The sequence below is a fragment of the Pseudomonas sp. B21128 genome (assembly GCF_044218865.1).
In the GTDB taxonomy this organism is placed as follows: domain Bacteria; phylum Pseudomonadota; class Gammaproteobacteria; order Pseudomonadales; family Pseudomonadaceae; genus Aquipseudomonas; species Aquipseudomonas iridis.
This window is the reverse complement of record NZ_CP162590.1, coordinates 1151900-1209216: the sequence shown is the minus strand read 5'-3', so window position 1 is coordinate 1209216 and position 57317 is coordinate 1151900. Positions and strand designations below refer to the sequence as shown.

The following is a 57317-nucleotide window of genomic DNA, read 5'->3' as shown; positions in this document are numbered from 1 at the left end:
AGCAGGGAAATCTGGCGGTAAGCCACTGCTTGCTTGGACAGATCGTCATAAACGATCAGCGCGTCTTCACCGCGGTCGCGGAAGAATTCACCCATGGTGCAACCGGAGTACGGTGCCAGGAACTGCAGCGCAGGAGATTCCGAAGCACTGGCAGCCACGATGATCGTGTTGGCCAGGGCGCCGTTCTCTTCCAGCTTGCGAACCACGTTGGCGATGGTCGATTGTTTCTGACCGATCGCTACGTAGACGCAGAAAATGCCGCTGTCTTTCTGATTGATGATCGCGTCGATCGCCAGAGCGGTTTTACCGATCTGACGGTCACCGATGATCAGCTCACGCTGGCCACGGCCGACAGGAATCATGGCATCGACAGCCTTGTAGCCAGTCTGTACAGGCTGGTCTACCGACTTACGCCAGATCACGCCTGGAGCAACTTTCTCGACCGCGTCGGTCTGAGTGTTGCCCAGTGGACCCTTGCCATCAACAGGGTTACCCAGTGCGTCGACTACGCGACCCAGCAGTTCCTTACCAACAGGAACCTCGAGGATGCGGCCGGTGCACTTGGCGCTCATGCCTTCGGCAAGAGACTGGTAAGCGCCCAATACAACGGCACCTACGGAGTCTTGCTCCAGGTTGAGGGCCATACCGTAGACGCCGCCCGGAAACTCGATCATCTCGCCGTACATTACGTCGGCCAGACCGTGAATCCGCACGATGCCGTCAGATACGCTGACGACAGTGCCTTCGTTACGGGCTTGGGAGGTCACATCGAGCTTGTCGATGCGGCCCTTGATAATTTCACTTATTTCGGAAGGATTGAGTTGCTGCATTGCTCTGCTGCCCCTTCAAACTCAAGATTTCAATGCTTCGGCAAGTTTCGCGATTTTGCCGCGAATCGAGCCATCGATAACCAGGTCGCCGGCGCGGATGACAACACCCCCAATAAGGGCTTTATCTTCCTCGACTTGCAGGCGCACTTCCCGGTTGAGTCGTGCACTGAGAACCTTGGCGAGTTTGTCTTGCTGTTCTTGGTTCAATGCAAAAGCACTGGTCACTTCAACGTCTACCGACTTCTCTTGCTCGGCCTTGTACAGGTCGAAAAGAGCGGCTATCTCCGGCAGAAGCGGGAGACGGTCGTTTTCGGCAACGACATTGATGAAGTTCTGTGCCTTCACATCAAACTTGTCGCCGCACACGTCAATAAACGTGGCGGCCTTTTCTGCGCTCGTCAGTCGCGGGGCCTTGAGCACGCGCTGCATGGTGTCGTCTTGCGACACCGCTGCAGCCAGGCCGAGCATGGCTGACCAATTGGCCAGTTGCTGGTGGGCCTGAGCGTGCTCGAAGGCCGCCTTAGCGTAAGGTCGGGCCAACGTGGTCAGTTCTGCCATGATCGCCCTCGCTTAGATTTCAGCAGCCAGTTGGTTAACCAGCTCTGCGTGCGCGTTTTGATCGATTGTGGCACCCAGGATCTTCTCGGCGCCGCCGACAGCCAGCAAACCCACTTGGGCGCGCAGCTTGTCTTTGACACTGTTCAGTTCCTGTTCGATCTCGGCTTGAGCCTGAACCTTCACACGGTCAGCGTCGACACGGGCCTTTTCAACGGCCTCTTCGACAATCTGGTTACCGCGTTTCTTGGCTTGCTCGATGATTTCAGCTGCCTGAGCTTTCGCTTCGCGCAGTTGCTGACCCGCTTTTTCTTGGGCCAACTCCAGGTCGCGAGCTGCACGGCTGGCAGCGTCCAGACCATCAGCGATCTTCTTTTGACGTTCGTGCAGAGCAGCGATGACCGGAGGCCAAACATACTTCATGCAGAACAGTACAAAAATCAGGAACGCAACGGACTGGCCAATCAGGGTCGCATTAATGTTCACGCCAACACCTCGCAGTTACGTTGTCCATCACATCAAATTACTCGGAAGAATCCGGGTAATTAGCCAGCGATCTGACCAACGAACGGGTTCGCAAAGGTGAAGAACAGAGCGATACCAACACCGATCATGGTTACGGCGTCGAGCAGACCGGCAACGATGAACATTTTAACTTGCAGCATTGGAACCATTTCTGGCTGACGCGCTGCGCCTTCCAGGAACTTGCCGCCCAGCAGGCCGAAACCAATTGCGGTACCCAGTGCGCCCAGGCCGATCAACAGTGCAACAGCGATAGCGGTTAGACCAACTACAGTTTCCATCTTTCCTCCCGACTTTTACGTCGTATGGTTTAGGTTTTTTAGATTAAAGCGGTAAAACAAATCGTTTCAGGTGCCCTGTGAAGAGCCCCTTCCCGTTTGACCGGGAAGGACATCAGACTAGTCGAGACTGGCCTTAATGGTTTTCTTCGTGCGCCATCGACAGGTAGACGATGGTCAGCATCATGAAGATGAACGCCTGCAGCGTGATGATCAGGATGTGGAACACAGCCCACGCCCACTGCAGAACAACGCCCAGGCCGCTCAGCCAGAGCAGACCGCTGCCGAACATCACAGCGATCAGAATGAACACCAGCTCGCCGGCATACATGTTGCCGAACAGACGCAGAGCCAGAGAGATCGGTTTAGCGATCAGGGTCACGAATTCCAGCAGGAAGTTCACCGGGATCAGCAGGGCTTGAACGAAGATGTTCTTGCTGCCGAACGGGTGCAGGGTCAGTTCGCCGATGAAGCCGCCGATGCCCTTGACCTTGATGCTATAGAAAATGATCAGTGCGAAAACCGACAACGCCATGCCCAGAGTCGCGTTCGGGTCGGTGGTCGACACGGCGCGGAACGGGATGTGAGGGTCACCGGAGATCAGGATGGCCAGCTGAGGAATCCAGTCGACCGGTATCAGGTCGACGGCGTTCATCAGGAACACCCAGACGAAGATGGTCAGTGCCAACGGTGCAATCACCGGGCTACGGCCATGGAAGCTGTCTTTCACGCTGCCATCGACGAATTCGACCAATACTTCAACGAAGTTCTGCAAAGCACCTGGCTGACCCGAAGTCGCCTTCTTTGCCGCCATGCGGAAAAGAAGAACGAAGATCAGACCCAGCGCAACCGACCAGCCGAGAGTATCGACGTGGAAAGCCCAGAAGCCCATTTCTTTGGCTTCTGCTGCGGTGTGGGCAAAGCCCCAGCCGCCGTTGGGTAGCTGACCGAAGGTCAGGTTCTGCAAGTGGTGCTGGATATAGCCCGAAGCGGTTGTTTCTGCCATGGTTGCCTCAAACGCCCTAAGGTCTCGAAAGTCTTGTTCTCATCAGCAGGGGAGCGAACCAGCTGACCGACTGAGTCAGCACGAACACGCCGAATACTGCTATCGGCGCCAGCGGCTTCACACCTGCAAACACCAGTGCAAAGAGCACTGCCGTCAAAATCAGTTTGCCTGCCTCGCCGGCATAAAATGACCGGACGATGGACTGGGCTGCTCGGGCGCCGGAAAACCGAAATGCCTTGTGAGCGAAATATACATTGGGCAGCAAGGCTATCAGGCCTCCGCAAAGTCCCGAGTATCCGGCAACGACTCCGTGCCATTGCCAGAGCGCCAAAGCGGCAATGAGCAAAATGACAAATTGAGCCATTAACACCGGAAAAACCGCCAGGCGATGGAACGGCAGGCGGTTTGGCTTGCGGGTTTCCATCACGTTTGCTCTCCAATGGTCGGCTGCCAGAATTCAATAACTTGGCATAATTTGTGCCGACAAAATGCGCGCAGAGTATAGGGGCGGTTCTGCCCCTATTCAACTGTCAGGTAGTGATTTCCGACTGCCCGCTACATGAGGAAATGTTTCAGCGGATGTGAGCAAGCACACCTTGAAGCTCATCGAGCGAGTTGTAACCGATCACCAACTGACCCTTTCCCTTCTTCCCGTGGCGAATCTGCACCGCAGAGCCTAGGCGCTCGGCCAGACGCTGTTCGAGGCGGGCGATATCGGGGTCGGGTTTGGTGGCTTCCACAGGCTCCGGTTTGCCACTCAACCACTGGCGAACCAGTGCTTCAGTTTGGCGCACGGTGAGGCCTCGTGCGACAACATGTCGCGCCCCTTCTACCTGTTGATTGTCGGGCAGACCGAGCAAAGCACGGGCATGACCCATTTCCAGGTCGCCGTGAGACAGCATGGTCTTGATGACTTCCGGCAGCGCAATAAGCCGTAACAGGTTAGCCACAGTCACGCGTGACTTACCCACAGCCTCGGCAACTTGTTGCTGAGTCAGCTGGAATTCCTGCTGCAAGCGCTGCAGGGCGACCGCTTCCTCAATCGGGTTGAGGTCTTCGCGCTGGATGTTCTCGATCAGGGCGATAGCGATCGCGGTCTCATCCGGCACATCGCGGACCATCGCCGGGATGGTTTCCTGGCCAGCCTGCTGGCTGGCGCGCCAGCGACGCTCACCCGCGATAATTTCAAAGCGCCCGTCACCAATCGGTCGAACCACGATCGGTTGCATCACGCCTTGCGCCTTGATCGACTGCGCCAGTTCTTCCAGCGCCTGCGGGTCCATGTCCCGACGAGGCTGGTATTTGCCCCGCTGGAGCAAGTCCAGCGGCAGGTGTTGCAGCTCACGCGTGTCAGCTTGCGCGGCTTGTTCTTCCAGCGAGCTGACAGTCGGACCACTCAGCAGTGCATCCAGTCCACGTCCGAGACCTCTTTTCTTGACGGCCATGGGGATTCCTTAAGTTGCCTGAGCGGCGGCAATGCGTGAATTTTTGCGCTGACGACGAACCATCTCGCCTGCCAGGGCCAGGTAGGCCAGTGCGCCGCGCGATTGCTTGTCGTACGCCAGAGCCGGCATGCCGTAGCTCGGCGCTTCGGCGAGGCGGATATTACGCGGAATGACCGTGTCGTACAGTTGCTCGCCAAAGTGTTCCTTGAGCTGCGCCGAGACATCGTTCATCAGGCTCAGGCGCGGGTCGTACATGGTGCGCAACAAACCTTCGACTTTCAGGTTCGGATTCAGCAGTTCGGCGATACGCTTGATGTTATCCACAAGGTCGCTCAACCCTTCGAGCGCAAAGTACTCGCACTGCATGGGGATAATCACCCCGTCAGCGGCAACCAGTGCGTTGAGAGTGAGCATCGACAGCGACGGTGGGCAGTCGATCAAAATGTAATCGTAATTTTCCCGGATCGGCGCCAGCGCGCTGCGCAGGCGGCTCTCCTTCATCTGCATTTCCAGCAGAACCACTTCGGCGGCGGTCAGATCGCGGTTGGCCGGCAGCAGTTGATAACCGCCGTGCTCGGAATAGTGCATGGCCTGAGCCAGATCGCATTCACCGATCAGCAAGTCATAGACCGAGTTTTCCAGACCGTGTTTATCCACACCGCTACCCATGGTGGCGTTGCCCTGTGGATCGAGGTCGATCAACAGCACCCGGCGCTTTGTCGCGACCAGGGATGCTGCGAGGTTGATGCAGGTGGTGGTCTTGCCCACACCACCCTTTTGGTTCGCTATCGCGAATACCTTAGCCATTCTTGCTTGTGTTCCCAATCATGCCGTGCGGCGCAGTATCAGCAGATGGCGTTGGCCTTGGCAACCGGGTACGGCCAAAGCGTGTTCGCTATCGAGTTTGAAGTCTGCCGGCAATGCTACCAGCTCATCGGCCGGATGAACGCCCTTCATTGCCAGCCAGCGTGTATCGGCATCGCCGAGGTGGCGAGTCCAGTTGCTGAAGTTTTCCATGCTGCTGAACGCCCGGGAAATGATCCCGTTGAAAGGCTGAGCAGGTTGAAAGGCTTCGACACGACTGTGGATAACTTGCAGGTTATCCAGTTTGAGTTCGAGTTTGACCTGAGTCAGGAAGCGGGTTTTCTTGCCATTGCTGTCCAGACAGGTCACTTGCGAGTCCGGATACAGGATCGCCAGCGGGATGCCCGGCATACCGCCGCCACTGCCGACGTCGAGCCAGCGGCCGTCTTCGATGAACGACATCACGCTCAGACTATCGAGCAAGTGACGCGAAACCATTTCGTCCGGATCGCGCACAGCCGTGAGGTTGTAGGCCTGGTTCCATTTGATCAACAGGGCCAGATAACCCAACAGCAATTCGTGCTGGGTTTCAGTGAGATTGATCCCGAGCTCGCGGGCTCCTGTGGATAACTCTTCGGCGTGTTGCGAAGTGACCTTAGAACTCAAGCGCTTTGCTCCAACTGACGGCCCGCGCCGCGTTTTTTCAAATGAATCATCAACAGCGAAATCGCTGCCGGGGTCACGCCCGGGATCCGGGAGGCCTGACCCAGCGTCTCTGGACGAGTCGCGCCGAGCTTGCTCTGGATCTCCTTGGAGAGACCGGAAATGTTGGTGTAATCGATATCCACAGGCAGTTTCGTGTCTTCGCTGGCACGCAGACGAGCGATTTCGTCCTGTTGACGATCAATGTAACCGGCGTATTTGGTCTTGATCTCGACCTGTTCGGCCACCTGTGGATCGTCGGCGCCGTGCCCGGTCACTTCGACCAGACCAGCGTAGTCGATTTCCGGACGACTCAAGAGGTTGAGCAAGTTGTATTCGTGGGTCAGCGGTGTACCGAATTTATCCGCAATGGCATCGCCCTGCTGCGTGCCCGGGCGTACCCAGGTGCTTTTCAGGCGCTGCTCTTCGAGTTCGATGCTTTCGCGTTTCTTGCAGAAGGCCGCCCAACGCGCGTCATCGACCAGACCCAGCTCGCGACCTTTTTCAGTCAGGCGCAGGTCAGCGTTGTCCTCGCGCAGGATCAGACGGTACTCGGCACGGGAAGTGAACATGCGGTACGGCTCTTGAGTGCCCAGGGTGATCAGGTCATCGACCAGAACCCCGATGTACGCCTCATCGCGGCGCGGGCACCAGGCTTCTTTGCCCTTCGCACGCAGTGCTGCGTTGGCCCCGGCCAGCAAACCCTGGGCGCCAGCTTCTTCGTAACCGGTGGTGCCGTTGATCTGCCCGGCGAAGAACAGACCGCCGATGACTTTGGTTTCCAGGCTGTACTTCAAGTCACGCGGATCGAAGTAGTCGTACTCGATCGCATAACCGGGACGCACGATGTGCGCGTTTTCCATGCCGCGAATCGATTGCACGATTTGCAATTGCACGTCGAACGGCAAGCTTGTGGATATCCCGTTCGGGTACAGCTCATGGGTGGTCAAACCTTCCGGTTCGATGAACACCTGATGGCTTTCCTTGTCGGCAAAGCGGTGAATCTTGTCTTCAATCGACGGGCAGTAACGCGGGCCGATGCCTTCAATCTCGCCGGCGGCGGAATACATCGGCGAACGGTCGAGGTTGGCGGCAATGATTTCGTGAGTACGGGCGTTGGTGTGGGTAATCCAGCAACTGACTTGCCGCGGATGCTGTTCCTTGTTGCCCATGAACGACATCACCGGGATAGGCGTATCGCCCGGTTGTTCGGCCATCACCGAGAAATCCACAGATCGGCCATCGATACGCGGCGGCGTGCCGGTTTTCAATCGACCCACACGCAGCGGCATTTCACGCAGACGATGTGCCAGAGCAATCGACGGCGGATCACCGGCACGACCGCCAGAGAAATTCTGCAAACCGATGTGGATAAGTCCACCGAGGAAGGTGCCGGTGGTCAACACCACGGAATCGGCGAAGAAACGCAGACCCATTTGGGTGACAACACCGCGTACCTGTTCCTGTTCAACGATCAGGTCATCGGCAGCTTGTTGAAATATCCACAGGTTGGGTTGGTTTTCCAGAATTTCGCGGACAGCGGCTTTATACAAAACCCGGTCGGCTTGCGCACGAGTTGCACGTACGGCTGGGCCTTTGCGGCTGTTCAACACGCGAAACTGGATGCCGCCCTTATCGGTAGCCATGGCCATCGCGCCGCCAAGGGCATCGATTTCCTTGACCAGATGGCTTTTGCCAATGCCACCGATGGCGGGGTTACAGCTCATGGCGCCGAGGGTTTCCACGTTATGCGTCAGCAACAGGGTTTTTGCCCCCATACGCGCTGACGCCAGTGCTGCCTCGGTACCGGCATGACCGCCGCCGATGACGATCACTTCAAAACGGGAAGGGAAATCCACCACGCACCTCGTGCCTGCTTAAGTAGGTAATTCAGGAATAGTTTGAGATCAGGTTTCTGAACCCGGTCGACAAGTATAGGGACTTCGCCCTTCCTAAAGAACCCTCTGCACAAAAATTAACCAGCTGTGGAGAACTCGAGCTTAAAAGAATAAAAAAGAAAGAATTTTATAAAACCTTTGTTTTAATGCTTATTCTTACTGAGCACGTTTTCTGTGGATAGATCTCTACAGGCCTTATTTTTCAATGTGTACAGAGATTCAAAACCCTGTGGCCATGTGGCCATGAGCGGGTTGGATAACCGGTTTAAGCCTGTGGATGAAAGGGGTGGTTATCCACAGAGCGAGTTATATCCAGTTTTCAGGCCCTGTTATCAACCGATCTCAGTGGCAGTTATTCACAGGGCTTAAACCACAGAAAATTGATGAATGAACCCTTTACGCGCAGGCGAAAGTCGCCCAAGGCACATAAAGCTGCCCGGCACTTCTGGAATCTATTCAATGATGAGGGAAACAGACGGGCCGCGAACGGGCCCGCCTGTGAACAGCAGAAGGGATTATTTACCGATGCAGAAGCTGGAAAAGATTCGTCCGAGCAGATCATCGGAGCTGAATGCACCGGTAATTTCACCCAGAGAGTGCTGGGCCTGGCGCAAATCTTCAGCCAGCAACTCACCCGCCCCCGCCAGCGTCAGTTGGGCTCGACCGTGTTCCAGCGCCGCGCTGGCGTGGCGCAAGGCCTCCAGGTGCCGGCGACGGGCGCTGAAGCTGCTTTCCGAGGTTTGCTCGTAGCCCATGCAGGCCTTGAGATGTTCGCGCAGCAATTCCAGGCCTTCGCCTGCAGATTTCGCACTCAGACTGATGGTCACATGGCCGTCGTCGCTTGTTTCCAGAGCAATTGCTTCGCCCGTCAGATCTGCTTTATTGCGGATCAAAGTGACTTTCGCCGGGTCCGGGCGGATCTCGAGAAATTCCGGCCACAAGGCGAACGGGTCCAACGCTTCAGGCGCCGACGCGTCTACGACCAACAGCACCCGATCCGCTTCAGAAATGGCTTTCAATGCGCGCTCGACACCGATCTTTTCCACTTGATCGTCGGTATCTCGCAGGCCAGCGGTATCCACAACGTGCAGCGGCATACCGTCGATGTGGATATGTTCACGCAGGATATCCCGCGTGGTACCGGCAATCTCGGTCACGATCGCTGCCTCACGGCCGGCCAAGGCATTCAGCAGACTGGACTTACCGGCATTTGGACGGCCGGCAATCACCACGGTCATACCATCGCGAAGCAAGGCACCCTGGCCGGCTTCGCGCAGTACTGTGGATAATTCCTCACGCACTTTGTCGAGCATGCTCAATACGTGGCCATCGGCGAGGAAGTCGATTTCTTCTTCCGGGAAGTCGATGGCGGCCTCGACGTAGATACGCAGGCCTATCAACTGTTCGGTGAGGTTATGCACACGCTGGGAGAATGCGCCTTGCAACGAACGCAGGGCATTGCGCGCCGCCTGTGCAGAACTGGCCTCGATCAGGTCGGCAATCGCCTCGGCCTGGGCCAGGTCGAGTTTGTCGTTGAGAAACGCGCGTTCGCTGAATTCACCTGGGCGAGCCAAACGGCAACCCAGTTCCAGGCAACGCTTGAGCAACATGTCCAGAACGATCGGGCCGCCGTGGCCCTGCAATTCCAGGACGTCTTCGCCAGTAAATGAGTTCGGCCCCGGGAAATAAAGCGCCAGACCTTCGTCGAGCACCTGTAGGTCGTCACTGTAAAACGGGCCGTAATGGGCGTACCGCGGTTTAAGTTCGCGACCGGCGATAGCGTTGGCCGCAACACTGGCCAGCGGACCGGAAATTCGAACAATGCCCACACCGCCGCGACCTTGAGCGGTGGCGACAGCTGCGATGGTTTCACGAGGTGCGCTCATAAACCGTAATCCAGACAAAAGTGGCAGATAGCAAAACGCCCCACTAGGGGGCGTTTTGAGTGGTGTTATCCACAGAGCAAGTTACGCCTCGGCTTTTTTCGCCGCCGCTTCGATCTTACGCGTGATGTACCACTGTTGTGCAATCGACAGGCAGTTGTTCACTACCCAGTACAGCACCAGACCAGCCGGGAACCACAAGAAGAAGAAGGTGAAGATGATTGGCATCATTTTCATGACCTTCGCCTGCATCGGATCCGGAGGAGTCGGGTTCAGCTGCTGCTGGATGAACATGGTTGCGCCCATGATGATCGGCAGAATGAAGAACGGATCCTTGATTGACAGGTCAGTGATCCACAGCATGAACGGCGCTTGGCGCATCTCCACGCTTTCCAGCAGAACCCAGTACAGCGAAAGGAAAACCGGCATCTGCACGAGGATTGGCAAGCAGCCACCCAGCGGATTGATCTTCTCTTTCTTGTACAGCTCCATCATGGCTTGCGACATTTTCTGCCGGTCATCGCCATGCTGCTCTTTCAATGCGGCCAGTTTCGGTGCAACGGCACGCATGCGCGCCATCGATTTGTAGCTGGCAGCCGACAGGGGGAAGAAAATACCCTTGATCAGCATGGTCAGGAAGATGATCGACCAGCCCCAGTTACCCACGATCGCGTGGATGTGTTGCAGCAGCCAGAAAATCGGCTGAGCAATGAACCACAGGATGCCGTAGTCAACAGTCAGTTCCAGACCTGGGGACAACTCTTTCAGCACGGCCTGGCTTTTCGGACCGGCGTACAGAACAGCACTGGTTTCAACTTTGGCACCTGGTGCAGCGGTCATAGTCGGACCGGTGTAACCGATGATGTAGTTGCCTTTGCTGTCTTTACGGGTCTGGACGATGTTGTTTTCGCCCTTGGCCGGAATCCATGCGGTCACGAAGTAGTGTTGCAGCCAGGCTACCCAACCACCGGTGACGGTTTCCTTGAGTTGCGCCTTGTCCATGTCCTTCATGGACACTTTCTTGTACGGCTCCGAACTTGTCCACAGGGCAGCGCCCAGGTAAGTCGCGGTGCCGGTAGCCGTTGTGGACGAAGGATCGCCGCTGTCGTCGCGCTTCAACTGAGCGAACATTGCGCCATTCCAGGGCTGAGCGCTCTGGTTATCCACAATGTAGGAAACGGTCACGTCATACAGGCCGCGTTTTACAGTGAAACGCTTGATGTAATTGACGCCGTCCTTGCTGAACTTCAAATCAACGACCAGTTGGTCCTGACCGTCAGCCAGTTGATAAGTCTTCTTCTCGGCGGAGTAGAGAGGGCGACCAGCCGGATTTGCGTCCGGGCCATTGGTGCCGATCAGACCGCTTTGCGCCAGATAAATGCGTTCGCCGCCGTTGTCGAACAGCTGGAACGGAACATCTGGACGATCCTGACGACGTGGATACAGAGGCAAGGTCAGTTGAGCAACGTCGCCACCTTGTGGATCGATCGCAAGATCGAGCACGTCGGTTTTAATCTGGATCAGATCCTTGCTGGCAGCCACCGGAATTTCAGCAGGTGCGCTGGTATCGCTAGCGGAGCGCGGAATATCGTCACTGGCGGCAGCATTATTGCCAGTGGCGGTGTCCGGCAAACCGGATGTAGTCGTACTGGCAGCAACATTCTGAGTCGGCAGGGCAGCCTGGCCATAGTCCTGGTTCCATTTAAGAACCATAACGTAGGACACGATTGCCAGGGCGACGATCAGGATCGTGCGTTTGATATCCATGATTACTCGGCCATCGAAGAAGAACGGGAGGTAGGGATAGGTGGAACCGGGTCATAACCACCGGGATTCCACGGATGACAGCGACCTAAACGACGAAAGGTCAGCCAGCCACCGCGCAGAAGGCCATGATTTTCAATGGCTTCATACGCGTAGCAGGAACAACTGGGGTAGAAACGACAGTGGCTGGCCATCAAAGGACTAATGGCATAGCGATAAAACTGGATCGGAACGAGGGCCAGTTTACGCATCTGGACTGTCTACCCCTACAGTTTCGGTTTTGACTGCTGGAACTGGATTGTTACGGGCCAGACGCTTCCAGAGTTTGCCGAAATGCTGAATCAATTCGGGGTTTTCTACATCACCCAAACCTTTGCGCGCGACGATAACAATGTCCCAGCCGACCAGTGAATCCTGGTGCAGACGGAACGATTCGCGCATCAGACGTTTGAGGCGATTGCGCTCAACGGAGAGCTTTACGCTCTTTTTCCCGATAACCAGCCCGAGACGGGGGTGATCAAGATCGTTGTTGCGCGCAAGGAGCAGGAGATTTTTCCCCGGAACCTTGCCGGTAGGGGAGTCAAAGACTGCCTTGAAATGCCGGGGGGTAAGCAGACGCTTTTCCCGACTGAAGTCCTGACTCACCTCCAGTACCGGATTATCAAACTGCCAGACGCGCACGACCTTTGGCGCGGCGACGCGACAGGACTGCGCGACCGTTCTTGGTAGCCATGCGAGCACGGAAACCGTGGGTACGAGCGCGTTTGATGGTGCTTGGTTGGAAAGTACGTTTCATGTCGTGTTACCTGGTTCGTCCACAACGGGCCGGAATGGCCCCCGTTTTAAGAGACCGGGGATTCTAGAGAAAGCAAGGCTTCAGGTCAATTTCCAACCAACGTTTCCTTATAAATAGATCTCAGGACCTTCTTGGCTGAAAGCCTGTTCGCCATACATAAAAATAAAGAAGGGAATTATTTAAAGCTTTTCTGTAAAGCTTATAAAAGCTAGGGCCACGATCTTCTGTGGATAACTACCTTCAGGCCATGTTTAACCTGATGTACAGAGAATGACAACTACAGTGGAAAACCGTGGTCAGCCTGTGCTGCACTGTCGGATAACCTGTGCGTGGAATGGGCTGTTATCCACAGGCACGTTATCCACCGAGTTCAGCCCCCACTTGTCCAATGCCCTTAGGCGCGGTTATCCACAGAGCTTATTCACACACCGTTGGTCGACTTTTTTCCGTTTGCCGCAGTGATAAATCATGGATGGGGGGCAACCTGCATGTGGATAAGTGGACGGCTCGCCGCTACAATGGCCGCTTGTTTTTGCCTCACCGGCTTTCAACTTAGGGGATATCCGTGTCAGTGGAACTTTGGCAGCAGTGCGTGGAGCTTTTGCGCGAAGAGCTGCCTGCCCAACAATTCAACACCTGGATCCGTCCACTACAGGTCGAAGCCGAAGGCGACGAGTTGCGCGTCTATGCACCGAACCGTTTTGTGCTGGACTGGGTCAACGAAAAGTACCTCGGGCGCGTCCTCGAACTGCTGGATGAGCACGGCAACGGTATGGCGCCGGCGCTATCCTTATTAATAGGTAGCAAACGCAGCTCGGCTCCGCGTGCGGCCCCGAATGCCCCGTTAGCCGCCGCGCAAGCGTCCCTGGCCCATGCCAACCACGCACCGACAAGCGTGCCAGCGCCGGCTCCGGCGCCAACTTCGCCAAAGCGTTCGACACAGCGAACTGCTGAAGTCAGCGAAGAACCTTCTCGCGACAGCTTCGACCCGATGGCCGGTGCAGCGTCGCAGCAGGCACCGGTTCGCGCCGAACAGCGCACTGTGCAGGTCGAAGGTGCGCTCAAGCACACCAGTTACCTGAACCGCACGTTCACCTTCGAAAACTTCGTCGAAGGTAAGTCCAACCAGCTCGCCCGCGCGGCAGCCTGGCAAGTGGCGGACAACCCAAAGCATGGCTACAACCCACTCTTCCTTTATGGTGGCGTTGGCCTGGGTAAAACCCACTTGATGCACGCGGTGGGTAACCATCTATTAAAGAAGAACCCGAATGCCAAGGTCGTGTACCTGCATTCCGAGCGTTTCGTGGCCGACATGGTCAAGGCGCTGCAACTGAACGCTATCAACGAGTTCAAGCGCTTCTACCGTTCGGTGGATGCGTTGCTGATCGACGATATTCAGTTCTTCGCCCGTAAGGAACGTTCCCAGGAAGAGTTTTTCCACACCTTCAATGCCCTGCTTGAAGGTGGCCAGCAGGTCATTCTCACCAGTGACCGCTATCCGAAAGAAATCGAGGGCCTGGAAGAACGCCTGAAATCCCGTTTTGGCTGGGGCCTGACCGTTGCCGTCGAGCCGCCAGAACTGGAAACCCGCGTAGCAATCCTGATGAAGAAGGCCGACCAGGCCAAAGTCGACTTGCCACACGATGCAGCGTTTTTCATTGCCCAGCGCATTCGCTCCAACGTCCGTGAGCTGGAAGGCGCGCTGAAACGCGTGATTGCCCATTCGCACTTCATGGGCCGCGACATCACCATCGAGTTGATTCGCGAATCCCTGAAAGACCTGCTGGCGTTGCAAGACAAACTTGTCTCTGTGGATAACATTCAGCGTACCGTCGCCGAGTACTACAAGATCAAGATTTCCGATCTGCTGTCCAAGCGCCGTTCGCGCTCGGTGGCACGTCCGCGTCAGGTCGCCATGGCACTGTCCAAAGAACTGACCAACCACAGCCTGCCGGAAATCGGTGATGTGTTTGGTGGCCGCGACCACACGACTGTTTTGCACGCCTGCCGCAAGATCAACGAACTTAAGGAATCCGACGCGGACATCCGCGAGGACTACAAGAACCTGCTGCGTACACTGACCACTTGATGAACACCAGCGCAGCTTATTAAGGCAAGGGACTAGACCATGCATTTCACCATTCAACGCGAAGCCCTGTTGAAACCCCTGCAACTGGTCGCAGGCGTCGTTGAGCGCCGACAGACCTTGCCGGTACTCTCTAACGTGCTGCTGGTTGTCGAAGGCCAGCAATTGTCGCTGACCGGTACCGACCTGGAAGTCGAGCTGGTCGGTCGTGTGCAACTTGAAGAGCCGGCTGAAACAGGTTCCATCACCGTGCCTGCGCGCAAACTGATGGATATCTGCAAGAGCCTGCCCAACGATGCACTGATCGACATCAAAGTCGACGAGCAGAAGCTGGTGGTGAAGGCCGGTCGTAGCCGCTTTACCCTGTCGACCCTTCCTGCCAATGACTTCCCGACTGTGGAAGAAGGTCCAGGCTCGCTGACCTGCAGCCTGGAGCAAAGCAGACTGCGTCGTCTGATCGAACGCACCAGCTTCGCCATGGCCCAACAGGACGTGCGTTACTACCTCAACGGTATGCTGCTGGAAGTCTCGGAAGGCATCATCCGCGCAGTGGCCACCGATGGTCACCGTCTGGCGATGTGCTCGATGAAGGCCGATATCGGTCAGCCGGATCGCCACCAGGTGATCGTGCCGCGCAAAGGCATTCTCGAACTGGCGCGTTTGCTGACCGAGCCGGACGGCATTGTCAGCATCGTCTTGGGTCAGCATCACATTCGCGCCACCACGGGTGAATTCACCTTCACCTCGAAACTGGTCGACGGCAAGTTCCCGGACTACGAGCGCGTTCTGCCGAAGGGCGGCGACAAGCTGGTGCTGGGCGATCGTCAGGCACTGCGTGAAGCGTTCAGCCGTACCGCGATTCTGTCCAACGAGAAATACCGCGGTATCCGTCTGCAACTGGCCAGTGGTCAGTTGAAGATTCAGGCCAACAACCCGGAGCAGGAAGAAGCGGAAGAAGAAGTGGGCGTTGAATACAACGGCGGCTCTCTGGAGATCGGCTTCAACGTGAGCTACTTGCTCGATGTGCTGGGCGTGATGACCACCGAGCAGGTTCGTCTGATCCTGTCCGACTCCAACAGCAGTGCGCTGGTGCAAGAGTCCGACAACGACGATTCGGCTTACGTTGTCATGCCGATGCGCCTGTAAACAGCTGATCCTGGATGTCCTTAAGTCGTGTTTCGGTCACCGCGGTGCGCAATCTGCACCCGGTGACCTTCTCCCCCTCCCCCCGCATCAACATCCTTTACGGCGCCAACGGCAGCGGCAAAACCAGTGTTCTGGAAGCCATTCACCTGCTGGGGCTTGCCCGTTCGTTTCGCAGCACGCGGCTGTTGCCAGTCATCCAGTACGAGCAACTCGCCTGCACGGTGTTTGGTCAGGTCGAACTGGCCGAGGGTGGCCACAGCGCTTTGGGAATATCACGCGACCGTCAGGGCGAGTTCCAGATCCGCATCGACGGGCAGAATGCCCGTAGCGCGGCGCAACTTGCGGAAATCCTGCCGCTGCAGTTGATCAACCCGGACAGCTTCCGCTTGCTGGAAGGCGCGCCGAAGATTCGCCGGCAGTTTCTCGATTGGGGCGTGTTCCACGTCGAGGCTCGGTTCATGGCCACTTGGCAGCGCTTGCAGAAGGCCCTGCGCCAGAGAAACTCTTGGCTGCGGCATGGTACACTTGACGCCGTTTCACAAGCGGTTTGGGACAGGGAACTGTGCCAGGCCAGCGCTGAAATCGATGAATACCGCCGCGCTTACATCAAAGCCTTGAAACCAGTCTTTGAACAAACCTTGAGTGAACTGGTTGAGCTCGAAGGTTTGACGCTCAGCTATTACCGAGGTTGGGACAAAGACCGGGAGTTGAGTGCCGTACTTGCTGGGTCCCTGCAACGGGATCAGCAGATTGGCCATACCCAGGCTGGGCCACAACGAGCTGATTTGCGTCTTAGATTGGGCGCACACAACGCCGCGGACATCTTGTCCCGGGGTCAGCAGAAGTTGGTGGTCTGTGCATTGCGGATTGCCCAAGGGCATCTGGTGAGCCAGGCCCGTCGCGGTCAGTGTATTTATCTGGTGGATGACTTGCCGTCCGAGCTGGACGAGAACCACCGTCGTGCGCTGTGCCGCTTGTTGGAAGACTTACGCTGCCAGGTTTTTATTACCTGTGTAGATCACGAATTATTGAGGGAAGGCTGGCAGACGGAAACGCCAGTCGCTTTGTTCCACGTGGAACAGGGCCGTATCACCCAGACCCACGACCATCGGGAGTGAAGGCATTGAGCGAAGAAAATACGTACGACTCAACGAGCATTAAAGTGCTGAAAGGCCTGGATGCCGTACGCAAACGTCCCGGTATGTACATTGGTGACACCGACGATGGCAGCGGTCTGCACCACATGGTGTTCGAAGTGGTCGACAACTCGATCGACGAAGCCCTCGCCGGCCACTGCGATGACATCAGCATCATTATCCACCCGGATGAGTCCATCACCGTTCGCGATAACGGCCGTGGCATCCCGGTAGACGTGCACAAAGAGGAAGGCGTTTCCGCCGCCGAGGTCATCATGACCGTCCTCCACGCTGGCGGTAAGTTCGACGACAACTCCTACAAGGTATCCGGTGGTCTGCACGGTGTGGGTGTTTCCGTGGTGAACGCACTGTCCGAAGAGCTGATTCTGACCGTGCGCCGTAGCGGCAAGATCTGGGAACAGACTTACGTGCACGGCGTTCCGCAAGAGCCGATGAAAATCGGTGGCGACAGCGAGACCACGGGTACGCAGATTCACTTCCGCCCTTCCGATGAAACCTTCAAGAACATTCACTTCAGCTGGGACATCCTGGCCAAGCGCATTCGTGAACTGTCCTTCCTCAACTCCGGTGTCGGCATCGTCCTTAAAGACGAGCGCAGCGGCAAGGAAGAACTGTTCAAATACGAAGGTGGCCTGCGTGCGTTCGTTGAATACCTGAACACCAACAAGACCCCGGTCAACCAAGTGTTCCACTTCAACATCCAGCGTGAAGACGGCATCGGCGTGGAAATCGCCTTGCAGTGGAACGATAGCTTCAACGAGAACCTGTTGTGTTTCACCAACAACATTCCGCAGCGCGACGGCGGCACTCACCTGGTGGGCTTCCGTTCCGCACTGACGCGTAACCTGAACACCTACATCGAAGCTGAAGGCCTGGCGAAGAAGCACAAAGTCGCCACCACGGGTGACGATGCGCGTGAAGGCCTGACCGCGATCATTTCGGTGAAAGTGCCGGATCCGAAGTTCAGCTCCCAGACCAAAGACAAGCTGGTCTCTTCCGAAGTGAAGACCGCCGTCGAACAGGAAATGGGCAAATACTTCTCCGACTTCCTGCTGGAAAACCCGAACGAAGCCAAGCTCGTTGTCGGCAAGATGATCGATGCAGCACGTGCCCGTGAAGCGGCGCGCAAGGCCCGCGAGATGACCCGCCGCAAAGGCGCGCTGGACATCGCCGGCCTGCCGGGCAAACTGGCCGACTGCCAGGAAAAAGACCCGGCGCTGTCCGAACTGTACCTCGTGGAAGGTGACTCCGCGGGCGGCTCTGCCAAGCAGGGGCGTAACCGCAGGACCCAGGCCATCCTGCCGTTGAAGGGTAAGATCCTCAACGTCGAGAAGGCGCGCTTTGACAAGATGATCTCTTCCCAGGAAGTGGGCACCTTGATCACCGCGCTTGGCTGCGGCATCGGGCGCGACGAGTACAACATCGACAAGCTGCGCTATCACAACATCATCATCATGACCGATGCTGACGTCGACGGTTCGCACATCCGTACGCTGCTGCTGACCTTCTTCTTCCGTCAGTTGCCGGAGCTGATTGAGCGTGGCTATATCTACATCGCTCAGCCGCCGCTGTACAAGGTCAAGAAAGGCAAGCAAGAGCAATACATCAAAGACGACGACGCCATGGAAGAGTACATGACGCAGTCGGCCCTGGAAGATGCGAGCCTGCACTTGAACGAAGAAGCACCAGGCATTTCCGGCCCGGCGCTGGAACGTCTGGTGAATGACTTCCGCATGGTGATGAAGACCCTCAAGCGTCTGTCGCGCCTGTACCCACAGGAGCTGACCGAGCACTTCATCTATCTGCCGGCCGTCAGCCTTGAAAAGCTCGGCGACCACGCTGCGATGCAAGAGTGGCTGGCTCAGTACGAAGTCCGTCTGCGTACCGTCGAGAAGTCCGGTCTGGTCTACAAGGCCAGCCTGCGTGAAGATCGTGAACGTGGCGTGTGGCTGCCGGAGGTCGAATTGATCTCCCACGGCCTGTCGAACTACGTGACGTTCAACCGCGACTTCTTCGGCAGTAACGACTACAAAACTGTCGTCACTCTCGGCGCTCAACTGAGTACCCTGCTCGACGAAGGCGCGTACATCCAGCGCGGCGAACGCAAGAAAGCGGTCACCGAGTTCAAGGAAGCCCTGGACTGGCTGATGGCCGAAAGCACCAAGCGCCACACCATCCAGCGATACAAAGGTCTGGGCGAAATGAACCCGGATCAGCTGTGGGAAACCACCATGGACCCAAGCTCGCGTCGCATGCTGAAGGTCACTATCGAAGACGCCATTGGCGCGGACCAGATCTTCAACACCCTGATGGGTGATGCGGTCGAACCTCGCCGTGAGTTCATCGAGAGCAATGCGCTGGCGGTATCCAACCTGGATTTCTGATCCCGGTCAGCACCAACAAAAAGGCCAACGCATTTGCGTTGGCCTTTTTTTTGGCTGCCTTGATCTTATTCTTGTGCTGTCGCCACACTTTCCAGCCGATACCCATACCCATAAATCGTCAACAACTGCCAGCCGCGATCCGCCGTCAGCCCCAGCTTGTTGCGCAGTCGATAGATGTGCGTGTCCAAGGGCCGCGATGAGGCGACTTCTTCATGGGGCCAGAAGCGCTCATAGAGGTAATCCCGCGACAGCGGTCGGCCGAGGTTGCTGAACAGGCATCGTGCGAGGCGATATTCGCGTTCGGTCATGACGATCGGTTTGCCCTCACGGGTGACCGTCAACTCGGCGTCATCGAAGGTCAGGTCATTGAAGCTCAGTACTTCGGTTGCAGCGCTGCGTGGCTGGCTGTGGCGGCGTAATACTGCGGCGACTCGGGCTTTCAGTTCGTTGGGCCGGAACGGTTTGCTGACGTAGTCGTCGGCACCCGCATTCAGGGCCTGGACGATATCGCTTTCGCCATCACGGCTGGTGAGCATGATCGCCGCCGGTGGCGCCTCCATGTGTTCACGGGTCCAGCGCAACAAGGCCAGCCCGGTGAGGTCAGGCAGTTGCCAGTCGAGGATCAACAGGTCGAAGGTTTCCCGGCGCAGCTGTCGCAGCAGGTCATCACCGCGCTCGAAGCTGTGCAGCGACCACGGCTGTTCGCCGGCTTCGGCCATTTGCTGCAGGGTCTGCTCGACCCGGCGCAGTTCGGCGGGTTCGTCGTCCAGTATCGCAACGCGCATACGCGAGGGTTCCTTGTTGCTGGGGGCAGTAGGGCGTCGACCATAGTCGTTCGGCGATCTTCAGGAAAGTAAGCGGCCCGCCGTTGGTCGACGTCCGCTATGATTCTTCGGGTCGAGTATCAGACCTGTGACCTATGAAACCATTCAAACCACCCTGCCCTATTTCTCATGAATGACCGCAGACGGCATGAAAGCCGAGAGCCTAGCCAGGTGCAGCGACTGTTTCGCCAGTTGGTGCGCGAGTGGTTGTGGATAAGTCTAGTGCTGTTGCCGCTGACTGCGCTGTTATCGTATCGAGCGCAGGTCAATCTGAATGACGCATCCCCGAGCCTTGGCGCATTGCTCTCGGTGGGCCTGGTGGCTTGCGTTCTTGGGCTGCTGTTATGGCGTCCACGTCTGGCCCTTTGGATGACGCTGATCGGCATGGCCGGCGTGCTGCTGACGAGCCTCGGGCTGGCGGAAATCCGCGAGTGGTGGTCGCCGACGCCAGCGATGCTGGGCATGTTGTTCGGCTATCTGATCTGGAACTGGCGACGCCTGAGTGTGGTGCTGACGTACTTCGGTTGGGAGTTGGCGCGGCTGGACAGCGAACCGAAAGTTTTTCCCGAACGCCGCCGCGCTCAGTTCACCGGCGCTGATCACTTGCAGCGCCAGATCATGGCGCTCGAACAAGCCATGAGTCGCACCCGCGATACCCGGCGCTTTATCGCTGACGGTCTGGAATATTTACCCGTCGCCACGCTCATCAGCGATCCCAAAGGCCAGATCCTTTTGGGCAATCGCAAGGCACGCCAGCTGTTCGATCATGCTTTGGTGGGTGACGACGTTGTCGATCAGTTGGCGCTGCTCGGATATCCAGAGTTGTCCACAGCCCCGCGTCCTCTGTTATCCGCACTGCCGTTACTGGAGTTTCGTGATCACAAGGAGCGCAGCCTGCGCCTTGAGCGTGCTGCGTTGCTGCCGGTGGATGGTGACACCCCAATCGGCTGGTTGCTGAGTTTGACCGACCTGAGCGCCGAGCGCGCCGCCGAGGAGCAACGCGGCGTCTTGCTGCGCTTCCTCTCCCATGATCTACGTGCGCCGCACTCGGCGATCCTCGCTCTGCTTGACGTACATCGTCATCAGGCGGGGGCAGATGCGCCATTGTTCGAACAAATCGAGCGTCAGGTTCACCGCGCTCTGGATCTGACCGATGGCTTTGTATTGTTGGCGAGGGCTGAATCCGAGACGTATCAGTTCCAGCCGACGTTGTTCGGGATGCTGGTACTGGACGTGCTCGATCAGGCCTTGCCGATCGCTCAGCAGAAACGCATCGAACTGCTGCACGACATGGACGAGCAGTCCCAGGAGCGACTGGTATCTGCTGACCAAGGCCTGATGACCCGTGCGTTGTTCAATCTGCTGGAAAACGCCATCAAGTACAGCCCGGCTGACACCACGATTCAGTTGCGCGTGACGTGTCAGGACGATTGGCTCCGTTGCGAGCTGATTGATCAGGGCAAAGGCATTGCCGCCGAGGAACTGCCCGATCTGTTCAGCCAATACCGACGCTTTTCTTCGGCTCAGGGCATTGATGGCGTTGGTCTGGGCCTGTCGATGGTCAAAGCCGTGATCGATCACCATGGCGGCAAAATCGAATGCCGCAGTGTGGTCGATCAAGGCACGACGTTCAGGCTGGAGTTACCGCTGATCGTGGAATGAACAGGCACAAAAAAACCGGCTATATCAGCCGGTTTTTTTACATCCAAAAAAAACTTATGCACCTTTTTTGGCGTTTTATGAGATTGAGAAATATATAAGTAAATCAGCAAGTTATCTCTAATATTCAAGCTTTTTCAAGAAAAGCGTACACAGGTTATCCACAAAATCTCAGACAGCGATCTGACCACTTTCAGCGGGCGCCTGTGGCGCAGGTGGCAATGAACCCATTTCCCGTTGCGTCTGCTCGTTCCAGGCTTGCACCCGGTCGTTCAATGTAGCAATGGCTCGCGGCCCAGTACCTTCGGCGTACATCGGTTCGCCGATGACCACAGTGATCACTCCGGGCTGTTTGGCCCAACCGGTTTTTGGCCAGAATTTGCCGGCATTGTGTGCAATCGGCAGTACCGGAAGCTCGGCATTCACCGCCAAAGCGCTGCCACTGCGGGAGAATTTTCCGACAGTGCCGTAGGGGACGCGAGTGCCTTCCGGAAAAATCAGCACCCAGACATTGTCTTTGAGTAGCTCGTCACCTTTCGCCGCGACTTGCTTGAGCGCCGCTTTCGGGTTGTCGCGATCAATCGCGATCGGTCGCAGCATGGCCATGGCCCAGCCGAAGAAAGGCACGAACAGCAATTCGCGCTTGAGCACCTGGCTCAAAGGCGAGAAATAAGCGGAGAGGAAAAACGTCTCCCAAGTGCTCTGGTGGTTCGATTGAATCACGCAGGGCCGGTCTGGCACATTTTCCGCGCCTTTGATGTCGTAACGGATACCCAGGAACACCTTGCTCAACCACAAGGCACAGCGGCACCAGTACACGTTGATGAAGCGATAGCGCGCCTTGAATGGCAAAAAGGGCGCGATAAAAAAGCTCAGGCTGCACCACAGTAAGGACGTGGTGCCCAGCAGCAGGTAAAAGAGAAAGATTCTGAAGGCCCGCAGTATCGACATGGCGACGTTTACCGTTACGGGGCAATGCCCGTCTGTTCAAGCGCACTCCCGATCAATCCCTGGTCAGGAATTTCAGAAGTACTCTAGTTGTGGATAAGTTCTGCGGCAATCGCCGCCAGATCGTCAAAAATCAGAGTGCCAACCGGCAGGGTTTTGCCCTGAGTCTTTTCGCCTTTTCCGGTCTTTACCAAAACTGGCTGTGAATCGACGGCTTTGGCGGCCTCCAGGTCACCAAGGCTGTCGCCGACGAACCAGACATTGTTCAGTTCGACGTGGTAATGCGCCGCGATGGTTTTCAGCATGCCCGGTTTCGGTTTGCGGCAATCGCAACCCTCGTCCGGCCCATGCGGGCAGTACACGATCAGCCCGACTTCACCGCCCTGCTCCGCTACCAATGCGCGCAAACGCGCGTGCATGGCGTCGAGGGTGGCGAGGTCGTAATAGCCGCGAGCAATGCCCGACTGGTTAGTGGCAACCGCCACCGTCCAGCCGGCCTTGCTCAACTGCGCAATCGCCTCGATCGAGCCGGGCAAAGGAATCCACTCCGCCACCGACTTGATGTAAGCGTCGGAGTCGTAATTGATCACTCCGTCCCGATCGAGAATTAGCAGTTTCAACAGCAGTCCCTCAACCCAGCAACGAAATGTCGGCAACACCCAGGAACAGGCCCCGCAGACGCGCCAGCAGCGCGTAACGGTTGGCCCGCACTTTGGCGTCTTCGGCATTGACCATTACCGCGTCGAAGAACGCATCCACCGGCTCGCGCAATGCTGCAAGGCGTGCCAGTGATTCGTTGTACTGACGCGCCGCAGCCATTGGCTGCACAGCCTGATCCGCTTGCTGGATCGCGGAGTACAGCGAGAACTCGTTGGCGTTGTCGAAGTACTTGGCTTCAACCACGCTTGGCACGGCGCCTTCAACTTTGCTCAGCAGGTTGGAAACCCGCTTGTTCACCGCTGCCAACGCTGCCGCTTCCGGCAGTTTGCGGAAGGCTTGCACCGCTTGCACACGCTGGTCGAAGTCCAGCGCCGAACCCGGCTTCAGCGCACGTACCGACAGGTAAGTGGCGACATCGACACCTTCGTCTTCGTAACGCGCACGCAGACGGTCGAAGATGAATTCCAGCACCGCTTCGTTAAGACCAGCAGCCTTGACCTTGGTACCGAACGCATTCACGGCGAAAGCCACGGCGTCGTTCAGATCGAGATCGAGTTTTTTCTCGATCAGGATACGCAGCACGCCCAGTGCCGCACGGCGCAGGGCATACGGGTCCTTGCTGCCGGTCGGCAGCATGCCGATACCGAAGATGCCGACCAGTGTGTCGAGCTTGTCGGCAATGGCGACGGCTGCACCGGTCAGGGTCGCAGGCAGTTCAGCACCGGCACCGCGCGGCATGTACTGCTCGTTCAGCGCCAGCGCGACGTCTTGCGGCTCGCCGTCATTGAGGGCGTAGTAGTAGCCGGCGACACCTTGCATCTCCGGGAACTCGCCGACCATTTCGGTGGACAGGTCGCACTTCGACAGCAAGCCTGCGCGGGCAGCCCACGAAGCGTTGCCGCCGATGCGTGCGGCGATGTAAGCCGCCAGTTTCGATACGCGCTCGGCCTTGTCATAGACGCTGCCGAGTTTTTCCTGGAACACCACGTTCTTCAGGCGATCGTTGAACACTTCGAGCTTCTGCTTCTTGTCTTGCTTGAAGAAGAACTCGGCGTCGGTCAGGCGTGGGCGAACGACTTTCTCGTTACCGGCGATGATCTGCTGCGGGTCTTTGCTTTCGATGTTGGCCACGGTGATGAAACGTGGCAGCAACTTGCCGTCGGCATCCAGCAGGCAGAAGTACTTCTGGTTGTCCTGCATGGTGGTGATCAGTGCTTCTTGCGGCACGTCGAGGAAACGTTCCTCAAACGAGCACACCAGCGGCACCGGCCATTCAACCAGCGCGGTCACTTCGTCGAGCAGCGCCGGCGGAACGATTGCGGTGCCTTCCTGACGGGTTGCCAGCTCTTCGGTGCGCTTGCTGATGATCTCGCGCCGCTCGTTGGCGTCGGCCAGAACGTAAGCGGCACGCAGGTCGGACAGGTAGCTTGCCGGCGAACCGATGCGCACGTTTTCCGGATGGTGGAAGCGGTGGCCACGGGAGTCACGGCCAGCCTTCTGCGCGAGGATGGTGCAGTCGATGACCTGGTCACCGAGCAGCATCACCAGCCATTGGGTCGGACGCACGAATTCTTCTTTGCGCGCACCCCAACGCATGCGTTTCGGGATCGGCAGGTCGTTCAGCGAATCTTCGACGATGGTCGGCAGCAGGCTCGCGGTCGGCTTGCCGGCGATGCTCTGGCTGTAACGCAGTTTCGGGCCGCTCTGATCGATTTCGCTCAGGTCGACGCCGCACTTCTTGGCGAAGCCCAAGGCTGCCTGGGTCGGATTGCCTTCGGCATCGAAAGCCGCCTGACGTGGCGGGCCGTCGAGATTGATGCTGCGATCCGGTTGCTGGGTGGCCAGCGCGGTAATCAACACAGCCAGACGACGCGGCGCGGCGTAGACGGTTTTTGCTTCATAGCTCAGGCCGGCAGCTTGCAGGCCCTTGTCGATACCGGCGAGGAACGCGTCAGCCAAAGTGTTCAGCGCTTTGGGTGGCAGTTCTTCGGTGCCCAGTTCAACCAGAAAATCTTGCGCACTCATTGTGCAGCCTCCAGCTTGGCCAGTACTTCGTCACGCAGGTCCGGGGTCGCCATCGGGAAGCCCAACTTGGCGCGCGCCAGCAGGTAGGCTTGCGCAACGGAACGCGCCAGGGTGCGTACGCGCAGGATGTATTGCTGACGCGCGGTCACCGAGATTGCCCGGCGCGCATCCAGCAGGTTGAAGGTGTGCGAGGCCTTCAGGACCATTTCGTAGCTCGGCAGCGGCAACGGCTGGTCGAGTTCGATCAGGCGCTTGGCTTCGCTTTCATAGAAGTCGAACAGTTCGAACAGTTTGTCGACGTTGGCGTGTTCGAAGTTGTAGGTGGATTGCTCCACTTCGTTCTGGTGGAACACATCGCCGTAGGTGACTTTGCCCATCGGGCCGTCAGCCCAGACCAGGTCGTAGACCGAATCCACGCCCTGCAGGTACATGGCCAGACGCTCGAGACCGTAGGTGATTTCGCCGGTCACCGGGTAGCACTCGATGCCGCCCGCCTGCTGGAAGTAAGTGAACTGAGTCACTTCCATGCCGTTCAGCCAGACTTCCCAGCCCAGACCCCAGGCGCCGAGGGTCGGCGATTCCCAGTTGTCTTCGACGAAGCGAATGTCGTGAACCAACGGGTCCAGGCCGACATGCTTGAGGGAGCCCAGGTACAGTTCCTGGAAGTTGTCCGGGTTCGGCTTCAGGACTACCTGGAACTGATAGTAGTGCTGCAGACGGTTCGGGTTTTCGCCGTAACGGCCGTCAGTCGGACGGCGGCTTGGCTGCACGTAAGCGGCGTTCCAGGTTTCCGGGCCGATGGCGCGCAGGAAGGTCGCGGTGTGGAAAGTGCCGGCGCCTACTTCCATATCGTAGGGCTGAAGTACCACACAACCTTGCTCGGCCCAGTATTGCTGGAGCGCGAGGATCAAGTCTTGGAAGGTACGCACGGCTGGCGTAGGCTGGCTCACGAAATTCACCTGTTTCTTGGGCTGCGATTTAAAGAGCGGGAGTATACCCGATTCAGTCGCACCTCCACCCCCTGGAGCCTTATGCCACGCTGCTTTTGGTGCACCGAAGATCCGCTGTACATGGCTTATCACGATCAGGAGTGGGGCACGCCGCTACGCGATGCGCAGGGTTTGTTCGAGTTGCTTTTGCTCGAAGGGTTCCAGGCCGGGCTTTCCTGGATCACCGTGTTGCGCAAACGCGAGCGCTATCGTGAGGTGTTGTTCGGCTTTGATGTGCAACGTGTGGCGCAGATGAGTGACGCGGAAATAGAAGAATTGATGCTCGATCCGGGGATCATCCGCAACCGCCTCAAACTCAATGCCGCCCGGCGTAATGCCCAGGCCTGGCTGGCGCTGGAAGATCCGGTGGCGTTCCTCTGGTCGTTTGTCGGCGGCCAGCCGATCATCAATCATTTCAAGGATCGCAGCGAAGTCCCGGCAATCACCCCCGAAGCGCTGGCGATGAGCAAAGGCCTGAAAAAAGCTGGCTTCACGTTCGTCGGCCCGACCATTTGCTACGCGCTGATGCAGGCCTCGGGCATGGTCATGGATCACACCCGCGACTGCGACCGCTACGCGCAGCTCGTCAACGGCGGTTAGAATGGCCGCCTCGCGCACAGCACAAGATCAGGAGTGACCTGTGGAAAAGTTTAAAGGCGCCTTGCTGGTAGGCGCTCTGCGGCTGTTTGCCCTGCTGCCATGGCGGGCGGTGCAGGCCGTGGGTTCGGCAATTGGCTGGATCATGTGGAAAACCCCCAACCGCTCCCGCGATGTAGTGCGGATCAACCTCGCCAAGTGTTTTCCACAGATGGACCCGGCCGAGCGCGAGCGTCTGGTCGGGCAGAGTCTGAAAGACATCGGCAAGTCCCTGACTGAAAGTGCCTGCGCGTGGATCTGGCCGGCCCAGCGCTCCATCGACCTGGTGCGTGAAGTCGAAGGGCTCGACGTCCTCAAAGAAGCACTGGCCTCGGGCAAAGGCGTGGTCGGCATCACCAGCCACCTGGGCAACTGGGAAGTGCTCAACCACTTCTATTGCAGCCAGTGCAAACCGATCATTTTCTACCGTCCACCCAAGCTCAAGGCTGTGGATGAATTGCTGCGCAAGCAGCGCGTGCAACTGGGCAACAAAGTCGCGGCGTCGACCAAGGAAGGCATCCTCAGCGTTATCAAGGAAGTGCGCAAAGGTGGTGCAGTGGGCATTCCCGCTGACCCGGAACCGGCCGAATCAGCGGGGATCTTCGTGCCCTTCTTCGCCACGCAGGCGCTGACCAGCAAATTCGTGCCGAACATGTTGGCCGGTGGCAAAGCCGTTGGCGTGTTTCTGCATGCGCTGCGTCTGCCCGATGGCTCCGGCTACAAAGTGATCCTCGAAGCCGCGCCAGAAGCCATGTACAGCACCGATACCGCCGAATCCTGCGCGGCCATGAGCAAAGTCGTCGAGCGTTACGTGGCGGCGTATCCAAGCCAGTACATGTGGAGCATGAAGCGTTTCAAGAAGCGTCCACCGGGCGAGGAACGCTGGTATTAACCGACTTGGCACACTCTGTGGATAACATGTAGGCGTTGCCGCAGATTCGGGAGGTGATCGGACGATCGTTTGATCTTCCTCCCGTTATCCACAATAGAAGTTCAGCGAAGGGCGCATGAAGATGTCCGAACACCGCAAATCATTCCGCATCAAGATCAGCCATGACAGCTTCGGCGATTGCCTCGGCCAGACCCGCAATCTGTCGCCCACCGGCGTCTATGTCCAGCATCCGCGCCTCGCATCGTTGCCCAAAGGCGCGGTGGTCTATGGCCAGGTGCAGGATTTACCCACAGGCGCGCCGCGAGTGCGGATGGAAGTGGTGACAGTGGATGCCGAGGGCATCGGTCTTCGTTACTTGTGAATAAGATCCGCTGATCTACAGCGCCTGACGATCAAGCTTCTTCAAAAACACCGTCATCTCTTTCTCGGCCTGCTTGTCGCCATGAGCGCGGGCGGCTTCCAGACCGTGTCCCCACGCCTGACGCGCGGCGGCGTGATCGCCCTGCGCCAATTGCGCCTTGCCTAACAGTTTCCACGCCGCGGAATACTTTGGATCGAAGCCCACGCAGCATTGGAAATGCTCGGCGGCCTTGGCGTTTTCCCCAAGATCCAGGTAACCCTTGCCCAGACCGAAGCGCAGCAGGGAGTTATCCACACCCTTGGCGAGCATTTTTTCCAGGGATTCGAGCATGGGTGGATTCCTTTGGTGGTATGTCAGTGAAGATTTGTGGCGCTGCCCTCGCTGGCAAGCCAGCTCCCACAGGGTTCTCGGATGTACAACCTATCCATGAACAACCCAATAACCTGTGGGAGCTGGCTTGCCAGCGATAGGGCCAGTCTGATCACCAGATAATCCGGATCAGAAGAAGCTCAACCCCACATGGAACAGCTTCTCCACATCACGAATATGCTTTTTATCCACAAGGAACAGAATCACATGGTCGCCCGCTTCGATCACCGTATCGTCGTGGGCAATGATCACTTGATCATTGCGGATCACCGCGCCGATGGTGGTGCCCGGCGGCAGGCCGATTTTCTCGATGGGCTTGCCGATGACCTTGCTGGACTTGGCATCACCGTGGGCAATCGCCTCGATCGCTTCCGCCGCACCGCGACGCAATGAATGCACGCTGACGATATCGCCACGGCGCACGTGGGCCAGCAGCGTGCCGATGGTCGCCAGTTGCGGGCTGATGGCAATGTCGATGTCGCCGCCCTGGATCAGGTCGACGTAAGCCGGGTTGTTGATGATCGTCATCACCTTCTTCGCCCCCAGCCGTTTGGCCAGCAGCGACGACATGATGTTGGCTTCGTCGTCGTTGGTCAGCGCGAGGAAAATATCCGCGTCGGCGATGTTCTCTTCCATCAGCAAGTCGCGATCCGACGCGCTGCCCTGCAGCACCACGGTGCTGTCGAGGGTGTCGGAGAGATAGCGGCAGCGCGCCGGGCTCATCTCGATGATCTTCACCTGATAACGGCTTTCAATGGCTTCGGCCAGCCGCTCGCCGATCTGCCCGCCACCGGCGATGACGATGCGCTTGTAAGTCTCATCGAGACGGCGCATTTCGCTCATCACGGCGCGAATATCCTCACGCGCGGCGATGAAGAAGACTTCGTCATCGGCTTCGATCACCGTGTTGCCTTGCGGCAAAATCGGTCGGTCGCGGCGGAAAATTGCAGCGACGCGGGTCTCGACATTCGGCATGTGCTCGCGCAATTGCCGCAATTGCTGACCGACCAGAGGTCCGCCGTAGTAAGCGCGCACGGCCACCAGTTGCGCCTTGCCTTCGGCAAAGTCGATCACCTGCAAAGCGCCGGGATGCTGGATCAGGCGCTTGATGTAGTTGGTCACCACTTGCTCGGGGCTGATCAACACGTCGACCGGAATGGCTTCGTTCTGGAACAGCTGCTCTTCGCGGTTCAGATAGGACGCTTCGCGCACCCGGGCGATCTTGGTCGGGGTGTGGAACAGCGTGTGGGCGACCTGACAGGCAACCATGTTGGTTTCGTCGCTGTTGGTCACGGCCACCAGCATGTCGGCGTCGTCGGCGCCGGCCTGGCGCAGCACCGATGGCAGCGAGCCACGGCCCTGCACGGTGCGGATGTCGAGGCGATCGCCGAGGTCGCGCAAGCGCTCGCCATCGGTGTCGACCACGGTAATGTCGTTGGCTTCGCTCGCCAGGTGTTCAGCCAGCGAACCGCCGACCTGTCCTGCACCAAGGATGATGATTTTCATCCAGTCACTCCAATGAATCCGTTTAGCCGCGTGCGGCAGCGATCTTGATCAGTTTGGCGTAGTAGAAACCGTCATGTCCGCCCTGCTGGGCCAGCAGTTGGCGACCATGGGGCTGCTTGATCCCGGCAGTCGTGGCCAGGTCGAGCTCGCGTGCGCCAGGGGTGCGCTCCAGGAACGCAGCGATGACTTCGGTGTTCTCGGTCGGCAGGGTCGAGCAGGTGGCGTAAAGCAGGATGCCGCCGACTTCGAGGGTTTTCCACATCGCGTCGAGCAACTCGCCTTGCAGTTGCGCGAGGGCGACGATGTCGTCGGGCTGACGGGTCAGCTTGATGTCCGGATGACGGCGGATCACCCCGGTGGCCGAGCACGGTGCGTCGAGCAGGATGCGCTGGAACGGTTTGCCATCCCACCACTTCTCGATATCACGGCCGTCAGCGGCGATCAGCTCTGCGCTCAAACCGAGGCGTTCGAGGTTTTCTCGCACGCGCACCAGACGCTTGGCTTCCAGATCCACCGCCACCACGTCGGCCAGTGCGGGCTCGGCTTCAAGGATGTGGCAAGTCTTGCCACCGGGTGCGCAGCAGGCGTCGAGCACCCGTTGGCCCGGCGCCAGATCGAGCAGATCGGCAGCCAGTTGAGCGGCTTCGTCCTGCACGCTGATCCAGCCTTCGGCGAACCCCGGCAGGCTGCGCACATCGGCAGCGGCTTCAAGAATGATGCCGTCGCGGCTGAAGACACACGGCGTCGCCGCGATACAGGCTTCAGTCAACAGACCGAGGTAGGCGTCGCGGCTGTGATGGCGACGGTTGACCCGCAGGATCATCGGCGGATGCGCGTTGTTCGCTTCGCAGATCGCTTCCCACTGCTCTGGCCAGAAGGCCTTCAGGGATTTTTGCAGCCAGCGCGGGTGAGCGGTGCGTACCACTGGGTCGCGTTCCAGCTCAGCGAAAATCGTTTCGCTTTCACGCTGGGCATTGCGCAATACGGCATTGAGCAGACCCTTGGCCCAAGGCTTTTTCAGCTTGTCGGCGCAACCGACGGTTTCACCGATAGCTGCGTGGGCCGGGACGCGGGTGTAAAGCAACTGATAGAGGCCGACCAGCAGCAACGCCTCGACATCGGCATCCGCAGCCTTGAACGGCTTTTGCAGGAGTTTTTCCGCCAGCGCCGACAGCCGTGGCTGCCAGCGCGCGGTGCCGAACGCCAGATCCTGAGTGAAACCGCGATCGCGATCCTCGACCTTGTCCAATTGCGTCGGCAGAGAGCTGTTGAGCGAGGCTTTGCCGCTCAGTACGGCGGCGAGCGCCTTGGCGGCGGCCAGACGAGGGTTCATTGCGCGTCCACCGCTGCGCCAAGGAGGGTGCCGACGGCGAATTTTTCACGACGGCTGTTGAACAGGTCGCTGAAATTCAGCGCCTTGCCGCCCGGCAATTGCAGACGGGTCAGGCACAGCGCTTGCTCGCCGCACGCGACGATCAAACCGTCCTTGCTGGCGCTGAGGATTTCACCCGGTGCGCCTTTACCGTCGGCAAATGTTGCCGCCAGCACTTTCAGCGCTTCACCGTTGAGGGTGCTGTGGGTGATCGGCCATGGGTTGAAGGCGCGCACCAGTCGTTCCAGCTCAATGGCCGGACGGCTCCAGTCGATGCGTGCTTCGTCCTTGTTCAGTTTGTGCGCGTAGGTGGCGAGGTCATCGTTCTGCACTTCGCCCTCAAGAGTGCCAGCCGCCAGACCGGCAATCGCTTGCACCACGGCCGGCGGGCCCATCTCGGCGAGACGGTCGTGCAGCGTGCCGCCGGTGTCTTCGCCGGTGATCGGCGTGACGACCTTGAGCAACATCGGACCGGTGTCGAGGCCGGCTTCCATGCGCATCACGGTCACGCCGCTTTCGGCATCACCCGCTTCGACGGCGCGCTGGATCGGCGCCGCCCCGCGCCAGCGTGGCAGCAAGGATGCGTGGCTGTTGATGCAGCCCAGACGCGGAATATCGAGCACCACTTGCGGCAGGATCAGGCCGTAGGCGACCACGACCATCAAATCCGGCTTCAATGCAGCGAGTTCAGCCTGAGCGTCAGCATTGCGCAACGTCGGCGGCTGCAACACCTGGATATTATTTTCCAGCGCCAGCTGTTTAACCGGGCTCGGCATCAGTTTTTGCCCGCGACCGGCTGGACGATCCGGTTGGGTGTAGACCGCAACGATCTCGTAAGGGCTGCTCAGCAGGGCCTTGAGGTGCTCGGCGGCGAATTCCGGAGTACCGGCAAAAACGATGCGCAGTGGCTCAGTCATTGAATGGTTCTCTATGGCAAAGCTTCATAAAAAGAAAAAGGCTTGCCGCAGCAAGCCTTTGAAGGAGGGCATCAAGCGTTCTGGCGATGGAGCTTTTCCAGTTTCTTCTTGATCCGGTCGCGTTTGAGCGTGGACAGGTAATCGACGAACAATTTGCCGTTGAGGTGGTCGCATTCGTGCTGGATGCACACGGCGAGCAGGCCTTCGGCAATCAGTTCATAGGGCTTGCCGTCGCGGTCCAGCGCCTTGATCCTGACCTTCTGCGGACGGTCGACGTTTTCGTAGAAGCCGGGCACCGAAAGGCAGCCTTCCTGATACTGATCCATTTCTTCGGTCAGCGATTCGAACTCGGGGTTGATGAATACCCGCGGCTCGGAGCGGTCTTCGGAAAGGTCCATCACGACGATACGTTTGTGCACGTTGACCTGGGTCGCGGCGAGGCCGATGCCCGGCGCTTCATACATTGTTTCAAACATGTCATCGACCAACTGACGCACTTCGTCGTCCACTACAGCCACAGGCTTGGCGATAGTACGCAGACGCGGGTCCGGAAATTCGAGGATGTTTAAAATGGCCATAGGCTGATTGCTGCACGTGTTGAGTAAAGTCGGGTCGATGGCCTGGCAGGTCCGAAGATGCAGGCTACCGTTGTGAAGCGTAGCTTGTGCATTTTGCTCAAGCGAGCCACGGGGGCTCTGACGATTCACGCGAGCGCACATGATAAAGGGATTCACTGCATGAGGAAAACACTACTCGCCCTGCTGCTGTTGGCTTCGGCTGGCGCGGCGCACGGGCAAGTGCAACTCAGGGATGGTTTTCCACAGCAATACACGGTGGTTTCGGGGGACACACTCTGGGACATTTCCGGCAAATACCTGCGCGAGCCTTGGCAGTGGCCACAACTGTGGCGGGCCAATCCGCAGATCGAGAACCCCAACCTGATCTACCCCGGCGACACGCTGACGCTCAGTTACGTCAACGGCCAGCCGCGTCTGACCCTCAATCGCGGCGAGTCGCGCGGCACCATCAAGCTCTCCCCACGCATTCGCACCAGCCCGGTGGCCGAGGCGATTCCGAGCATTCCACTCAAATCCATCAACAGCTTTCTGTTGAGCAATCGCATCGTCGACAAGGCCGAAGACTTCGACAAGGCGCCGTACATCGTCGCCGGCGATGCCGAACGGGTGCTCAGCGGTACCGGCGACCGCATTTTCGCTCGTGGCCACTTCGACCCGGATCAGCCGGTTTACGGCATCTTTCGACAGGGCAAGATTTACACCGATCCGCAGACCAAGGAGTTTCTCGGGATCAATGCCGATGACATTGGTGGCGGAGAAATCGTTGCCACCGAGGGAGATGTCGCCACCCTCGCCCTGCAACGCACCACACAGGAAGTACGCCTCGGCGACCGCTTGTTCGGCGGCGAAGAGCGCTCGATCAACTCGACCTTCATGCCCAGCGCGCCGACCAGCAACATCAACGGCGTGATCATCGACGTGCCGCGCGGTGTTACCCAGATTGGCGCAATGGACGTCGTCACCCTGAACAAGGGCAAGCGTGACGGCCTGGCTGAAGGCAATGTGCTGGTGGTGATGAAAACCGGCGAAACCGTGCGCGACCGGATCACCGGTCAGCCACTCAAAATCCCTGACGAACGTGCCGGGTTACTGATGGTGTTCCGCACCTACGACAAACTCAGCTACGGCCTCGTCCTTAACGCATCGCGCTCATTGGCGGTGCTCGACAAGGTGCGAAATCCGTAGCGTGCTTAACAAGTTACCAACAGAGTTATCCACAGCTTGCTCCGAATGGTTCGGGGCTTATAACGATCAAGGATTGATCCTTTATGCTGCCTGTCTGTACGCCGGTTTCCCCTGCGGAACTGGAAGCGCGCCTGCGCCTGCACCGCTTGCCGACAATCGGTCCGAAGCGCTTTCTCAAATTGCTTGAAGCCTTTGGCTCGGCGTCCAAAGCCATCAGTGCCCCGGCCAGTGCCTGGCGTTCGCTGGGATTGCCGGCGGCGTGTGCCGAGGCGCGACGATGTCCTGAAGTGCGCGATGGCGCAAGCCACGCAATGCGCTGGCTAGAGCGGCCCAATCAACATTTACTGATGTGGGATCAAGCAGATTATCCGGCGCTGCTTGCGCAGATCCCGGATCCGCCACCGTTGTTGTTCGTCGCGGGTGACCCACTGATTATTGAAAAACCGCAACTGGCGATGGTTGGCAGCCGCCGTGCTTCGCGTCCGGGAATGGACACCGCCGCAGCCTTCTCTCGCTGCCTGGCGGGCGCCGGTTTTGTCATCACCAGTGGTCTGGCGCTGGGCATTGATGCCGCCGCGCATCAGGCCGCGCTGGATGTCGGCGGGCAAACCGTGGGTGTGCTGGGCACCGGCCTGGAAAATTTTTATCCACAGCGCAATCGGCGGCTGGCCGACGCGATGATTGCCTCGGGCAGCGCCGTGCTTTCGGAGTTTCCGCTGGATGCCGGCCCAAGCGCCAGCAACTTCCCGCGGCGCAACCGGATCATCAGTGGTTTGTCCCTTGGCGTGCTGGTGGTCGAGGCGAGTGTCGCCAGCGGTTCGCTGATCACTGCGCGGTTGGCGGCGGAACAGGGACGAGAGGTTTACGCCATTCCCGGCTCGATTCACCACCCAGGCGCGCGTGGCTGTCACCAGTTGATTCGAGATGGCGCAGTGCTGGTCGAAACCATAGAGCACATCCTCGAAGCCCTGCGCGGCTGGCAGCATTTACCGATGGCTTTGGATACGCCTCACGAGACTCATCCACTGCTCACGTTGCTGCACGCCGCACCGCATACCAGCGAGGGCTTGGCTGAAAGCAGTGGCTGGGCCTTGCCCAAAGTGTTGGTGGCCCTCACGGAACTGGAAATGGATGGCCGTGCGGTGTGCGAAAACGGTCGCTGGCTGGCCAGGACGAGCTAGGTTTTACAAGGAAGATCGGTAAACTGCGCGAAACCTGTTTGTGGAGAGTTTTTTCATGGTCAACAGTTGGCGTGTGCAACAAGCCGCGCGAGAGATTCGCGCCGGGGCGGTGATTGCCTATCCAACCGAAGCTGTCTGGGGGCTGGGTTGCGATCCGTGGAATGAAGAAGCGGTGGACCGATTGCTGGCGATCAAGAACCGTTCGGTCGACAAGGGCCTGATTCTGGTCGCCGATAATATTCGCCAGTTCGACTTTCTGTTTGAAGACTTCCCGCAGGACTGGATCGACCGCATGTCCAGCACCTGGCCAGGCCCGAACACCTGGCTGGTGCCGCATCAGAACTTGTTGCCGGAATGGGTCACAGGGGTGCATGACACCGTCGCGCTGCGGGTCAGTGATCACCCGCAGGTGCGTGACTTGTGCTCAATGGTCGGGCCGCTGATTTCGACATCGGCCAACCCGCAAGGACGTCCGGCGGCGCGCACGCGCTTGAGGGTCGAGCAGTATTTCCGCGGACAGATTGACCTGGTATTGAGTGGACAACTGGGTGGGCGCAAGAACCCCAGCGTCATCCGTGACCTGGTCAGCGGTAACGTCATTCGTCCTGACTGACGTTCCGTTTCAAGTTTATAGAGATATAAGTGGCACTCCTCGGCTTTCAAGGCGAGGAGTACTACATATGCCTGCGATTTTTCCTTCAAGTAACTCTTAAAACACAACAACTTTTTGTTTATATCTGTCTTTAATGTGTCGGACTAATCGACAAGTATCCATTTTTAGTAATTTTTCCTACGTCATTATCAGAAATCCCGCAGTGGCGATATTTCTAAAAGCATCCATCATTTCAATGCGCTCAGAAAACTTTGATAAGTTAACGTCTGCGGAGAAGGAATGGATACTACGGATTTACAACTCACGGATTATCTGCAGGCACTTCAGTCGACATTAAAACGTCAGCCTGAAAATTGTCGTGTGGTTACGCTTGAAGCCGGATCAGACACGCGAGAGTTTGAACGGTTTATTGGTCGCCAGTTTCGGTTGCGATTGCAACACTACATGCTGACCTCCAGAGCCCGTTTGCTGGAAACAAGCCTGGCGATAACGGCCCGCAGCACGCACTTCCTGCTCTATCAACAAGACCAGTTGATGGCGGTATTGAGAGTGACACCCTCACCCTTTGAATGGGCATCACTGGCGCATCAGCATCTTTCGCCAACCCAGGCACTGTCGCGTCATGTCGAGTTCAGCCGGTTGATCACCCTCTCCCAAGGTCACCTGCCGGTGTCGGTCAACTGCCTGCTGGCATCGGCCACCGAATGGGCGATCAAGCGCGGTTATGAGGGTGTCACCGCCCTGTGCCGATCACCCCAACGGCGGCTGTTCCAGCGCTTCGGCCTGACATCGATCACTACCGACTCCCTGCATATCGAACAACGCGCACGCGGCGATTACTGGCTGCTCTCAGCGCAATGGCCGCAGATCCTCGCAGCCGTACAACAACCCGCCCACACCGCCCTCAATTCACCGGAGAGTCACGATGACCGCGCATGCCAGTTTTGAACAACAGTTGAGCCTGCTGGACGAACGAATCGAAAATGTATGGGCCGATATTCTTGATAACTCGCGGCTGGTCAAAGCCATCCGCGGCGGCGGCGTTTCGAAGGCCTTGTATGCGATTTACATGATCGAGACGTTCCACTACACCGCACACAATGCGCGAAACCAGGGTTTGGTGGGCGTGCGCCATGCCGATAATCCGGTGTATGCAAAATTTTGTTTTGAGCATGCGGCGCAAGAGGTCGGCCATGAAAAAATGGCACTGCATGACGTCATGAGTCTGGGTCTCAAGAATGAAGCCTTCGATATACCGACGGCGCTTCCGGCCACCGAAGTGTTAATTGCCTACTTATACTGGATCTCTTTTACCGGTAATCCCCTGCAACGACTGGGATACAGTTATTGGGCAGAAAACGCCTATCAATTTATTAATCCGCTTATTAACAGCTTGAGCGAAACACTGTCGTTAAAACCGGCTCAGCTGACATTCTTTATTGCTCACTCCGATATTGATGTCGAACACTTCAATGAAATCAAACTCATCCTGCAGCGAACTTGCAAAGATCAATCCGATTGGGACGCCGTTGCTACCGTGATGGAAACCAGTTTGCGTTTGACCGGCAACATGCTTGAAGCCGTCTATGAACAGTATGAGGCTTGGCAAAACGGCCTCGCACCTCGCTATGACTTCCTGCACGCACTGGATAACTCATGAGTCCTTCACGGCGTTTTTCCCGAATGGCGCACGGGGGCAGGCATGGCTGACTATTTCGAGCGACTGAACTATGCGCTGGGGGATGAAGACACCGCACTGGAATACGCCATCTTGCCCCTGCGGGCCAGGCACGTGGTCGGCGTCGCGGGAAGTGGCGGGCGGCTGCTGCCGTTGCTGGCCCGCAACCCCGCACGCATGACTTGCGTCGATATCAGTGCGCCGCAACTGACGTTCACGCGACTGCGCTTTGCTCTGCTGGAACAGACCGATTACACATCGTTTATGGACTTCATGGGTTACCACCCAGGGGTTTTGCCGTCGCGACGCCAATCCATACTTGAGCAACTGGATCTGCCGCGTGTCGATCGCCACTGGCTGGCGGAGTTTTTCCAAACACGTCATTGGCAGGCGCCGATCTACATGGGGGCCTTTGAACAGACTTTGCAGCGATTGGCGAAGGTCAATCGACTGTTTACCGGCGAGGCGGGGAGAGAGATTTTTCAGTGCTGCGATCTCGGCGAGCAAACCGATTATTACCGAACCCGGTTTCCTCTCAGGCGCTGGCGGGCTGTGATCTCGCTGCTGGGCAACGCCGCGGTGCTCAATTCGCTGTTATACAAAGGATCGTTTCCACCCAACAACCTGGGTATCAGCTCCCGCGCAGCGTATCTGGACATTTTCCATACCTTGTTTAGCACGCAGGTCGTGCGCGAAAGCTTCTTTCTGCAAATGCTTTTTTTTGGTGAGCTGCGCTACCCGGAAGGTTTCCCGCTGGAGTGCGATCCGCGGATCTTCAAGCGCGCCCGGGAGGCCATTCAGCAGTGTGAGTTGCGCATCGTGCAGGCCGACATCATCGATTGCGCCGCCAAACACACGGACGTCGATTTCGTATCGCTCTCGGACGTGCCTTCCTTCATGCCCCAGGTCGCTGGAGCGAGTGTCCTGCAACGGCTGCGCCCGTCCCTTGCCGACAAGGCGCTGTTGGTCATGCGTGGACATTTGCACATCGTCCAACCCGATTGTGCAGGCTTCTGCGATATCACTGCCCAGTACCAGGAAGCGATCACACGTGAAAAAACCCAGCTCTGGCGCGTGCAGGTCTACCGCCAGACGACACCTTTGCAGGTATCCCGATGAACAATCAGCACCCCACCGTCAACTGGGTCAAAAACCGTGTGCGTCAGGCCCGTGACGATCAGCAGCAGCTGTTTGATGCCGGCCTCAATGGCCTGAAACTGGTGAGCCGTGAGGGCAAGACCATCGAGTTGAGCAGCGGTGAGCGGCTGACCGAGTTTCTCTCATGTTCTTACCTGGGACTGGAGTGCGACCCGCGTCTGATTCAAAGCGCGGTGAGCACCGTGAAATCCTTCGGCGTGCAATTCGCCGCCGCACGAACCCGCGTACTGCTACCGCCCATGCGCGAACTCGACGAGCAGTTGAACCAGATATTCCAGGGCTACACGGTGACCTTCAACTCGGTGGGCAGTGCGCATCTGGGCTGCCTGCCGTTATTGGGCTCAGGCGAGTTACCGTCCTATCCGTTGCGTCGTGGCCCGGGCTGGATCGTCGACCGGACGGCCCACGCCTCAATGCAGGTGCTGCAAGGGATCCTGTGGCAGTTCGGCCCTGTACAGCGATGCGACTGCAATGACGTGGAGCAAGTCGAACAGGCTTGCTCGACAGCGGTAGCCGCTGGCAATACACCCATCATCCTCACGGACAGCATTGGCTCGATGCGGGGTTTGTATCCGATCAATCGGCTGTTACAACTGGCGGAACGCTTTGAAGGCTATCTGTATGCCGATGACGCACACGGCACCTCGATTCACGGCGTAACAGGCGGAGGGTATGCACTCGTTGCTGCCGGTGAGCGACGGCGCGATCGCCTGATTCTTCTGTCCTCGCTGTCCAAGGCATTTGGTGCCACGGGCGGAGCGATCACGGTCTATACCGAAGCCGATGCTGAAATGATCCGCCGCCATGCGTCGACCTATACCTTCGGCGGGCCATTGTCGATGGGCGGCGTCGGTGCGGCGGTAGCGTCTGCGGACATTCACCTTTCGCCGGAGCTGGGACAGTTGCAGGCGGCCCTGTGGCGAAATGTTGCCCTGATCGACAACCTGCTCGGGCCGGTGCTGGGCAACCATGAAGTCGCCTCGCCCATTCGTTTCGTCCGCGTCGGCGCCGAGCGTGATGCCATCAGTCTGGCGTTGCACCTGCGGCGAAAGGCCATAGCCGTTACCACCGCCATGTTTCCGGTGGTGGCCAAAGGCGAAGCGATTCTGCGTCTGGCCGTCAGCGCGACTCACAACCAGGTCCAATTGGAGAGACTGGCCAATGCCGTCCGTGGCGGTTTCGATGAGTTGGGCATTCGCCAGAGTGGTCGTGACGATGAGCGATGATCCCGTGCTCTCTGCCAACCAGGCCTTTGCGCACAAATTGGCCCATGCGCAGTCACTGCCGTGGTTCTGTGCGCTGTGTCCGCCGATCCTCCATGTGCACAATCTGAAGGATTTGCAGCGCCTGCCGATTCAGGCCGTGGAGGACGAGCATGGCGGTGTGCTGTTTTCCGCGCTTGGCGAAGCGTCGCACCGTGCGCCGGGTGGCGGCCTGACCCTGACGTCGGGCGGCAGCACCGGTAACCGCAAACACATCACCCATTCCTGGGCGTTCAACGCCAGCATCGTGCCGCTGGGGGCGCGAATGTTTGGCGTGGCGGACGAACGCCCGGGTGTGGTCATCAATTGCCTGACCGCGGGCGAAATGCAGGGGGCTTTCCAGTATGCAGCGGCGATCGTGCAGCATATCGGCGCGCGTCTGCTGCCCGCCGGTTCATTAATGGGGGTTCAGCGAATTGCCGCGTTGATTCAGTCGCAAGCGGCCGATGCGTTGATTTGCACGCCTTCCTTCGCCGCGGCGCTGTTCAACCACGATGAAATCGATGCCCAGCAATTGGTCAGCCTGAGATGGCTTTACTACATCGGGGAACCCTGCGGTCCTCAATTGCGCGAACAGCTTGTCCGGGGCTGGCCGGCGATAAGGCTTCGGTCGCTGGGCTACAGCTCGACGGAAACCGGCCCTATCGGCTATCAATGCGGGCACCTTGGGCACGGTTTTTATCATCTGCACGCCGATGCGATGTTCATCGAAGTGGTGGACCCACTCACCTTGCAAGCAGTGGCCGCGGGCGAGAGCGGTGAGTTCCTGCTGACATCCTTGCTGCCCGATCACGTGCCGCTGTTGCGTTACCGGATTGGTGATCGTGGGCGAATCCTGCGCAATGGGGCGAATTGCGCCTGTGGCAGCGCCTTGCCCGTGTTGCAACTTGAGGGGCGGGTAGAGACATCGATCAAGCTGGGTGGCGCAATCATCACACAGCGACAGGTGATGAGCGTACTCGCACAGGCGTTGCCACAGCTGGCCTTCAACGACATTCAGGTACAGATCAATCGACAGGCCAACGGTGTGTGCATGTGTCTGGTCATTGCTCAGGACAAACTGCCGTCCGGCGCAGAAGCCGCCATTGAACAGGCGTTGCACAATGAGGCGCAGGCAAGCGCATTGCTCAGGTTGCCCGGTGTTTTGGGATTGCAGGTGCAGCGTCTGGCTCGCAGCCGTTTCGAAATAACTGCTGCGGGCAAGACGCCGTTTTTTATTGAGTTGGAGGCTACCCCGGCCTCCCCGGGGTAGCGTGTTTTCAAGGCAACAGGATGGTCGAACCGGTGGTGCGCCGAGCCGACAGCTCGGTCTGCGCCTTCGCCGCTTCAGCCAATGGATAGCGCTGGCTGATATCGACCTTGAGCTTGCCGCTGATGATCATCTCGAACAGTTCATCGGCCATGCGCTGCAGGTTCTGCGCATTGTTGGCATAGGTGGCCAATGTAGGCCGGGTGACGTAGAGCGAGCCCTTGGCGGAAAGGATGCCCAGATTCACGCCGTCGACTGCGCCGGAAGCATTGCCGAAGCTCACCACCAACCCGCGTGGCGACACGCTGTCCAGCGAGGTCAGCCAAGTGTCCTTGCCAACGCCGTCATAGACCACCGGGACTTTCTTGCCGTCGGTCAATTCCAGCACGCGTTCGGCAACATTTTCGTGGCTGTAGTCGATGGTCGCCCAGGCACCGTTGGCCTTGGCCAGTTCGGCTTTTTCCTTCGAGCTGACGGTGCCGATCAGTTTCACGCCCAGCGCCTTGGCCCATTGGCAGGCCAGCGAACCCACGCCCCCCGCTGCGGCGTGGAACAAAATGGTCTCGCCGCCCTTGAGTTCATAGGTCTGACGCAGCAGGTACTGCACGGTCAAACCCTTGAGCATCACCCCAGCGGCGGTTTCGAAGCTGATCTGGTCCGGCAGCTTCACCAGATTGGCTTCAGGCAGGACGTGCAATTCGCTGTAGGCGCCCAGCGGGCCGCTGCCGTACGCGACGCGGTCACCGACCTTGAAACGGGTCACCTCGCTGCCCACCGCCTCAACAATGCCTGCACCTTCCGAGCCCAGGCCGGACGGCAAGGCTGGCGGTGCGTAGAGGCCGCTGCGGAAATAGGTGTCGATGAAATTCAGGCCGATAGCCTTGTTGGCTACGCGCACCTGATTCGGGCCGGGCGCGGCGGGTTCGTAATCAACAAACTCGAGTACTTCGGGACCGCCGTGGGCGCGGAACTGGATACGCTTTGCCATCTGCCTGCTCTCCTTGGGTCTTTTGTAAGGTCCCTATCCAACGCTTATGCATGATCTTCGTCAACTGCGGCGCGTTGGCCTGCGGTGGTATGCTACGCGCCCATTTGCGCCGACCCCCGCCTGCGGGTTGCCGCGTAGTGATGCCCCGATTCAAGGTGAAGCCATGACGACCCGCACCGACGCCGTAAAGGCCTATCTGCTCGACCTGCAAGACCGCATCTGCGCCGCACTCGAAACCGAGGATGGCGGCACGCGCTTCGTCGAAGACGCCTGGACCCGGCCTGCCGGCGGTGGCGGTCGCACTCGCGTTATTGAAAACGGCACGCTGATCGAAAAGGGTGGCGTCAACTTTTCCCACGTCTTCGGCAGTGGTCTGCCACCGTCGGCCAGTGCCCATCGCCCGGAATTGGCCGGTCGCGGTTTTGAGGCGCTCGGCGTGTCGTTGGTGATTCATCCACACAGCCCACACGTGCCGACCTCTCACGCCAACGTGCGTTTTTTCATCGCCGAAAAAGAAGGTGAGGAGCCAGTCTGGTGGTTCGGCGGCGGCTTCGACCTGACGCCTTACTACGGCAACGAAGAAGACTGCATCCATTGGCACCGCGTCGCCGAACAGGCCTGCGCGCCATTCGGCCCGGACGTTTATCCGCGGTACAAGGCGTGGTGCGACACCTACTTCCACATCAAGCATCGCCACGAACCGCGCGGCATCGGCGGCTTGTTTTTCGATGACCTGAACGAGTGGGATTTCGACACCAGTTTCGCCTTTATGCGCGCCATTGGTGATGCCTATATCGACGCCTATCTGCCAATCGTGCAGCGCCGCAAGCACGATGCGTTCACCGCCCAGCAACGCGAGTTCCAGGAATTCCGCCGTGGCCGCTACGTCGAGTTCAACCTGGTGTACGACCGTGGCACGCTGTTCGGCCTGCAATCGGGCGGGCGTACCGAGTCGATCCTGATGTCGCTGCCGCCGCAAGTACGCTGGGGCTACGACTGGAAGGCTGAACCTGGCAGCGAAGAAGCGCGCCTGACCGAGTACTTCCTGCAAGACCGTGACTGGCTGACTCAAGCCTGAGGACATCTGATGGATCGTTACGTCGTTTTCGGTAACCCGATCGGCCACAGCAAATCGCCGATGATCCACAAGCTGTTCGCCGAGCAGACCGGCGAGAGCCTCGACTACGCCACGTTGCTGGCGCCGCTCGACGACTTTGCCGGCTGCGCCACGGCGTTTTTCCGCGAAGGTCGCGGCGCCAATGTCACTGTGCCGTTCAAGGAAGACGCCTATCGCCTGGCTAACAGCCTGACGGCCCGCGCGCGACGGGCGGGTGCGGTGAATACCTTGAGCAAACTGGCCGACGGTTCGCTGCTCGGCGACAACACCGACGGCGCCGGACTGGTGCGGGATCTGACGGTAAACGCCGGTTTCAGTCTGACCGGCAAACGCATCTTGCTGCTCGGTGCCGGTGGCGCCGTGCGTGGAGCGCTGGAGCCTTTGCTGGCGGAGAAACCCGCGTCGGTGATCATCGCCAACCGTACGGTAGACAAGGCCGAGTTGCTGGCGGAATTGTTTTGCGATCTGGGGCCGGTGTCGGCCAGCGGTTTTGATTGGCTGCGCGAGCCGGTAGACGTGATCATCAACGCCACTTCCGCCAGCCTCACCGGCGATGTACCGCCGATTGCGCCGAGCCTGATCGAGCCGGGCCAAACCCTGTGCTACGACATGATGTACGGCAAAGAACCGACCGCGTTCTGCCGTTGGGCCAGTGAGCACGGTGCGGCGGTGTCGATGGATGGTTTGGGCATGCTCGCCGAGCAAGCGGCGGAGGCGTTCTATTTGTGGCGCGGCGTGCGTCCGGACACGGCGCCGGTTCTGGCCGAACTACGCCGTCAGTTGGCGCAGTAATTACCCATGTGGGAGCGAGCCTGCTCGCGAAAACGTCGGCACATCCAACATTGATGTGTCAGACAGTCCGCTTTCGCGAGCAGGCTCGCTCCCGCAGAGTTTTGCAGTGCTTGTTGGGTCAATCCTCAAACCGGATCGGGCATTTCTCTGGCCCGTCCAGCTTGCGCAGTTCCTCCACCACCTGCGGCCGCGCACCGCGCAGGGTCAGGCTGCGACCCTGGCCCAACAGGCGCCGCGCTTCCTGATGCAACATCTCCACCCCCGAATAGTCGATGAAGTTGATCTGCTGCGCCTCGATCACCACCCGCGCGCCGTGCATGCGCTGTAAACGCACTTGCAGATAATGGCTGGCGCCGAAGAAGATCGAGCCGCCGACCCCCAGCACATCATCCTCGCCATCACGCCAATGCTGCACCCGCGGCTGCGAAGTGCGTTTGAGGTAGAAGAACAGCGACGCCAGCACGCCGGCGTAGATCGCGGTCTGCAACTCCAGCAGCAGAGTGGCCAGGCAGGTCAGCGCCATTACCACGAACTCGGCGCGGCTGACCCTGAGCAACGAGCGAATCCCGCGATGATCGACCAACCCCCAGGCGATCAGCAAAATGCTGGCGGCCATGGCCGGAATCGGGATGTGCGCGATCAGTCCTGCACCAAAAATCGCAAACAATGCCACCCAGAGCGCCGAAAACACGCCCGCCAGCGGTGAGCAAGCGCCGGCCTCATAACTGAGGCCCGAGCGGGTGAACGAGCCCGCCGACAGCGATCCGGAAAAGAACGCCCCGACAATGTTCGAAAGGCCCTGCGCGCGAACTTCCTGATTGGCATCGAGCAACTGCTGCGAACGTGCAGATATCGAACGGGCAATCGACAGGCTGGTGACCAGCCCCAACATGCCCACCGCCACCGCGCTGGGTAGCAGGCGCAGGATCAAATCCAGATCCAGCGGCAACCCGCTGAACGGCGGCAAACGCCCGACAAATGCGCTGACCAGATGCACGTGGCCGAACATCGCCGGCCACAGCCACACCAGCAGACTGGCCAGCACCAGGGTTATCAACAACGTCGGCCAGCGCGGCAGCCACTGTTTCAGCACAACGCCGACGGCCACCGTGGCCACTCCGAGCAGCAACGAAGGCTTATCCACAGCCCGAAGGTGTTGCAGCAGATCCATCAAACTGTCCAGCGCCGTGGCTTTGGCTGGCAATTCCAGCCCTAGCAGATTTGGTAATTGCCCAATGGCAATCACCACCGCCGCGCCAAGGGTGAAACCGAGCACCACCGAATGCGAGACGAAGTTCACCAGCGCGCCAAACCGGAGCAAGCCAAGCACCCATTGAAATACCCCGGCGAGGAAGGTCAGCAACAGGATCAGGGTGACGTAGTCCTGGGATGCCGGAACGGCCAGTGGACTGACGCTGGCGTAAAGCACGATCGAAATCGCCGCGGTCGGGCCGCAGATCAGATGCCACGACGAACCCCACAGACAGGCGATCAGCACCGGGATGATCGCCGCGTAGAGGCCGTACTCTGGTGGGAGACCGGCGATCAGCGCGTAGGCAATCGACTGAGGTAACGCGAGAATCGCACCGCTGAGGCCAACGATCAGATCCCGTCCGACGCTGGCGCGGGTTTGCCGGGGTAGCCAGGTGAGGAAGGGAAACAGTGAGTGGCGACTGGGGAAGGCCATGGGTCCTCGCGGTTGGGGATTTTGTTCAAGGTTATCAGGGTGGCAGGGGGAAAAGCCCCTCACCCTAGCCCTCTCCCAAAGGGAGAGGGGACTGACCGAGGTGTCTGGTCGAATTACGCCGACGAGAAAAGTCTGCGCCGAACTCAGGTTCTGAATACACCACAGATCAGCTCCCTTTCCCCCTCGCCCCTCTGGGGGAGAGGGTTGGGGTGAGGGGGCAAAAATCTCAAGCCGAGCACAATTTCGGCAACCCCACGATCAGAGCTTGGCTTTAACCGCCGCCAACGCATCCTTGCCATCCAACGTCTTCACCCCCTCCAGCCACTTGTCCAAGACCGCAGGATTAGCCTTGATCCAAGCCTTAGCCGCCTCGGTATTAGTGATCTTCTTGTTCACTACCTCGGCCATGATGCTGTTCTCCATCTCCTGAGTGAACGCAAGATTGGTCAGCAATTTACCCACATTCGGACACGCCTCGGCGTAACCCTTGCGCGTCAGGGTGAACACGCTGCCGGTGTCGCCAAAGTATTTCTCGCCGCCCTTCAGATAATGCATTTTCAATTGCACGTTCATCGGGTGCGGGGTCCAGCCGAGGAAGGTGACAAATTTCTGCTTTTTCACCGCCCGTGATACTTCGGCGAGCATCGCCTGTTCGCTGGACTCGATCAGTTTCCACTGACCCATGTCGAAGTCGTTCTTCTTGATGATTTCCTGCAACGAGATATTCGCCGGGGCGCCCGAGCCGATGCCGTAGATCTTCTTGTCGAACTTGTCGGCAAACTTGTTCAGGTCGGCAAAGTCATGCACTCCCGCATCCCACACATAGTCCGGCACGGCCAGGGTGAACTCGGTGCCGTCGAGGTTCTTCGCCAGTTGCGTGACATCGCCGGTAGCCACGAATTTATCGTAGAAGCCCTGCTGTGCCGGCATCCAGTTGCCGAGGAATACATCCACCTGACCGTCCTTCAAACCGCCGAAGGTGATCGGCACCGCGAGGGTGTCGACCTTGGCCTTGTAGCCCATGCCGTCCAGCAGAAACCCGGTAATGGCGTTGGTTGCGGCGATGTCGCTCCAGCCGGGGTCGGCCATTTTTACCGTGGCGCAGCTTTGCTCGGCAAATGCCGAGGCGCTGCTGAGCGCCATCAGGCCAAACGTCACAGCTGTGGATAACTTGCGCATGGACTTCCCCTTCACATTATTGGTTTTGGCAGGGTTGTGGATAACGGGCCTTGCGCTCCAGATCATCGAGGTCGATGTGGTTGCGCATGTACTGCTGACTGGCGTCCACCAACGGCTGGTGATCCCAGCTCTTCAGCTTGCCGATGGTTAACGCATCGGCGACAAAACGGCGGCGGCGCTGGCTGGCGAGAACGTCCCGGTGGATTGCCGGGATATCCCACTTGGCGCGCGCCTCGACGAGAAAATCGTCGAAAAGCTGCCGATGAAGTGGCGATTGGCTGAGTTCTTCCATTTCTCGCGGATCGTTGTCTACGTCATAGAGTAGGCAAGGGTCGCTTTCGCTGTAGATAAATTTGTAGGCGCCCCGGCGGATCATCATCAGCGGGCTGATCGTGCCTTCGGCCATGTACTCGCCGAACACTTCGTCATGACCGCCCTGCCCTTGCAGGTGCGGTACCAGTGATCGCCCATCCAGGGGCAGACCTGGCTCCAGCGTGCCGCCAGCCAGTTCGACGAAGGTTGGCAACAGGTCGGCGGTGGACACCGCAGCGCTGACCCGACCCGCGCCAAACTGGCCCGGCGCACTTATCAACAGGGGGACGCGCGCCGCCATCTCGTACCAGTGCATTTTGTACCAGAGGCCTTTCTCGCCAAGCATGTCGCCATGGTCGCCGGAGAAAACGATGATGGTGTCGTCGATCAGCCCGGTTTCCTCGAGGGTTTGCAGGAGTTTGCCGACGTTGGCATCGATATAGCTGCAAGCGCCGAAGTACGCACGGCGCGCGTCGCGAATCTTATCCACAGGCAAGGGTTTATCCCACAGGTCATAAACCTTCAGCAGCCGTTGCGAGTGCGGATCGAGTTCGTGCTGAGGCGGCGTTGTAGGCAACGGGATATCGGCATCGTCGTACAAATCCCAGAATGCCTTGGGAATTGTGTACGGATCGTGTGGGTGTGTCATCGACACGGTCAGGCAGAACGGCTGATCGCCATCCTCGCGAATGTGATCGAACAGATATTGCTGCGCCTTGAACACCACCTCTTCATCGAAATCGAGTTGATTGGTGCGCACGCACGGCCCGGCTTGCAGCACCGAAGACATGTTGTGATACCAGGTCGGCCGCACGTCCGGCTCGTCCCAATTCACCGACCAACCGTAGTCGGCGGGATAGATATCGCTGGTCAGGCGCTCTTCGTAGCCATGCAACTGATCCGGGCCGCAAAAATGCATCTTGCCCGACAGTGCCGTGCGATAGCCGAGGCGACGCAGGTAGTGGGCGTAAGTCGGCACATCGGCGGGGAAATCGGCAGCGTTGTCATAGGCGCCGATCTTGCTCGGCAACTGTCCGCTGACCAGTGTGAAACGCGACGGCGCGCACAGCGGGCTGTTGCAATAAGCGGCATCGAACACCACGCCTTGGGCGGCGAGGCGGGAAAGATTGGGCAGTTTGATTGGCGAAGGCCCATAGATCGGCAACATTGGCGCGGCCATTTGATCGGCCATGATGAAAAGAATATTTTTGCGCTTCATGTGATCGCGGCATTCCATAGTGAATATTTATGCGACATTGCTGCGATCGAGCATGGAGTCCATGCTCTATCGGGTAAAGCCCGTGCCGGGCAATGACTAGGATAAGCACAGCTTATGTATGAAGCCTTGGGTGATCTGTCGCTCGACCTGTTGCGCGCGTTCGAGGCCGCTGCCAGGCATCGCAGTTTTACCGCCGCCGCGGTGGAGCTTGGGACCACGCAACCAGCGATCAGCCAGCAGATCAAACGGCTGGAAGAGCAACTGGGCTCACGGTTGTTCGATCGAATCTACCGTGGCATCGAGCTCACCGAAGTCGGCACTATCCTGTTCGAGCAAGTTACCCTCGGTTTGCAGAATATCGACGCCGGTTTGAGTGCGATCAGCTCACAGCAGCAACATGAGGTGCTGCAGGTCGCTACCGATTTTGCGTTCGCTGCGTATTGGTTGATGCCACGTCTGCATCGCTTCCATGAAGCCAATCCGCAAGTCGACGTCAGCCTGGTCACCAGTGAGCGCAACCACAACATGCTGCGCACTGATATCGACGTGGCGATCCTGTTTGGCGATGGGCGTTTCAAACAGGGTGAAAGCCATTGGCTGTTCAGCGAAGAAGTGTTCCCGGTGTGCAGTCCGCTCTTGCTCAAGGACCGTGCCCTGCCCTTGACCGCGCAGGCATTACTGGAATTTCCGTTGCTGCACCTGCGGGGGGAAAACAGCAGCAATTGGTTTGACTGGAGTGGACTGTTCCGCGAACTGGGCATCACTACCCCGCCGGCGCCGGGGCAATTGCGTTTCGACAATTACACACTGCTGATCCAAGCGGCGATCGGCGGCCAAGGCGTGGCGATTGGCTGGCGTCACCTTGTGGATAACTTGCTCGGTCATGGCTTGCTGTGTCGACCGATTGCCGAGGCCACGCTGTCGCGCCTTGGCTATTACGTGGTACTGCCGCAGCGCAAGCGGCGTGGCGTGTTGATTCAGCAATTTGTCGATTGGTTGATGGATGAGCAGGCCAGCAGTGCCGAATCCCTTGCCGGGCTCGCGTTGCCTTCGATTGCAGTGTGATCAATCAGCCGGACGCCGCGACAAAATTCACATGCTGACCCACATGCAGATTCAGTTGCAGTTCATCGGCAATTCCCACCGCCACGCGATTCAAGCGTTCCAGCGGTTCTGCCAGACCCGGCTCCAGATTGCCGCCGACCTGACTGAAATGCTCAATGGTCAGCCCGGCCACGCCGTGCGGCGCATTGACCAGCGTCCAGTGCAGGGGACTGCTTTGCACCGCTTCACGAATTTCTTCGGCAGCGTGGCGTTGTAAGCGTTCATCCAGCTCCGGCTCGTCGAGTACGGCAAACTCCCCCACCAGAAACAGCCGCGAAACATTGGCCGCTTGCAGCCCGTCGACTAGAGCATCAACGGCTAGTACCTGTTCGACTGGGCCAAGCACCACCGAGCGTTCCACATGGTCGCTGCTGAATGGCAGCCCCGGCGCATCGAGCAAACAGATCACCGCCGAACTGCCGGCGACACTTTGATTGACCCGCTCGGAATCGAACAGGTCACCGCTTTTGGTGCGCAATCCTGGACGCGGGGCGAGCGCGGTCAGGTCGTCGAGAATGGCGATGACTTCGTGCTGTCGGCGCAGCAGTTCAGCCATCAACGCAGCGCCCAGGCTACTCATGGCACCATAGAGCACCACTTTTACCACCGGGGTTTCGGCATTTTTCATGGCTGATCCCTTTTGTTATCCCTTGTATGACGTGTGACATACGGGCTACGTCGAGGGTTCGAACCAATTCAGAGGGTTTGCGATGCAAGCGATCAAGGGCTACCACGCCCACGTCTATTTCGACGCCGGCACGATTGAACAAGCACGGGCACTGTGCGAACGCGCCGCGCAGTTGTTTGCATTGAAGATGGGCCGCGTTCACGAACGACCGGTCGGCCCGCACCCCGACTGGAGCTGCCAGTTGGCCTTCCGCCCCGAGCTGCTCGGCGAGGTGCTGCCGTGGCTGGCACTCAACCGCGAAGGCCTGGTGGTGTTTTTGCACCCGGACACCGGCAATGACTTGCTCGATCACACCGAGCATGCGATCTGGATGGGGGCGATGCGGACGCTGGATTTGTCTATTTTTTGATCAGGTCGTTGATCCATCCAACGCGTTTCTTCGCGCTCGTACCTCAGCTGCTCGTTGGCAAATCGACTTAGATCGCATCCGACGATCGGTTGACCGTTCATTCAAAGGTTTCACCCGCGAAAGGTAGCTGAAAGCTTCCCCGATTAGGATCGCCCTCACTTCCGGCAACAGACCGGTTGGCCAACGCGTGTGATACCTCGCTCGCCCGGCCCAATTAACAACAACAATGGTGATTCTGATGTCCTCTGTAGCCCGCCTCTTCCCGCGTTTTCTTGTTGCCACTCCGCCCGTACGCCTCGTGCTTCCCGTTCTGCGCTGATCTCGCCCGATCCGCTCACTTAACTAGCCGCGCTACGCCTGGAGTAATCCCATGCTGACTTTCCTTGGCTTCGCCATGGTCATCACGTTCATGTTCCTGATCATGACCAAGCGCCTGTCCGCGCTGATTGCCCTGATCATCATCCCGATTCTGTTTGCGCTGTTCGGTGGCTTCGCGCCGAAGATCGGCCCGATGATGCTCGAAGGCATCACCAAGCTGGCGCCGACTGGCGTGATGCTGATGTTCGCCATTCTCTATTTCGCCCTGATGATCGACTCCGGCCTGTTCGACCCGGCCGTGCGCAAGATCCTCAAACTGGTCAAGGGCGACCCGCTGAAAGTTTCGGTCGGCACCGCCGTACTGGCGCTCGTCGTTTCCCTTGATGGTGACGGCGCGACCACTTATATGATCTGCGTGGCCGCGATGCTGCCGCTGTACAGCCGCATAGGCATGAGCCCGCGGATCATGGCTGGCCTGATCATCCTCGCCGGTGGCGTGATGAACATGACCCCGTGGGGTGGTCCGACCGCTCGTGCGGCGAGTGCGCTGCATGTCGATCCTTCGGACATTTTTGTGCCGATGATCCCGGCCATGGCGGCTGGTGTGTTGGCGATCCTGGTCATCGCCTACTTCTATGGCAAACGCGAACGTGCGCGTCTGGGCGAGTTGCACCTGATCGGCGACGAGATCGATCACAGCGAAATCAGCGTTTCGCAGTTCCCGGATGCCCGTCGTCCGAAGCTGATCTGGTTCAACGCCGTCCTGACCTTCGGCCTGATGTGCACGCTGATCGCCGGCCTGTTGCCACTGCCGGTGTTGTTCATGGTCGCGTTCAGTATTGCCATGATCGTCAACTACCCTTGCCTGCAACAGCAGAAGGATCGCGTCGCGGCGCACGCCGGTAGCGTGCTGGCAGTGGTCGGACTGATCTTTGCGGCCGGCATCTTCACCGGTATCCTGACCGGCACCGGCATGGTCGATGCGATGTCGAAGAGCCTGTTGGCAGTGATCCCTGATTTCCTCGGCCCTTACCTGGCGGTAATCACGGCGCTGGTGAGCATGCCGTTCACCTTCTTCATGTCCAACGATGCGTTCTACTATGGTGTGTTGCCAGTGCTGACCGAGGCTGCCAGCCACTACGGCATCACGGCAGTGGAAATGGCCCGTGCCTCGATCGTCGGTCAGCCCGTCCACTTGCTGAGCCCGTTGGTGCCATCGACTTACCTGTTGGTGGCGCTGGCCGGGATTGATTTCGGTGATCACCAGCGTTTCACCCTGAAATGGGCGATCCTGGTGTGTATCTGCATCCTGATTGCTGCACTGCTGTTGGGGACTTTTCCGCTCTTCAGCACTCTATAAGCCCAAGACTCACTGCACAGAGTCCCGGCTTCGCTGTTTGAAGCCGGACTCTTTGTGGTTTAACAATCGCTCAAAGGAATACACATGGAATGGCTGACCAACCCTGAAATCTGGGTTGCCTTCTTTACCCTGACCGCCCTGGAAATCGTCCTCGGTATCGATAACATCATCATGATTTCGATCCTGGTCAGCCGCATGCCCAAACACATGCAGCAGCGCACCCGGATCTTCGGTCTGGCGCTGGCCATGGTCACGCGGATCCTGTTGCTGCTGTCGATTACCTGGGTCATGCGCCTGACGGCCGATCTGTTTGTGGTGTTCGGCCAAGGTATTTCCGGTCGCGACCTGATCCTGTTCTTCGGTGGTCTGTTCCTGCTGTGGAAGAGCTCGCAAGAGATGTACCACGCGCTGGAAGGCGAAGACGAAAGCGACGACACGCCAAGCGGCAAGGGCGGCAACTTCCTCTACACCATCATCCAGATCGCGATCATCGACATCGTCTTCTCGCTGGACTCGGTGATCACCGCTGTCGGCATGGTCTCGCACGTTCCAGTCATGGTTGCAGCGATCATCGTTGCCGTGCTGGTGATGATGCTGGCGGCCGGGACTATCAGCGAATTCATCGACAAACACCCGTCGCTGAAGATGCTGGCGCTGTCGTTCCTGCTGGTGGTCGGTACTGTGCTGATCGCAGAATCGTTCGATGTGCATGTGCCCAAAGGTTACGTCTACTTCGCCATGGCGTTCTCGCTGGCAGTGGAAGCGATCAACATCAAACTGCGTGGCGCAATGGCCAAGAAGAAACAGCAGCAAGATCCGGTGAAACTGCGCAAGGACATCCCGGGGCAGTAACCCGGATTTTCAAGCCAGTACAAAACCTGTGGGAGCTGGCTTGCCAGCGATAGCGGTGTGTCAGTTGACAGAAATGTTGGCTGAACGATCGCCATCGCTGGCAAGCCAGGCTCCCACAGGTTTTTTGTTGTTTGTGATTTTTGTGTTTGATGCTTGAAAAACCGTAGTTCACGCAGACAGAAGAACCTGTGGGGAGCTGGCTTGCCAGCGATAACGGGGTGTCAGTCGACATCAATGTTTGCTGTGCCGACGCATCGCTGGCAAGCCAGCTCCCACAGGGTTTTGCCTTGTTTGTGGAGAACGTGAATGAACGCCTTTTCATGACACTTTTGTTTCAATCTGCACTTTAGCTGTGCAATGCTGGCGCGCAGACCGTTAGCCAACTACAGCTTATGTATCAGAACGTAGAAACCGCGCGGCACCGTCAACTTGCTCCTCTGGAGCGCTGCTATTTCAGGGGGTTTGCATGCTCACCCTGCTCAATCTGCTTTCCGCCGTCGCCCTGCTGATCTGGGGCACGCACATCGTTCGAACCGGCATCCTGCGGGTGTACGGCACCCAGCTGCGCCATGTGATTGGCCAGAATATGTCGAAAAAATGGCTGGCCTTTGTCGCCGGCATCGTCGTGACCGCGATGGTGCAGAGCAGCAACGCCACCGCCATGCTCGTCACCTCTTTTGTCGGCCAGGGCCTGATGGCGCTGACCCCGGCGCTGGCGACCATGCTCGGCGCCGACGTCGGTACGGCGTTGATGGCCCGGGTACTGACCTTCGACCTGTCGTGGCTGTCGCCGCTGCTGATTTTTGTCGGGGTGATTTTCTTTCTGTCGCGCAAACAGACGCGGCTCGGGCAGATGGGGCGCGTATCCATCGGTCTGGGGCTGATTATTCTCGCGCTGCAATTGATCGTTGAGGCCGCTGCGCCGATCACCCATGCGCAAGGGGTGAAGGTGATTTTCGCCTCGCTGACCGGCGATATCCTTCTCGACGCCTTGGTCGGCGCGCTGTTCGCGATGATTTCCTATTCCAGCCTCGCCGCCGTGCTGCTTACCGCCACACTGGCCGGAGCAGCGGTGATCAGTCTGCCGGTGGCGATCGGTCTGGTGATCGGCGCCAACATCGGCAGCGGCATTCTCGCGTTCATGAGTACCAGCATGCAGAACGCGGCGGGCCGGCAGGTGGCGCTCGGCAGTTTGTTATACAAGCTGATCGGCCTGCTGCTGATCATCCCGGTGCTCGATCCGCTGGTGCACTGGATCGACAGTCTCGATTTCAGCCCGCAGGAAATGGTCATCGGCTTCCATCTGCTCTACAACACCGCGCGCTGCCTGATCCTGCTGCCGAGTGTCGGGCCGATGGCACGGCTGTGTGCCTGGCTGTTGCCTGAGCGGCCGGAGGTCAACGGCACCGCCAAACCGCGTCATCTCGACGCGACCGCACTGGTCACGCCAAGCCTGGCGCTGGCCAACGCCGCGCGGGAAACCCTGCGCATGGGCGATCTGCTCGACAACATGCTCGATGCCACTCTCGATGTGTTGCGCGGCAAGCAGACCGCCGTCACTCAGGAGATGCGCCGGCTGACCGATGACGTCGAAGCGCTGTACAGCGCAATCAAGCTGTATCTGGCGCAAATGCCCCGCGAGGATCTTGGCGAGCGGGACAGTCGACGCTGGGCGGAGATCATCGAGTTGGCGATCAACCTGAAACTGTCCAGCGATGTCATCGAACGCATGCTGCGCAAGATCCAGCAGCAGAAGACTTCGCAACGTCGTTCGTTTTCCGAAGAGGGGCTGGAGGATCTGGCCGTCCTGCATCAACAACTCATCGCCAACCTGCGGTTGGGGCTGTCGGTGTTTCTCAGCGGCGACCGGGAAAGTGCCCGGCAGTTATTGCGCGAGAAACGTCGCTTTCGCGCACAGGAACGGCGTTTGGCCCACGCGCATGTCAGCCGATTGCAACGCAAGATCGTGCAGAGTATTGAAACCAGTTCGCTGCACCTGGAATTGATTGCGGACATGCGGCGGCTCAATTCGCTGTTCTGCGGCAGTGCGTATGTGGTGCTGGAAACGGCGGATACCGGCGCGCTGGCGGCGGATGATATGAGCGACATTACGCATTCGCCTTGAACGTCTGCGGTTGTGGTCAGTCAGTAACTCAGAGTTCAGCCTCACGGCCGTCATCGCTGGCAAGCCAGCTCCCACAGGGTTTTGTGCGCCATAGATCCCTGTGGTAGCTGGCTGGCCAGCGATGACGGCCGGACTGACGACACGGATCTCCAAATCAGCCGTATGGAAGCCTGTTATGCGTTGCCTGTTGTTCGCCTGTCTATTGCTCGGTTCTCTACCCTCCTTCGCCCTGGATCGTTTTCAGGTCGAAGGTTATGCGCTGCCCAACGGTTTGCAGCTGATGCTCAAGCCCGGCACCGAGCGTGGGCACGTGGCGATCCGTCTGGTGGTCGGCGTCGGTCTCGACGATTTTGACTGCGACGAAAAAGAGCTGCCACACCTGCTCGAACATCTGCTGTTCAGCGGCATTGACGCCACTGGCGAAGGTGGTCTCGAAGAACGCATGCAGGCCCTGGGCGGCGAATGGAACGCCTTTACCAGCAATGCCGACACCACCTTCGTCATCGAAGCCCCGGCGAAGAACCAGCGCAAGGTGCTCGACCTGCTGCTGGCTCTGCTGACCCAGACCCGCATCGACGACAACGCGATCAACGCCGCCAAACGCGTGGTCGAGCGTGAAGACGGCGGCCATTACACGCGCCTGCGACGTTTTCTTGATCGGCAGGATCTGGGCCACACCGCGAGCAATCAACTGGCCGTCGAACTGGGCCTGAAATGCCCGCAACGCGCCGAAGTCGATCATCTGACCCAAGAGCAGTTAGAGAAAGTGCGCCAGGCCTGGTACGCGCCGAACAACATGACCCTGATCATCGTCGGCGAACTCGACAAACTGCTGCCGGCTTATCTGGAACGCACGTGGGGCGCCCTCGAACCGGTCGAACCCAGCGAGCACCGTCCGCTGCCGGACATCAGCACCAGCGCCGCCCACGAGCGCACCCTCACCCGCGGCTTCATGGGTGACAGCGCCAAGTTGCACTGGTTGGTGCCGGAGCCGGTGCTGGACGATCAGTACGACCAGACCTTCGATATCCTCAAGGATTACCTCGACTGGGCGCTGTACCGGCAGATCCGCCTGAACCACGGGTTGTCCTACGGGCCATGGGCCGAACGCGAAGTGTTCGGCGGCGTCGGCTTCATGAGTCTCAACGCCGACCTGGATCGCGATAACGTCGACGAAGCCATCCAGGTCCTGGAAGACCTCAAGGCTGACTTGCTGAAAAACGGTCTCGACCCTGACACCTTCGCCCGGATCAAACAGGCCGCCATCGCCCACCAGGCCTGGGCGGTACAAGGCAACAGCGCGATGGCCGATTATTACTGGAGCGCGCTGAGCGATTATCAGGACGGCCGCTTCGCCAACCCTGCGCGGGAGCTGCAAGGCGTGACGCTGGAAACGGCGAACAAGGCGATGCGTGAGTTGATGTTGCAACCGGGGTATCTGCGGATCGAGAAGCCGCTGATCAGTGATGATCAGGTGTTGTGGGTAGCGGCAGGTGGGGTGGGTCTGGTGCTGCTGATGTTGATCGGCTGGCGTGTGTACCACCGCAAGTCAGCCAGGCAGTAAACCTGTGGGAGCGAGCTTGCTGGCGAAGGCGTCGTGTCAGTCACTGCAATTTTACGTGAGCCACCGCATTCGCGCGCAAGCTCGCGCCCACAGGGTACTGCGGTGAATTTAGCTGACTGCCAACCTCGCCACATGGCCCGGTGGGCGCTACTCTGTCGAGGTTTTCCCCCCTATCGTCGTGAACCGCCAAAATGTCCAGACTGACCCTCCTTATCCAGCGCATTATCGAGCTGATGAAGCGCTACCCCGGGGTCATCGCGCTGGGTGGTTTCATCTCGGGGGTCGGCAGTTTCATGCTGGTCGATCGCCAGCAGGGATTGGCGAGCTGGATCACGGTGATCATGC

The 57317-nt window shown here is 58.6% G+C and carries 55 protein-coding genes (2 of these 55 running past the window's edge); 25 read left to right on the top strand and 30 right to left on the bottom strand.

Going from position 1 to position 57317, the window contains the following annotated elements:
- The 15 genes from atpA to rpmH form a co-directional block, all read right to left on the bottom strand.
- Nucleotides 1-830, bottom strand: partial view of a F0F1 ATP synthase subunit alpha gene (gene atpA / locus AB4P91_RS05255; protein WP_042556892.1) — the 5' portion only. It extends 715 nt beyond the left edge of the window; the window shows 830 of its 1545 coding nt (coding positions 1-830); its start codon is at nt 828-830; its stop codon lies beyond the left edge, outside the window.
- 21 nt (nt 831-851) lie between these two features.
- Nucleotides 852-1388 carry a F0F1 ATP synthase subunit delta gene (locus AB4P91_RS05250; RefSeq protein WP_042556893.1) on the bottom strand — a complete coding sequence of 179 codons (537 nt, stop codon included), beginning with the start codon at nt 1386-1388 and terminating at the stop codon, nt 852-854.
- A gap of 12 nt (nt 1389-1400) precedes the next feature.
- Nucleotides 1401-1871: a F0F1 ATP synthase subunit B gene (locus AB4P91_RS05245; protein WP_003229781.1), complete on the bottom strand. Its 471-nt coding sequence runs from the start codon at nt 1869-1871 to the stop codon at nt 1401-1403.
- 59 nt (nt 1872-1930) lie between these two features.
- Nucleotides 1931-2188 carry a F0F1 ATP synthase subunit C gene (gene atpE / locus AB4P91_RS05240; protein ID WP_003097235.1) on the bottom strand — a complete coding sequence of 86 codons (258 nt, stop codon included), beginning with the start codon at nt 2186-2188 and terminating at the stop codon, nt 1931-1933.
- 133 nt (nt 2189-2321) lie between these two features.
- Entirely contained in the window at nt 2322-3191 is an 870-nt protein-coding gene (gene atpB / locus AB4P91_RS05235) for a F0F1 ATP synthase subunit A (RefSeq protein WP_042556894.1), read from the bottom strand.
- A 16-nt stretch (nt 3192-3207) separates the two neighbouring features.
- The gene (locus tag AB4P91_RS05230) at nt 3208-3615 is read right to left on the bottom strand and encodes a F0F1 ATP synthase subunit I (RefSeq protein ID WP_008084411.1); all 408 of its coding nucleotides are present in this window, start codon (nt 3613-3615) and stop codon (nt 3208-3210) included.
- Nucleotides 3616-3763: 148 nt separating this feature from the next.
- Complete coding sequence (locus AB4P91_RS05225; RefSeq protein ID WP_047303468.1) at nt 3764-4636, bottom strand: ParB/RepB/Spo0J family partition protein; 873 nt, start codon at nt 4634-4636, stop codon at nt 3764-3766.
- 9 nt (nt 4637-4645) lie between these two features.
- Nucleotides 4646-5443: a ParA family protein gene (locus AB4P91_RS05220; RefSeq protein WP_007911909.1), complete on the bottom strand. Its 798-nt coding sequence runs from the start codon at nt 5441-5443 to the stop codon at nt 4646-4648.
- Between the two features lie 18 nt (nt 5444-5461).
- Nucleotides 5462-6106 (bottom strand): 16S rRNA (guanine(527)-N(7))-methyltransferase RsmG, encoded by a 645-nt coding sequence (gene rsmG, locus AB4P91_RS05215; RefSeq protein WP_150593330.1) that lies wholly within the window; start codon nt 6104-6106, stop codon nt 5462-5464.
- Nucleotides 6103-8001 (bottom strand): tRNA uridine-5-carboxymethylaminomethyl(34) synthesis enzyme MnmG, encoded by a 1899-nt coding sequence (mnmG, locus tag AB4P91_RS05210; protein WP_150593329.1) that lies wholly within the window; start codon nt 7999-8001, stop codon nt 6103-6105. Before mnmG ends, rsmG begins: the two co-directional genes overlap by 4 nt.
- Before the next feature lie 554 nt (nt 8002-8555).
- Nucleotides 8556-9926 carry a tRNA uridine-5-carboxymethylaminomethyl(34) synthesis GTPase MnmE gene (mnmE, locus tag AB4P91_RS05205; RefSeq protein WP_395604446.1) on the bottom strand — a complete coding sequence of 457 codons (1371 nt, stop codon included), beginning with the start codon at nt 9924-9926 and terminating at the stop codon, nt 8556-8558.
- Nucleotides 9927-10007: 81 nt separating this feature from the next.
- Nucleotides 10008-11690 (bottom strand): membrane protein insertase YidC, encoded by a 1683-nt coding sequence (yidC, locus tag AB4P91_RS05200; protein WP_042556899.1) that lies wholly within the window; start codon nt 11688-11690, stop codon nt 10008-10010.
- 2 nt (nt 11691-11692) lie between these two features.
- Nucleotides 11693-11938, bottom strand: coding sequence for a membrane protein insertion efficiency factor YidD (yidD, locus tag AB4P91_RS05195; protein WP_010465488.1), 246 nt, complete (start codon nt 11936-11938; stop codon nt 11693-11695).
- Entirely contained in the window at nt 11931-12332 is a 402-nt protein-coding gene (rnpA, locus tag AB4P91_RS05190) for a ribonuclease P protein component (protein ID WP_042556900.1), read from the bottom strand. The genes yidD and rnpA overlap by 8 nt, the downstream gene beginning before the upstream one ends.
- A gap of 16 nt (nt 12333-12348) precedes the next feature.
- A complete protein-coding gene (rpmH, locus tag AB4P91_RS05185) occupies nt 12349-12483 on the bottom strand; it encodes a 50S ribosomal protein L34 (RefSeq protein WP_003213577.1) in 135 nt (44 codons plus the stop codon).
- 565 nt (nt 12484-13048) lie between these two features.
- On the opposite strand from rpmH, the gene dnaA reads away from it, so the two are divergent.
- Genes dnaA through gyrB form a run of 4 tightly spaced genes read left to right on the top strand, consistent with a single transcriptional unit; the run spans nt 13049 to nt 19256 of the window.
- Nucleotides 13049-14572 (top strand): chromosomal replication initiator protein DnaA, encoded by a 1524-nt coding sequence (dnaA, locus tag AB4P91_RS05180; RefSeq protein WP_150593327.1) that lies wholly within the window; start codon nt 13049-13051, stop codon nt 14570-14572.
- Nucleotides 14573-14611: 39 nt separating this feature from the next.
- Nucleotides 14612-15715: a DNA polymerase III subunit beta gene (gene dnaN, locus AB4P91_RS05175; RefSeq protein ID WP_042556902.1), complete on the top strand. Its 1104-nt coding sequence runs from the start codon at nt 14612-14614 to the stop codon at nt 15713-15715.
- 14 nt (nt 15716-15729) lie between these two features.
- Nucleotides 15730-16833, top strand: coding sequence for a DNA replication/repair protein RecF (recF, locus tag AB4P91_RS05170; protein WP_150593326.1), 1104 nt, complete (start codon nt 15730-15732; stop codon nt 16831-16833).
- Nucleotides 16834-16838: 5 nt separating this feature from the next.
- Nucleotides 16839-19256, top strand: coding sequence for a DNA topoisomerase (ATP-hydrolyzing) subunit B (gene gyrB, locus AB4P91_RS05165; protein WP_395604445.1), 2418 nt, complete (start codon nt 16839-16841; stop codon nt 19254-19256).
- A 65-nt stretch (nt 19257-19321) separates the two neighbouring features.
- Here gyrB and AB4P91_RS05160 read toward each other — a convergent pair whose 3' ends face one another.
- The gene (locus tag AB4P91_RS05160) at nt 19322-20041 is read right to left on the bottom strand and encodes a response regulator transcription factor (protein WP_150593324.1); all 720 of its coding nucleotides are present in this window, start codon (nt 20039-20041) and stop codon (nt 19322-19324) included.
- 168 nt (nt 20042-20209) lie between these two features.
- Here AB4P91_RS05160 and AB4P91_RS05155 point away from each other — a divergent pair, with 168 nt between their 5' ends.
- A complete protein-coding gene (locus AB4P91_RS05155) occupies nt 20210-21742 on the top strand; it encodes a sensor histidine kinase (protein WP_395604444.1) in 1533 nt (510 codons plus the stop codon).
- 168 nt (nt 21743-21910) lie between these two features.
- Here the strand turns inward: AB4P91_RS05155 and AB4P91_RS05150 are convergent, their stop codons facing one another.
- The 4 genes from AB4P91_RS05150 to glyQ form a co-directional block, all read right to left on the bottom strand.
- A complete protein-coding gene (locus AB4P91_RS05150) occupies nt 21911-22690 on the bottom strand; it encodes a 1-acyl-sn-glycerol-3-phosphate acyltransferase (RefSeq protein WP_150593322.1) in 780 nt (259 codons plus the stop codon).
- 83 nt (nt 22691-22773) lie between these two features.
- Nucleotides 22774-23313, bottom strand: coding sequence for a D-glycero-beta-D-manno-heptose 1,7-bisphosphate 7-phosphatase (gmhB, locus tag AB4P91_RS05145; protein ID WP_164488102.1), 540 nt, complete (start codon nt 23311-23313; stop codon nt 22774-22776).
- Between the two features lie 4 nt (nt 23314-23317).
- Nucleotides 23318-25372: a glycine--tRNA ligase subunit beta gene (glyS, locus tag AB4P91_RS05140; protein WP_210623295.1), complete on the bottom strand. Its 2055-nt coding sequence runs from the start codon at nt 25370-25372 to the stop codon at nt 23318-23320.
- Entirely contained in the window at nt 25369-26322 is a 954-nt protein-coding gene (glyQ, locus tag AB4P91_RS05135) for a glycine--tRNA ligase subunit alpha (RefSeq protein WP_025112261.1), read from the bottom strand. The genes glyS and glyQ overlap by 4 nt, the downstream gene beginning before the upstream one ends.
- Nucleotides 26323-26403: 81 nt before the next feature.
- On the opposite strand from glyQ, the gene AB4P91_RS05130 reads away from it, so the two are divergent.
- From AB4P91_RS05130 to AB4P91_RS05120, 3 genes are all read left to right on the top strand, one after another.
- Entirely contained in the window at nt 26404-26961 is a 558-nt protein-coding gene (locus tag AB4P91_RS05130) for a DNA-3-methyladenine glycosylase I (RefSeq protein ID WP_115147905.1), read from the top strand.
- Nucleotides 26962-27001: 40 nt separating this feature from the next.
- A complete protein-coding gene (locus AB4P91_RS05125; protein ID WP_150595881.1) occupies nt 27002-27889 on the top strand; it encodes a lysophospholipid acyltransferase in 888 nt (295 codons plus the stop codon).
- Between the two features lie 121 nt (nt 27890-28010).
- Nucleotides 28011-28250: a PilZ domain-containing protein gene (locus tag AB4P91_RS05120; protein WP_042561928.1), complete on the top strand. Its 240-nt coding sequence runs from the start codon at nt 28011-28013 to the stop codon at nt 28248-28250.
- Between the two features lie 15 nt (nt 28251-28265).
- On the opposite strand, the gene AB4P91_RS05115 is transcribed toward AB4P91_RS05120, so the two are convergent.
- The 5 genes from AB4P91_RS05115 to def all read right to left on the bottom strand — a co-directional run bounded on the left by AB4P91_RS05115 (nt 28266) and on the right by def (nt 32992).
- On the bottom strand, nt 28266-28580 hold the full coding sequence (locus AB4P91_RS05115; protein WP_395604443.1) for a hypothetical protein: 315 nt from the start codon (nt 28578-28580) through the stop codon (nt 28266-28268).
- 168 nt (nt 28581-28748) lie between these two features.
- Nucleotides 28749-30125 carry a Trk system potassium transporter TrkA gene (gene trkA, locus AB4P91_RS05110; RefSeq protein WP_150593319.1) on the bottom strand — a complete coding sequence of 459 codons (1377 nt, stop codon included), beginning with the start codon at nt 30123-30125 and terminating at the stop codon, nt 28749-28751.
- A gap of 22 nt (nt 30126-30147) precedes the next feature.
- Nucleotides 30148-31458: a 16S rRNA (cytosine(967)-C(5))-methyltransferase RsmB gene (gene rsmB, locus AB4P91_RS05105; protein ID WP_395604442.1), complete on the bottom strand. Its 1311-nt coding sequence runs from the start codon at nt 31456-31458 to the stop codon at nt 30148-30150.
- The gene (gene fmt / locus AB4P91_RS05100; RefSeq protein ID WP_150593317.1) at nt 31455-32414 is read right to left on the bottom strand and encodes a methionyl-tRNA formyltransferase; all 960 of its coding nucleotides are present in this window, start codon (nt 32412-32414) and stop codon (nt 31455-31457) included. The genes rsmB and fmt overlap by 4 nt, the downstream gene beginning before the upstream one ends.
- A gap of 71 nt (nt 32415-32485) precedes the next feature.
- Entirely contained in the window at nt 32486-32992 is a 507-nt protein-coding gene (gene def, locus AB4P91_RS05095) for a peptide deformylase (RefSeq protein WP_042556915.1), read from the bottom strand.
- A 159-nt stretch (nt 32993-33151) separates the two neighbouring features.
- On the opposite strand from def, the gene AB4P91_RS05090 reads away from it, so the two are divergent.
- The 8 genes from AB4P91_RS05090 to AB4P91_RS05055 all read left to right on the top strand — a co-directional run bounded on the left by AB4P91_RS05090 (nt 33152) and on the right by AB4P91_RS05055 (nt 41321).
- Nucleotides 33152-34177, top strand: a complete 1026-nt coding sequence (locus tag AB4P91_RS05090) for a LysM peptidoglycan-binding domain-containing protein (RefSeq protein WP_395604441.1) — start codon at nt 33152-33154, stop codon at nt 34175-34177.
- Between the two features lie 83 nt (nt 34178-34260).
- Nucleotides 34261-35358: a DNA-processing protein DprA gene (dprA, locus tag AB4P91_RS05085; RefSeq protein WP_395604440.1), complete on the top strand. Its 1098-nt coding sequence runs from the start codon at nt 34261-34263 to the stop codon at nt 35356-35358.
- A gap of 55 nt (nt 35359-35413) precedes the next feature.
- A complete protein-coding gene (locus AB4P91_RS05080; RefSeq protein WP_395604439.1) occupies nt 35414-35971 on the top strand; it encodes an L-threonylcarbamoyladenylate synthase in 558 nt (185 codons plus the stop codon).
- A gap of 444 nt (nt 35972-36415) precedes the next feature.
- On the top strand, nt 36416-36919 hold the full coding sequence (locus AB4P91_RS05075) for a hypothetical protein (RefSeq protein WP_234451806.1): 504 nt from the start codon (nt 36416-36418) through the stop codon (nt 36917-36919).
- Nucleotides 36897-37631 carry an iron-containing redox enzyme family protein gene (locus AB4P91_RS05070; RefSeq protein ID WP_150593312.1) on the top strand — a complete coding sequence of 245 codons (735 nt, stop codon included), beginning with the start codon at nt 36897-36899 and terminating at the stop codon, nt 37629-37631. Before AB4P91_RS05075 ends, AB4P91_RS05070 begins: the two co-directional genes overlap by 23 nt.
- Before the next feature lie 42 nt (nt 37632-37673).
- Complete coding sequence (locus tag AB4P91_RS05065; RefSeq protein WP_395604438.1) at nt 37674-38768, top strand: DUF3419 family protein; 1095 nt, start codon at nt 37674-37676, stop codon at nt 38766-38768.
- Complete coding sequence (locus tag AB4P91_RS05060) at nt 38765-40033, top strand: aminotransferase class I/II-fold pyridoxal phosphate-dependent enzyme (RefSeq protein WP_395604437.1); 1269 nt, start codon at nt 38765-38767, stop codon at nt 40031-40033. Before AB4P91_RS05065 ends, AB4P91_RS05060 begins: the two co-directional genes overlap by 4 nt.
- Nucleotides 39990-41321, top strand: coding sequence for a phenylacetate--CoA ligase family protein (locus AB4P91_RS05055; RefSeq protein WP_395604436.1), 1332 nt, complete (start codon nt 39990-39992; stop codon nt 41319-41321). The genes AB4P91_RS05060 and AB4P91_RS05055 overlap by 44 nt, the downstream gene beginning before the upstream one ends.
- A 7-nt stretch (nt 41322-41328) precedes the next feature.
- On the opposite strand, the gene AB4P91_RS05050 is transcribed toward AB4P91_RS05055, so the two are convergent.
- On the bottom strand, nt 41329-42306 hold the full coding sequence (locus AB4P91_RS05050) for a quinone oxidoreductase (protein ID WP_150593308.1): 978 nt from the start codon (nt 42304-42306) through the stop codon (nt 41329-41331).
- Between the two features lie 163 nt (nt 42307-42469).
- Between AB4P91_RS05050 and hemF the strand changes: the two genes are divergently transcribed.
- Both hemF and aroE read left to right on the top strand, forming a co-directional pair.
- The gene (hemF, locus tag AB4P91_RS05045; protein WP_115147895.1) at nt 42470-43384 is read left to right on the top strand and encodes an oxygen-dependent coproporphyrinogen oxidase; all 915 of its coding nucleotides are present in this window, start codon (nt 42470-42472) and stop codon (nt 43382-43384) included.
- A gap of 9 nt (nt 43385-43393) precedes the next feature.
- Nucleotides 43394-44215 carry a shikimate dehydrogenase gene (gene aroE, locus AB4P91_RS05040; protein ID WP_150593307.1) on the top strand — a complete coding sequence of 274 codons (822 nt, stop codon included), beginning with the start codon at nt 43394-43396 and terminating at the stop codon, nt 44213-44215.
- Between the two features lie 118 nt (nt 44216-44333).
- Here the strand turns inward: aroE and AB4P91_RS05035 are convergent, their stop codons facing one another.
- The 3 genes from AB4P91_RS05035 to betC form a co-directional block, all read right to left on the bottom strand.
- A complete protein-coding gene (locus AB4P91_RS05035; protein WP_395604435.1) occupies nt 44334-45902 on the bottom strand; it encodes a SulP family inorganic anion transporter in 1569 nt (522 codons plus the stop codon).
- A gap of 258 nt (nt 45903-46160) precedes the next feature.
- Entirely contained in the window at nt 46161-47081 is a 921-nt protein-coding gene (gene choX / locus AB4P91_RS05030; RefSeq protein ID WP_395604434.1) for a choline ABC transporter substrate-binding protein, read from the bottom strand.
- A 16-nt stretch (nt 47082-47097) separates the two neighbouring features.
- On the bottom strand, nt 47098-48612 hold the full coding sequence (betC, locus tag AB4P91_RS05025; RefSeq protein WP_395604433.1) for a choline-sulfatase: 1515 nt from the start codon (nt 48610-48612) through the stop codon (nt 47098-47100).
- A gap of 114 nt (nt 48613-48726) precedes the next feature.
- Here betC and AB4P91_RS05020 point away from each other — a divergent pair, with 114 nt between their 5' ends.
- Complete coding sequence (locus tag AB4P91_RS05020) at nt 48727-49677, top strand: choline sulfate utilization transcriptional regulator (RefSeq protein ID WP_395604432.1); 951 nt, start codon at nt 48727-48729, stop codon at nt 49675-49677.
- Between the two features lie 4 nt (nt 49678-49681).
- Here the strand turns inward: AB4P91_RS05020 and AB4P91_RS05015 are convergent, their stop codons facing one another.
- A complete protein-coding gene (locus AB4P91_RS05015; RefSeq protein ID WP_150593302.1) occupies nt 49682-50344 on the bottom strand; it encodes an NAD(P)-dependent oxidoreductase in 663 nt (220 codons plus the stop codon).
- Between the two features lie 82 nt (nt 50345-50426).
- Here AB4P91_RS05015 and AB4P91_RS05010 point away from each other — a divergent pair, with 82 nt between their 5' ends.
- The 6 genes from AB4P91_RS05010 to AB4P91_RS04985 form a co-directional block, all read left to right on the top strand.
- Nucleotides 50427-50753 carry a DOPA 4,5-dioxygenase family protein gene (locus AB4P91_RS05010; protein WP_395604431.1) on the top strand — a complete coding sequence of 109 codons (327 nt, stop codon included), beginning with the start codon at nt 50427-50429 and terminating at the stop codon, nt 50751-50753.
- 370 nt (nt 50754-51123) lie between these two features.
- The gene (locus AB4P91_RS05005) at nt 51124-52431 is read left to right on the top strand and encodes a CitMHS family transporter (RefSeq protein ID WP_395604430.1); all 1308 of its coding nucleotides are present in this window, start codon (nt 51124-51126) and stop codon (nt 52429-52431) included.
- 84 nt (nt 52432-52515) lie between these two features.
- The gene (locus tag AB4P91_RS05000; protein ID WP_150593299.1) at nt 52516-53283 is read left to right on the top strand and encodes a TerC family protein; all 768 of its coding nucleotides are present in this window, start codon (nt 52516-52518) and stop codon (nt 53281-53283) included.
- A 466-nt stretch (nt 53284-53749) separates the two neighbouring features.
- Complete coding sequence (locus AB4P91_RS04995) at nt 53750-55408, top strand: Na/Pi cotransporter family protein (protein WP_150593298.1); 1659 nt, start codon at nt 53750-53752, stop codon at nt 55406-55408.
- A gap of 175 nt (nt 55409-55583) precedes the next feature.
- The gene (locus AB4P91_RS04990) at nt 55584-56972 is read left to right on the top strand and encodes a pitrilysin family protein (RefSeq protein WP_150593297.1); all 1389 of its coding nucleotides are present in this window, start codon (nt 55584-55586) and stop codon (nt 56970-56972) included.
- Between the two features lie 191 nt (nt 56973-57163).
- On the top strand, nt 57164-57317 hold the start of the coding sequence (locus AB4P91_RS04985; RefSeq protein WP_150593296.1) for a DUF5924 family protein. 875 nt of this gene lie beyond the right edge of the window; only the first 154 of its 1029 coding nucleotides appear in the window; the start codon lies at nt 57164-57166; its stop codon lies beyond the right edge, outside the window.

Excerpts from the sequence above, each read along its gene's own strand:
- AB4P91_RS05250 (WP_042556893.1), bottom strand. The coding sequence starts at position 1,388 with ATGGCAGAACTGACCACGTTGGCCCGACCTTACGCTAAGGCGGCCTTC.
- atpE (WP_003097235.1), bottom strand. The coding sequence starts at position 2,188 with ATGGAAACTGTAGTTGGTCTAACCGCTATCGCTGTTGCACTGTTGATC.
- atpB (WP_042556894.1), bottom strand. The coding sequence starts at position 3,191 with ATGGCAGAAACAACCGCTTCGGGCTATATCCAGCACCACTTGCAGAAC.
- AB4P91_RS05230 (WP_008084411.1), bottom strand. The coding sequence starts at position 3,615 with ATGGAAACCCGCAAGCCAAACCGCCTGCCGTTCCATCGCCTGGCGGTT.
- AB4P91_RS05225 (WP_047303468.1), bottom strand. The coding sequence starts at position 4,636 with ATGGCCGTCAAGAAAAGAGGTCTCGGACGTGGACTGGATGCACTGCTG.
- AB4P91_RS05220 (WP_007911909.1), bottom strand. The coding sequence starts at position 5,443 with ATGGCTAAGGTATTCGCGATAGCGAACCAAAAGGGTGGTGTGGGCAAG.
- mnmE (WP_395604446.1), bottom strand. The coding sequence starts at position 9,926 with ATGAGCGCACCTCGTGAAACCATCGCAGCTGTCGCCACCGCTCAAGGT.
- yidC (WP_042556899.1), bottom strand. The coding sequence starts at position 11,690 with ATGGATATCAAACGCACGATCCTGATCGTCGCCCTGGCAATCGTGTCC.
- yidD (WP_010465488.1), bottom strand. The coding sequence starts at position 11,938 with ATGCGTAAACTGGCCCTCGTTCCGATCCAGTTTTATCGCTATGCCATT.
- rpmH (WP_003213577.1), bottom strand. The coding sequence starts at position 12,483 with ATGAAACGTACTTTCCAACCAAGCACCATCAAACGCGCTCGTACCCAC.
- dnaN (WP_042556902.1), top strand. The coding sequence starts at position 14,612 with ATGCATTTCACCATTCAACGCGAAGCCCTGTTGAAACCCCTGCAACTG.
- recF (WP_150593326.1), top strand. The coding sequence starts at position 15,730 with ATGTCCTTAAGTCGTGTTTCGGTCACCGCGGTGCGCAATCTGCACCCG.
- AB4P91_RS05160 (WP_150593324.1), bottom strand. The coding sequence starts at position 20,041 with ATGCGCGTTGCGATACTGGACGACGAACCCGCCGAACTGCGCCGGGTC.
- AB4P91_RS05155 (WP_395604444.1), top strand. The coding sequence starts at position 20,210 with ATGAATGACCGCAGACGGCATGAAAGCCGAGAGCCTAGCCAGGTGCAG.
- AB4P91_RS05150 (WP_150593322.1), bottom strand. The coding sequence starts at position 22,690 with ATGTCGATACTGCGGGCCTTCAGAATCTTTCTCTTTTACCTGCTGCTG.
- glyS (WP_210623295.1), bottom strand. The coding sequence starts at position 25,372 with ATGAGTGCGCAAGATTTTCTGGTTGAACTGGGCACCGAAGAACTGCCA.
- AB4P91_RS05130 (WP_115147905.1), top strand. The coding sequence starts at position 26,404 with ATGCCACGCTGCTTTTGGTGCACCGAAGATCCGCTGTACATGGCTTAT.
- AB4P91_RS05120 (WP_042561928.1), top strand. The coding sequence starts at position 28,011 with ATGTCCGAACACCGCAAATCATTCCGCATCAAGATCAGCCATGACAGC.
- AB4P91_RS05115 (WP_395604443.1), bottom strand. The coding sequence starts at position 28,580 with ATGCTCGAATCCCTGGAAAAAATGCTCGCCAAGGGTGTGGATAACTCC.
- trkA (WP_150593319.1), bottom strand. The coding sequence starts at position 30,125 with ATGAAAATCATCATCCTTGGTGCAGGACAGGTCGGCGGTTCGCTGGCT.
- rsmB (WP_395604442.1), bottom strand. The coding sequence starts at position 31,458 with ATGAACCCTCGTCTGGCCGCCGCCAAGGCGCTCGCCGCCGTACTGAGC.
- fmt (WP_150593317.1), bottom strand. The coding sequence starts at position 32,414 with ATGACTGAGCCACTGCGCATCGTTTTTGCCGGTACTCCGGAATTCGCC.
- def (WP_042556915.1), bottom strand. The coding sequence starts at position 32,992 with ATGGCCATTTTAAACATCCTCGAATTTCCGGACCCGCGTCTGCGTACT.
- AB4P91_RS05090 (WP_395604441.1), top strand. The coding sequence starts at position 33,152 with ATGAGGAAAACACTACTCGCCCTGCTGCTGTTGGCTTCGGCTGGCGCG.
- dprA (WP_395604440.1), top strand. The coding sequence starts at position 34,261 with ATGCTGCCTGTCTGTACGCCGGTTTCCCCTGCGGAACTGGAAGCGCGC.
- AB4P91_RS05080 (WP_395604439.1), top strand. The coding sequence starts at position 35,414 with ATGGTCAACAGTTGGCGTGTGCAACAAGCCGCGCGAGAGATTCGCGCC.
- AB4P91_RS05075 (WP_234451806.1), top strand. The coding sequence starts at position 36,416 with ATGCTGACCTCCAGAGCCCGTTTGCTGGAAACAAGCCTGGCGATAACG.
- AB4P91_RS05070 (WP_150593312.1), top strand. The coding sequence starts at position 36,897 with ATGACCGCGCATGCCAGTTTTGAACAACAGTTGAGCCTGCTGGACGAA.
- AB4P91_RS05065 (WP_395604438.1), top strand. The coding sequence starts at position 37,674 with ATGGCTGACTATTTCGAGCGACTGAACTATGCGCTGGGGGATGAAGAC.
- AB4P91_RS05060 (WP_395604437.1), top strand. The coding sequence starts at position 38,765 with ATGAACAATCAGCACCCCACCGTCAACTGGGTCAAAAACCGTGTGCGT.
- AB4P91_RS05055 (WP_395604436.1), top strand. The coding sequence starts at position 39,990 with ATGAGTTGGGCATTCGCCAGAGTGGTCGTGACGATGAGCGATGATCCC.
- AB4P91_RS05050 (WP_150593308.1), bottom strand. The coding sequence starts at position 42,306 with ATGGCAAAGCGTATCCAGTTCCGCGCCCACGGCGGTCCCGAAGTACTC.
- hemF (WP_115147895.1), top strand. The coding sequence starts at position 42,470 with ATGACGACCCGCACCGACGCCGTAAAGGCCTATCTGCTCGACCTGCAA.
- aroE (WP_150593307.1), top strand. The coding sequence starts at position 43,394 with ATGGATCGTTACGTCGTTTTCGGTAACCCGATCGGCCACAGCAAATCG.
- AB4P91_RS05035 (WP_395604435.1), bottom strand. The coding sequence starts at position 45,902 with ATGGCCTTCCCCAGTCGCCACTCACTGTTTCCCTTCCTCACCTGGCTA.
- choX (WP_395604434.1), bottom strand. The coding sequence starts at position 47,081 with ATGCGCAAGTTATCCACAGCTGTGACGTTTGGCCTGATGGCGCTCAGC.
- betC (WP_395604433.1), bottom strand. The coding sequence starts at position 48,612 with ATGAAGCGCAAAAATATTCTTTTCATCATGGCCGATCAAATGGCCGCG.
- AB4P91_RS05020 (WP_395604432.1), top strand. The coding sequence starts at position 48,727 with ATGTATGAAGCCTTGGGTGATCTGTCGCTCGACCTGTTGCGCGCGTTC.
- AB4P91_RS05015 (WP_150593302.1), bottom strand. The coding sequence starts at position 50,344 with ATGAAAAATGCCGAAACCCCGGTGGTAAAAGTGGTGCTCTATGGTGCC.
- AB4P91_RS05010 (WP_395604431.1), top strand. The coding sequence starts at position 50,427 with ATGCAAGCGATCAAGGGCTACCACGCCCACGTCTATTTCGACGCCGGC.
- AB4P91_RS05005 (WP_395604430.1), top strand. The coding sequence starts at position 51,124 with ATGCTGACTTTCCTTGGCTTCGCCATGGTCATCACGTTCATGTTCCTG.
- AB4P91_RS05000 (WP_150593299.1), top strand. The coding sequence starts at position 52,516 with ATGGAATGGCTGACCAACCCTGAAATCTGGGTTGCCTTCTTTACCCTG.
- AB4P91_RS04995 (WP_150593298.1), top strand. The coding sequence starts at position 53,750 with ATGCTCACCCTGCTCAATCTGCTTTCCGCCGTCGCCCTGCTGATCTGG.
- AB4P91_RS04990 (WP_150593297.1), top strand. The coding sequence starts at position 55,584 with ATGCGTTGCCTGTTGTTCGCCTGTCTATTGCTCGGTTCTCTACCCTCC.